We start from the raw sequence: 57,671 nt of genomic DNA, 5'->3' as shown, positions 1-57,671 counted from the left end.
ATCATAATAATCTGAAGTATAGTAGGAATCAACCCACTAATTAATGTGTATAAATAATTTAATGTTGGATTATATAAAGGATGTAAACTAACTGGCACTGATTGCATTTGGCCTTGCGCAACTGATGAAGCAACCCCTTTTTCTAATAACTCTTGCAATACTATTTGACTATTAGCTGCTTTCAATGCAGAGCTCATCGACCGAAAAATAATAGTGCCAGCAGACATATACTGATTATTATAAAAAGCCACTACTTCTGGCTGATGACCTGCTATAAGATCTTTTTCAAACTTTGGCTGAATAAAAAGCACAGCATAAACATCACCTTTGATCAAAGCATGTTTGGCTGAAAAAAGATCTTGATAACGTTTAGTCACCTGTAACTGTGGCGAAGCAGCAACTTGTTGAATTAATAAGCGTGATGATTTAGTTGTATCTTGATCAACAACAGCGATAGGTACCTGAGTAATAACACCTGCATTATACATGTAAAGAAATAAAAAAATAAGTAATAAAGGATAGATCAAAATCAATAAAAATAAAAAACGTTGTTTAATTAATTTGTTGATTTCCCATCTCATCACTTGTAATAATGAGTTAGACATTAATGTCGTTTCCTTTGTGTAAAATCTCCATATAAATTATGTCAGTGAGATTGCCACTTTGTTGTGACACTCATTCCTGGGCGCAGACCTAGTACCTTATTTATTGGTTTTGCACGCATTTCAAAAGTTTTTAGGTCAAAGTCACCCGTCGCTTTAGTCGCTTGCCAATTCGCATATTGACCTAATGCATTTAACACGGTTATTCTAACATCAACAACTTGATTATTTAATGCAGGTACTTTTACCTGAAACGTATCCCCAACTTTAATATTTCCCAGCAAATCTTCTCGAATATTAAAGGTAAACCAAATATCGTTTAGATCAATAATAGAATAAAGCGGAGTACCTGGACTGTATAATTGCCCTGTTTCAGCGACTCGAGTTGTAACCTGACCGTTAATTGGAGAAACTAAAGTTAATTCATTAACATCAGCTTTTACTTGCGTCAATGCTGCTTTTGATTGTTCAACTTGCACATCGGCTAATTTTTTCTGTTCTACACTACTACCGTTTTCGGCTAATGCTAAGTTAGCTTTAGCAGCTTCATAAGCTTTAATGGCCGCTTGATATTGATTAAAGGACTCATCATAACTTTGCTTTGAAACAGTTCCATTTCTGGCTAAGCGATTAATTCGTTCATAGCTAGTTTGAGCTAAATCTAAATCCGATTTCGCTTTATCTAACTGTGCCTTTTGCACATCAATTGTTTCTGGTCTAGTACTATAAGTATTATCTCGACTTGCCATTGCTACTTTTAATTGGGCTTCAGATGTCGCTAACTGTGCTAATAATGCTGGATTTGAAAGATTAAGAAGAATATCGCCCTGTTTAACATTATCCCCTACATCATAATTAAATTGAATAACTCGACCTTGTACTCTAGCCGCCACATCAACACGGTTAGATTCAACCTCACCTTGTAATATAATGATATCAGGTTGATTTACAAAATATATAATCATAACCATGGCAATAACAGCCATGATTGCTACAATCAAAGAAAGACGTTTTTTATGCATAAATTGTGCTTATAAATGATTAGCGAAAAACTAAAATAGAGTTAATAGAGATATAATATAAAGCCAAATATTAAAATACGCAATAAAATGCGACTTTATATGGAACACGGTGTTTTTCATATTTGGAATGATTTTTGAAAATATGTGTTCTTAGTGAAGAATGAATCATTAACTTTAAAATTTATTTATTGAAAATAACTTTTAATCATAACACACTAAAAAACTAGCCATCTAAATATAAATGCAACGCTAAGTTTTCGGACAATAATTTGGATATCTAAAGCTTTATTTTAGCTATTTCAACAGTAAAGGTATAGAGCTACATGATAATAACAACACTATTCTATTTACTATTTTTGATTTTGATTAAAAAGGCAAATTTCCTTTTATCGACGAAAATTGCTCAATATTAACACCAAGTGATTTAAAATAATTAACAGCATCAATAATATCAGAGAATTTTTTAATTTGCTCAATGCCATAATCCTCTATAACATCCATCTTGCTTTCAACGATATAAAAAAGGTAAGTGCTATAAAATCCGCTTTTCTTTTTCAATGCGTATTGAAAAAAATAGCACTCTCCGTTTATTTCCTTTATTTCATCACATCCCCTGACGTTACCTTTTTCAATAGCGGAAAGTAAATTTTTAATTAAAATATTATCCATCTAAAAGTACCCAGCAGTTTACTACCCAAAGGTTAGTATTTTGTTATGTTAAGATAAAAGTTTGCTTTATTACATTTTTCAATCTTTAGATTATTGCGAATTCCAGTAAAATTAGTCATCAACTACATATAATCAACCAAATAATGGATCCAAGTAACGTTAGCACAACAATCATTTTTCTTTCAAAATGACTATGAGTTAGTTTGAAACGAAAAGCCTGCATTATAACTAGTATTAGCCCCAAGATTGCCATTACTAGACCTACATTACCAGAGCTATCTTTTGGCAAATTAGTCATGGTATTATCCATTTCTTGCATCCAATCGTATTTGCTAGAACCCATAACTAATAAGATAAAAATGCCAGCTAAGTAAATCACATAGTGTATAATAGCGATAATTTTTCTCATATAAATAAACTTGTAAAGTTGGTTAGAATTAAGTAGAAAGTGACCATAGATTATGGATTACTTTATTTGGATAATGGGATAGATCTTTTTCTCAATTACAAAAACGTTTACTATATTTAATTCTCTACAACTATTATTTATGGTAGAGTCGAAAAACAAAGTTGAGTAGAAAATCGTAATTAAATCTAAAAAGACCATCTTTATCAAATAAATAGTAGATAAAGTAAAGCTGAACGATTTAAACGCCATCCTAAACGTTCATAACTACTTATAACATACTTGACATTGACCAATTACATCAAACACATGATCATAAGTGCTTAAGATATAATGTTCATCACATTCGGTATCAAACACTTTATCAAAGCAAGATTTTTTTACCAGTTGATATTTTGATTCATCAATCATCGTAATAGTTAAACTTTTTATATCTTTGAACTTAAAATAAACTAAAACTTCACCACTTAACCCATTATTTAATTGACAAAAAGATAAATCAAGAGAAGTTACTACCTCTAGTTCCAGAGGATACATATCTAATATGACATTTTTTAGAATAAAGGCATCTCTTCCATATACTTCACCATATAGAGTCTTAATAACCTGATTATTTATTGTTAGCACCTTACTTTTATCCTTGCTTATCCATTTTTTGTTAAAAATTATTAGATATCATACAATTTTTTAAGGATCAGGATAAGGTAAAATCAAAAATGGTTAAACTTTATCTGCAAAAAAAATCACACAGTAATTTAGCCGAAAAATATAATCTGGCACCCTGCGCTTTAGATCACTAAATAAATCAAGCAAAGTGGCTCATTCAACCTACAAATCATCACAACCAGAAGAAAATAAGCTGTTTGCATTACACAAAAAGCTTAAACAGTTGCAAATGGAAAATAGCATCCTAAATGCAAACCAACATCATTATTCTGGCTACCTTATATAACTACTTAGAGGACGGCTTATATTGTCAGGCTATTTTCCTCCTGTAGAATTTAACAAACCACTTCCCCTTTAATTTTTTGTTTGCAAATGAGTTGCCATTCCAAAATATTGTAAATTTTAGCTTACTTATTCCTGTGCTTCTGCCCATAACAATTACCATACATAATTATAGAGATGAATTCTATATGCTTGACAACACTTATAATCTTTGCATAATTGCAATCTAACATAAAATTAAATGATGATTTATGCCAATATTTTAATAAGGGTTTATCAATGGAAAAAATACTAAAGATAGGTGTTGCCTCTTTGGTTTTAATTGGCGCTTTGCACACTGCTAATGCCTATGAAATTACTTGCCCAATAGCGGTGAAAGTTAAATCTGCCCAATTTGATATTGATAGTGCTCCTGACGGTTGGGAAGTTTCAGAAAAAAGAAATGAGCGTAAAGTACTTAATGCCGCAGGTATTTATTCCGATAAACCTGTTAAATTAATTCAATTAAAACCTGAAGTAGGTATTATTGATGGCAAAAAATATGAGTCAACTTGGAGTGTTAATACCATTTATGATAAAGGGGGTAACTGGATTAGCTGTGGTTATAATAGCGACGAAGTGCAATTAATAAAGAAAATCGATCCATCAATGAAAAGCTGCTGGATGACTAGTTCAAAAGATCAATTCGATAATCTACAAATTGTATTTAAGTGTAGCATGAGTGAATTACAAGAAATTCATTAAGCCTATAACTAATTTTCACTCGTAGTAAAAGATTAGTAGAGTGACAAGCTATAAACTATTTCCCGAAAAATGCAAAATCAAATTTGAATGTAGAAAAATATCAGCTCATTAAACAAAATTAATATAGCAAGCGGTGAAAAACGATGTTTTATCTGTATTAAAGCGCTTTATTGAGCGCCATTTTTTTGTTAATGGCAAGCGCAACATAATGAGACAGAAAGCTAAATATGAGTTTCTAAAAGGCTAAAAGTTAGAAATAATTAAACTAAATAGATAATCGTAATAAGAAAAGTATAACAACTCAATAGTGCTAAAACCATTATTTCTTCAACGGACATAAATGCTTATCAAAAAAGCTTAAAATAAGTATAAAATGAATAAAGATAGTAAAGAGAAATATAACTGCACAATAGTGCTATTGCTAATATTGCACAAATAAACTTTAACAATTTATTTTCACATGCAAAAACTATAATTATACTCAATACAAAGACAGCCAAATACACCCACCAAAAAACAATCAGTGATGATAAAAATACATCGAGAATATTGAATGGTATAGTCATAAACGAACTTATTTGTTAAATATAAATAATCACTTATATGGTGGCCCCTACTGGACTTGAACCAGTGACCAATCGATTATGAGTCGACTGCTCTGACCAACTGAGCTAAGGGGCCATTTTGGCGTGCTACTAAGTTAGTAGGGTTGCGATTATAATAGAGTTAAATCGAATTTGCTATAATTAATTAATAAACTAGGTTAGTTTGATTATTTCTTAATCTGAAATGTGTTTGTAAAGTTTTCCTCTCGCTTAATTACTAATATTTTTTGCTTAATGAAACTGATACAATAACTTGGTTCATTATTATTTTTTGTTATATTGGCTAAGGAAATATTATGTCTATCAAAAAATTAGTATTTGTTGGTGTTGTAATGTTAGCAACTTTGCTTTTAGGTGCGTGTAGTAGCGATAAATATCAACCGACTGCTGCTGGTCGCCAAGTTCAATTTATTGATACTAAGCCTGCAGATTCTTGCCAGTTTTTGGGGAAAATAGAGGGACGTCGTAGCAGTTTCTTTTCTGGACTTAAAACACATAGTGAACTTATTCGCGATGCGGCATCAGACCTTATGAACAAAGCTGCTACGATGGGTGGTAATGTGATTTATAATGCGCAAGATACTTCTATGCAATATATTTCGGATATTGCACCAACAGATGCAGTTATGGTTGGTGAAGTATATAGTTGCAAATAAGCTAGCTAATTAAAAAGGGAGGTCCTACCTTTCCTTTTTAATTGGCGTCACTACTTATATAGCTTTCAGCTATTTTGTTTTTCAAATTGCTGCATAAAGTCAATTAAATAATTCACCCCTTCTTGATCCATAGCGTTATAAATTGATGCACGCATTCCTCCAGCAATTCGATGCCCTTTAATACCAATAATGTTAGCTTGGCTTGCTTCGCTTACAAATTTTTTATCTAGCTCTTCATTTGGTGATAAAAAAGTGACATTCATAATTGATCTGTTAACGGTTGCAACCGTATTTCGGTAAAAATTAGATTGGTCGATATATTGGTATAGCGATTGCGCTTTGACTTGGTTACGTTGCTGCATCGCTTTTAGTCCGCCAAGTTTTTTTATCCATTTAAACACTAAACCCGACAGGTACCATGCAAAGGTAGGTGGTGTATTAAACATAGAATCGTTATCCATTAAAATTTTGTAATCTAATATTGATGGTAACATTTTTTGTGCATGACCGATTAGATCTTCACGCACAATAACAATAGTAATACCTGATGGACCAATATTTTTTTGGGCACCCGCATAAATGATGCCATATCGGCTTATATCAATTGGTTGTGATAATATGCATGATGATAGATCGGCAACGACTGTTTTATTACCAAAATTAGGCTCTTCAAAAATTTCAATACCATCAATTGTTTCGTTAGGACAATAATGTACATAAGCAGAATCATCATTTAATTGCCATTCTGACATAGGTTTGATAGCGGTTAATCCATTTTGCTTTATGACCACATTTTGCTCGTGAATTTGGCAATATTTACTGGCTTCTTTGGCAGCACACTGGCTCCAATAACCGCTATTGATATAGTCTGCATTGGTTTTATTGCCTAAAATATTTAATGGCACTGCGGCAAATTGTGCTCTAGCACCACCTTGGCAATAGAGAATTTTGTAATTATTAGGGATATCTAATATTTCACGCAGGTCGTTAGAAGCTTCAACAGCACAGGCATCAAAATCTTTACCTCTATGGCTCAATTCCATCACCGATGCACCTGTATTATGCCAATTCAATAACTCAGCTTGAACTTGTTTTAATACATCTGCAGGTAATTTTGCTGGACCTGCACTAAAGTTATAACTTTTATTCATAACAATTCACTTTAATCCATTCAAAAAAGAATTCTATTTTTACACCGACTTAACAGATATACAATCAAATTTTTTAAGAAAAAGATGCATAAGTCTATACCTTTTGGCTATTTTATTCCTGTAATCAAAAGCTATTGCTTTACATAGCATTATTGATTTAATTGGTATAAAAATACCGGCAAATGCCGGCATAGTTATGAAGAAGAGTGAAAAGACTAGGATAATTGTTGCTTTGCATTTTTAATTGCTAATTTGACTTGTTGTGGTGAAACCCCTCCTTTAGCGCAACGTTTGGCTAAGCATGATTCTAACGATAATATTGAATAAACGTCATTACCAATAACAGGGCTAAATTTCTGTAATTCCTCAAGCGAGAGCTCTTCAAGTGCCTTTTTCTTGGTGATTGCATCAATTACTGCTTCACCAACAATATGATGTGCTTCCCGAAATGGTATACCTTTGGCAACTAAATAATCAGCAAGTTCGGTCGCATTGGAATAACCTTGTTTAGCCGCTTCTTGGCAGTTTGCATAGTTAATTTTAATATCTTCTAATACTAATATGGCAATATCTAAACATTCATGCCAAGTATCCAGTGCATCAAATAGATGTTCTTTATCTTCTTGTAGATCTTTATTATAAGCAAGCGGTAAACCTTTCAAGGTCATAAGCGCTCCAGTTAATGCGCCAGTCACTCGACCTACTTTGCCACGAATTAGTTCTAATGCATCGGGATTCTTTTTTTGTGGCATAAGTGACGAGCCCGAAGTAACGCGATCAGATAATTCAACAAAGTTAGATTCACCACTGTTGAAAATGATAAGATCTTCAGCAAAACGTGATAGATGCACCATACCAATTGAAGCATTATTTAATAGCTCAAGAATGTGATCTCGATCAGACACCGAATCTAAACTATTATTTGTTGCTACCGAAAAACCTAACCAATTTGCTAATTGATCGCGATCCATGGGATAAGCAGTTCCAGCCAATGCACCTGTCCCTAATGGGCTTACATCTAAGCGTTTTAAAGTATCTTGTAAACGACTAACATCACGGGTGAGCATTTCAAAATAAGCTAAACACCAATGTGCAAATGTGATTGGTTGTGCTCGCTGTAGATGGGTATAACCAGGCATAACGGCATTTTGATGTTGTTTTGCAGTTGTAACAAGAGATTGTCGCAATTGATTAATGGTATTAATTAAATAAGGAATTTGATCTTTACACCATAGTTTTAGGTCAGTGGCTGATTGATCGTTGCGACTTCGACCTGTATGCAATTTTTTACCCAAATCACCAATTTTTTCGATCAGTTTTTGCTCCACCCAACTGTGTATATCTTCAGCATCACTTTGTAAAATCTGATTGGGATCTTGTTGTACCAAAACCAGTAATTCGTTCAAAGCTTTTTCTAACTTTTTTTGCTCATCATAAGATATAACGTTAACAGTCACCAATGCTTTCGACCAAGCAATTGAACCAATGATATCTTGCTCTGCAAGACGATAGTCAAAGCGCAATGAATCATTAAAATGCTTAAATTGTTGATCTGCCGCTTGGCTAAAACGCCCACCCCATAATGCCATAATTACCTCTATATTATTTTTAATAACTAGTTAAACAAGTACAATTTTATCTAAAATAACAACATACAAACATTAGCCTGTATATTGTTGTTATTTTATTTGTGATATCGGAAATCACTTTTTTACTTTTGTTGCTATGTTTTACTCACCGGTTCCGCTGTTTTAATAGATTTAGCTGATTTGGTCTTTTGAGCTGGTTGTTTTTTCTTATCTTCATTTAAAGCTCGTATACGTGAGGATAACGAGAATAGACGAATAAAGCCACCTGCATGGCTGTGATCATAAACTTCATCTTCTCCAAATGTTGCAAACTCTTCATTATATAGACTATTCGGCGATTTTTTTTGTACTGCTGTTGCATTACCTTTATAAAGTTTAACAACAACTTCGCCTGTCATGTCTTGTGCTAATACTTCAGCGGCCGCTTGAATTGAACGTCGATATGGAGCAAACCAACGACCATCATAAACAACATAGGCCATTTCAATTCCGAGTTGTTCGCGCCATTTAAAGCTGTCACGGTCTAAGATTAATTGCTCTAAACCACGTAATGCTATCATCATTATTGTGCCGCCTGGAGTTTCATAGCAACCACGTGATTTAATACCAACTAGGCGATTTTCAATAATATCTACGCGACCAACACCATGTTTTGCACCAATTTTATTCAGTGTTGCCACGCAGTTGTAAGGCGATAATTTTTTGCCATTTACCGACACTACTTCACCTTTTTCTATTCCAATAGTAACCAGTTCTGGTTTATCTGGCGCATCTTCGGGCGAAACAGTCCAAGCCCAGCAATCAGCATTAGCTTGGTTCCAAGTACTTTCTAGCACACCGCCTTCAGTCGAGATATGCCATGCATTTTCGTCACGGCTATAAATTTTTTCAACCGTTGCCGTGGTTGGGATTTTACGAACTTTTAAATAATCAATTAATGCTTCACGTGAACGTAGATCCCATTCACGCCAAGGTGCAATGACTTTTAGTTGTGGTGCAAGTGCGGTGTAAGTTGTTTCAAAGCGTACTTGGTCATTACCTTTACCTGTTGCACCATGACATAGTGTATCTGCACCAACTTCTAATGCATATTCTACTTGTGCTTTTGCAATAATTGGACGAGCCATCGAGGTACCAAGATAATAAGTGCCTTCATATAAGGCGCCTGTTTTCAAAACAGGGTATACATAGTCTTTAACAAATTCTTCTCGTAAATCAACCACTTTACAAGCCACAGCCCCCGAGGCTTTAGCTTTCTTTTCGACATCTTTTAATTCTTTGGGATCTTGACCTACATTAGCAACAAAAGCGTAAACTTCACATCCGCCATAGTTTTCTTTTAACCAAGGAATAATTGCTGATGTATCCAAACCACCTGAATAAGCTAATACAACCTTTTTTGTTCCACTTTTTTTCATGTTACACCCTTTCCAAATTAACTTACGATAAATAAATGCGTTAAAGATATATACTTTTATATTTGCATTGATGATAACTAGCCTAATACAAATACTTATTATTTAAGCAATAATTTTTGTACCCGTTGCTCCTGATATTCCATTAAATAATTTAATAAGTTGATCGGACTCTTTCCAACTGGCAATTACAATCGGCTGCCCCAGTTCTTTAACTGCTTCAAAAGCCGAATTCACTTTTACCACCATACCATCGGTAATAATACCTTTAGCGATCAATTGATTCGCCTGCGATTGTGTTAAAGACTCAATCCGTTGCTTATTTTCGTCAAACACGCCAACGACATCAGACAACAATATTAAGTCTGCACCTAAAGTTTTAGCGAGCGCTACCGCAGCATGATCGGCATTAACATTCATCATTTGCCCACTTTCGGTGATGCCAATTGAGCTAACAATTGGCAAATAACCTGCATTAACAAGTAAATTTATTAATGTAGGATCGCCTGCTTGAGCTTCGCCAACATAACCTAGCTCTTCTGAAATTTGTTTGACTTTAACACTATTACCATCAGCAAGGCAGAGCCCAACACTTGGTATTTGATGTTTTTTAGCCTCAGACAATAATTTGGTGTTTGCGCTACCAGCAAGGCTTCCTACAATAACATCAATTTGATCAGCTGGCGTTACACGTAGCCCATTTCGGCGTACTACGGGTAAAGAAAGCCTATCCATTAATGAATCAACTACCGTACCACCGCCATGAACAATAATTAAAGATCGTTGATAATTCTTTTTATATTCACTAATAACAACAAATAATTGGCTTAAGGCATCTTTGTTATCAAGTAATACGCCACCAAGTTTTATAATTAATGGTCTCATTTTAGTTTCCTAGTAATTTAACTTATTGTTAAGATGTTCAAAATTTAAAATAGAAATTAGTCCATTTTTATAATAATGCGGTTGTTTCATCAAAACCATACCGAATGTTCATGCACTGTACAGCCTGCGTTGCTGCGCCTTTTAATAAGTTATCCTCAACAGAAATTAAGATTAAATGACGATCTTTTAATACAAAGCCAATATCGCAATAAGGCAAACCAACAACAGATTTTAATGCAGGCCAATCTTTTTGATACACTCGAATTAAAGGTTTATTTTGGTAATATTTATTTAAAGCAGCAAGAATATCTTGTGATGTTACACCCGCTTTTACTCGGCAAGTGATTGTGGCGTGGATACCTTGTTTAAAACTACCTAAATGCGGTGTAAAAATAACTTCTTGCCCTAAATGCGTTGCAATTTCGGGCTGATGGCGATGAGTAAATACCCCATAAGCATGTAAACTTACTTCGCAAAATAAATTATTATGTGAAGGCTTTCGGCCTGCGCCACTCACACCACTTACAGCATTAATTACCGGCCATTGTGAATTATCCAATAAACTCTCTTCGATTAACGGTTTTAGTGGTAATTGCGAAGCGGTAGGATAGCACCCAGGCACAGCAATAAGCTGTGCATGTTTGATCTGCTCAGCATTCCACTCAGCTAAACCATAAACAGCTTTATCTAACCATTTAGGGTGTTGGTGCGTGAAACCATAGTAATCGCTATAAAAAGTAGCACAATTCACCCTAAATGCGCCTGACAAATCAAATACAGTGCAACCATGCTCTAAAAAGTAAGGAGCAATATTGTGACTAACGGTATGTTCGGTGGCTAAAAAAACAATATCAACATCATTGATATAAGCAGAATAATCAGACGTGGCTATAAGTGGCAGATCAATAACCCCTTTTAGCTGAGGATGTAGCTCATAATCAGAAATCAGCCTGCCACCATCTTGACTATTTTCCGACACAATTAAAGCGGTAAGTTCGACATGGGGATGCTTGTGCAAATAATAAGCTAATTTTGCGCCCGCATACCCGCTTGCACCGATAACAATTGCCTTTAACATATTAATCCTTATTAATTCTTACGCAATAATTGTGCATATAGTAAGCCATTCAAAAGACTAACACAAGCACAAAATGAATTTTTATTCACTTTTTATGAATTTAATTTCATTATTTCTATCAGAATTGATTTTAAGATAAGGCTTAAATGCTAAAACATTTTTTGCAAAAATAAGGTACAAACAAATAATGTTAATACCTACCAATAACGATCGGTAGGTATTTAATGAGCTATATTATTTTAAAAAACTTGCTGATTTTAATATTGCTATCAATAATTCCCAATAACGATAAACACTTTGGATATTGACTTTCTCATCTGGGGAATGTGGTGAAACAATTGTTGGTCCAATTGAGATCATATCCATATTTGGATAACTTTGTTTAAATAGACCACATTCCAGCCCTGCATGTATCACCATTATTTTTGCCTGCTGAGAAAAAATTTCGTGATATTTACCTTTTGCAAGTTTAAGTAATTGCGAATCTAAATTGGGTTCCCAACCCGAATAGCCACCACTGATTTCGTAATTAGCATTAATAAGTTGGCTAAACGATACCAAGGTTGATACAACAGCATCTTTTGCACTATCCACTTGAGAGCGAATCAAAAAATGGGCATTAAATTGGTTGTCTTCGATACTGACTATACCTAAATTAAGTGATGTTTCAACCACACCATGAAGCTGATCGCTCATTCTAATCACACCATTAGGTGCGGTATTGAGATAGTTTATAATCTTATTTTGATGTTCAGCTGTTAATACCCTTTTGACTTTATTAGATTCAACTTCAGATAATGTTATTTCAATAGTGGGTTCTACATGGCCTAATTCGTTGTGTAAAATAGTTTGATATTGTTTAACAATGGCTTCTAATTTAGGTAGATCTTGTTTATTTAAAGTGATTTCAATAAAAGCTTCTCTTGGAATAGCGTTACGTAGTGAGCCACCTTTTATGTCGGCTAATCTAAATGGGATATCTTGTACATACTGCGCTAAAAAGCGAGCCATTAATTTGATTGCATTACCACGCCCAAGGTGAATATCACAACCAGAATGCCCACCTTTTAGTCCTTTTAGTGAAATGCTTATATAACAATCATGCTTTTCAGGTATTACCGCATAGGTCACAGCAAAAGTTGTGGAAAAATCAACACCTCCAGCACAGCCCGTAAATATTTCCCCCTCATCTTCAGAATCAGTGTTAATCAAATAACGGCTCTTTAACCAATTAGGTTGTAAACCAAAAGCACCGTGCATACCTGTTTCTTCTGAGGTCGTTATTAATACTTCAATCGGCCCATGTTCAACAGCCGGATCAATTAACACAGCTAGCGCAGATGCTAAGCCGACACCATTATCTGCACCTAACGTGGTACCTTTGGCTTTTACCCATTCACCATCAACATAAGCTTGAATTGGATCAGTGAAAAAATCGTGCACAGTACCTTCATTTTTTTGTGGCACCATATCCATATGAGCTTGCAAAGCAATCGATGGACACTGTTCCATTCCTTTGCTTGCTGGTTTAGTGAGTAAAATGTTACCTACTTTATCAAGCTTGCAGTCGATATGATGCGTATTAGCAAAATCGACAATGTATTTAGTTATCATTTGTTCATGATGAGATGGATGCGGTATTTTACAAATATCATTAAAAATCTGCCAAACAAATTTGGGTGCTAAAGTAGAAAGCATGATATAACCTCAAAATTAATTAAGTTAGTATTAAATTAAGGAGTGGTTTTTTTTAACTAATCACTCTATAATAAGGTGCAATTTTACATCTATTTTTAGTTCATGAATATTTATTTATTCACACATTCGATTAAAATTGCAGGTTACTCATGTCAACAGAACAAACTTTATTAACAGAAGAAGAAATCCAAGCCAAAAAACAACACAAAGCAGAACTTATTGCTGAAAAGAAAAAATTCACCGTTACCTGGGAAATGTTGCAATCCTACGGACGTCAACTATCAGAACGTTTATTACCTGCTAATCAATGGAAAGGTATCATTGCCGTTAGCCGTGGTGGTTTAGTCCCTGCCGCTATTTTAGCTCGAGAACTTAGTATTCGTTATGTCGATACTGTTTGCATTTCAAGTTATGATCACGATCATCAACGCGAAAAACTGATCCTAAAGCAAGCCAATGGTGATGGCGAAGGCTTTATTGTCGTTGATGATTTAGTCGATACGGGCAACACTGCTCACACTATTCGTGAAATGTATCCAAAAGCTCACTTTGTTACTATTTTTGCAAAACCAGCAGGTAAACCACTTGTTGATGATTATGTTGTAGATATTGCTCAAGACACTTGGATCGAACAACCTTGGGATACAGGTGTTATGTTTGTTAAACCTATTTGCGATCATAAATAATCAATAAGGATACCAAGGTTGTTATGGCAGCTACCGAAAATCTAACAGCACAGATATTCAAACCACAATTGAATTATCCTGAGACTTCGACGCTAATTAACCGTACTGATAGTAGTAATGGCAGTAGCATTAGTGCGTTAGATGGAGAGGTCGACTCAAAATGGTATCGAATTGTCAACCCTATTTTGTGGCATTGGCGGGGGTTACCAAAATTAGAAGCTGAAGCGGTTTTATCAAAAATTGCCGCTTCAACAAGATGCCACACAAATGATAAATGGCTAGATACTGTTATCGGTTATCAATCTGGTAACTGGATTTATGAGTTTTTAAACCAAGCAGCAATGTGGCAAACTAAAGCAGAGTCAGTAGATAAAACAAATCTTACCGATGCAGATAAAGATAAGCTACTCAACGAGTATCTTATTGCCAGTGAATATGCAAGTATTGCCAGTTATCCACATTTTAAAAATGATGAACTGGCAATGTATGCCCAAGCCTGTGCTTATCAAGCTTATTCCAAGGCCCTTAATTTTTCACCTTTTTTGGTTAAAGAACTTGAATTTAAAGTTGATAATCACAACGTTAAAACAATTCTACACCTACCAAAAACTGAAGGGGCTTGCCCTGTGGTACTAATCTGCAATGCTTTGGGTAATTTACAGATCGATTATTATCGATATTTTAGTGAATTTTTAGCCCCTCAAGGGTTTGCCATGTTAACTGTTGATTTACCTTCTGTTGGCTATAGCCGTAATTTTGCTTTAACACAAAATAGCAGTAAAATTCATCAAGCTATATTGGAACAATTGCCCAACATACCATGGATTGATGATCATCGTGTTATTGTTGCTGGTTTTCGATTTGGTTCGCATATTGCCACTCGTTTAGCTTATTTAATGCCAAATAAAATTAGAGGATTATTTAACTTTACGCCATTTGTTCATCAAATTTTTGCTGACAAAGAACTGCAAAAAAATCTCCCTAATAGTTATAAAGATATGCTAGCTAGCCGTTTGGGTTTACCTTCGATATCCAATCAGCAATTAGCCGCAGAGTTAAATTATTTTTCTCTAAAAAACCAAGGTCTTTTAACACATGCTTGCCAAGTACCAGTCATGAATATCATTTTTGAAAATGATAAATTAAGTAATCTTAGTGAAGCAAAATTGATTCATTCAACTAAACAAAATAAAATAGTGACCGTGCCAAAAACACCACTACAAAAAAGTTTACATCAGGCGTTAACCCAATCAATCAAATGGATGAGGTCTGTTTTATAATTCACGATTAACCAAAAGAGCCATATTATGTCCAATAATAAACAACAAACTATTGTTGTTAAATTAGGCACCAGTGTACTAACTGGTGGCACCAAACAGCTAGATCGGGCACGAATAGTTGAGTTAATACGACAATGTGCAACTTTACATCAAAATGGACATAAAATTATTATTGTTACTTCTGGCGCCATTGCCGCAGGTCGCGAATACTTAAACTACCCTACCTTACCTAATACTATCGCCTCAAAGCAATTACTCGCCTCTGTTGGGCAAAGCAAACTGATACAACTTTGGGAACAGCTATTTTCTATCTATAAAATCTATATTGGCCAAATGTTACTAACTCGTGCAGATCTAGAAGATCGTGAAAGGTTTTTAAATGCACAAGATGTATTAAAAGCCATGTTAGATAATCGTATCGTTCCTGTAATCAATGAAAACGATGCAGTAGCGACAGCCGAAATAAAAGTGGGCGATAACGATAATTTATCTGCCCTTGCTGCTATTTTAGCTCAAGCCGATAAACTGATATTATTAACCGATATTGATGGTTTATATACAGCCGATCCAAGAACAGATAGTAATGCAAAACTTATCCAAGAGATCGACCATATCGACGATAATTTACGTAGTATTGCTGGTGGTAGTGTTTCTGGACTGGGTACAGGAGGTATGAGCACAAAATTACAAGCTGCGGAAATTGCAGGTAGCGCAGGTATTGAAGTGGTAATTGCTGCTGGAAATAGATCTAATGTGATTATTGATATTATCAATAATCAATTTGTTGGCACAAAATTTCTGCCGCAAAAAACGCCACTAGAGCACCGAAAATACTGGTTATTTGGCGCGCCTAAAGTTGGTAAAGTATTTTTAGATGATGGTGCGGTTAATGCAATATTAAACAACGGTAGTTCACTACTACCAAAAGGCATTATAAAAGTTGAAAAAAACTTTTCTCGTGGTGAAGTGATTGATATTTGTAATAGCATCGGCAAGCATATTGCTCAAGGTGTTAGCCGATACAATAGCGATGCACTGAGGCAAATTGCAGGACACCATTCCCAAAATATTAGCCAAATTATTGGCTATGAATATGGTTCTGTTGCTGTTCATCGAGATGATATGATAATTAAATAACAGATAATTGAATTAATGTTTTTCCGATATAACCCAATCATAAACAAAAAATAATGTATTATTGTATTAAACGATTAACTCATTAGGATAGAAAATAAAGTCATCTTAAGGAAGAATCTAATCCAAAGTTTGCGTATTTACTCATTAAAAGTGATGAGAAGTTCTGTTACCAAATTCTACAATAAACCAACCGATTGTAGCGTTACAATTTCAGGTTTCGCATTATGAGTTCTTCAAAAACTTATTATATAGCTAAATACATCATCTTTTGACCAAATCATCCATCGGAAACCTTACGTTTCTCAGATTGTTAGATAACTCCATTACTAAATCTTTGAATATTTTTTATTCATTTTCAGTTGCCTATTTTTTGTATATTACAAATATTAAAAATAAGTAAATACACACAATTATTTATAGGATTGGATAAAACACATTTTCAGCCAATTATTGCAGCGCTTATCACATCACTTGCTGTTTATAAAATGTGTTAATCCTTTTAAAACTTTAGCTGTTCTAATTAAATAATTTATCTTGCTGCGCGCTCTAAAATAGCTTCAGCGGGCTGTCTTTGGATGTAAACCATTCTAGCAATTAATAATAATGCTGCAACAGCAAGCCCTGATATAATTCCTATCCAAAAACCAGCAGCACCGATTGGCTTAATGATTAGATCGGTCAATCCTAGAACATAACCAACAGGCAATCCAACAACCCAGTAAGATAGTAGTGTAATAAAAAAGATGCTTTGAGTATCTTTATAACCTCGCAACACATTACTTGCCACAACTTGCAAATAGTCAGATGCTTGATAGATAGCAAGTAAAATAATTAACTGCATACAGATAGCAATGACCGCAGCCTCGCTGGTAAATAGTGCGATAATTGGTGTTCTAAAAATGACTAGAACTAGTGCAACAAAAACAGCCATGCAGAGCGATATTGATAAACTAATATAGGCGGTTTGTTTAGCTAACGCTGGTTTTTTATTACCTAGTAAATAGCCAACACGTATACTGGTTGCAACACCAAGAGATAATGGAATAGCAAAGGTCAAACTACTGATAGTAAAAATGATTTGGTGAGCTGCAACGGTTATTTGCCCTAATGGAGCTATTAATAACGCAATCACAGCAAAAAGGCTCATTTCAAAGAAGTAAGCCAGCGCTAAAGGGGTACCCAGTATAATAATCTTTTTGATTATATTAAAATCAACCAGTTTTGTGATTGGAGTATTACGTATATCTTGTTGGCTTGGACTAACTAGTGTATATAAGCGTATTAAAATAAACATAAGCCAAAATATAATTGTTGCTGTAATGCCACAACCAACGCCACCAAAAGCAGGTAAGCCTAACTTTCCATAGATTAAAATATAGTTAATTGGAATATTGGCAAGAAGAGCAATAAATATGATTACCATAGCGGGTTTAGTATTCGATAGTCCCTCACATTGATTTCGGTAAACTAAAAAGAGTAAGAACGCAGGCACCCCCCACATGATAGCGCGTAAAAATGAGACGGCAACGTTAACCATTTCGGGATCAATCGGGTGATCAACTGAACTCCTTAAATTAATTATTTTGTCAGAATGATATAAGAAAATCATCATTAATATCGACAATATTAAAGCAATTACCACACCTTGACGAGTTTGGCTTGCAACCTGATCACGTTTAGCTGCACCATTTAAGTTTGAGATAATAGGGGTTAGCACCGTTAACAAACCTTGGCCAAATAAAATTGTTGGTAACCAAATTGATACGGCAATAGCTACTCCAGATAAGGCTGTTTTGCTATAATTTCCCGCCATAATGGTATCGACAAAGGTGATTGCTGTTTGAGATACTTGAGCAATAAGTACAGGAACTGCTAATTTACCAAGATTTTTTACTTCATGTTTATAATGTTGTTTCATGGTTTATTACCTTTTAACTGTTCCCCAGAGGTCGTATTCATCAGAATGCTCAATATTGACTTGAATAATATCACCTACTTTAACTTGGTTTTCTTCATTTAAATATACAACACCGTCTATTTCAGGAGCATCAGCCATGCTACGGCCTATTGCGCCTTCATCATCAACTTCATCAATAATAACGGGAAGCGTTTTACCTATTTTGGCTTGTAGCTTTTGTGTGGAGATTTTTTGCTGTAATTGCATAAAACGATCAAAACGCTCTTGTTTGATCGTTTCTGGTATTTGGTTAGCTAGTTTATTGGCAGCAGCACCTTCTACGGGGCTATATGTGAAACAACCAACACGATCCAATTGTGCTTGAGATAAAAAGCTGAGCAATAGCTCAAAATCTTGATCTGTTTCACCTGGGTATCCGACTATAAAAGTGGAGCGCAAAGTAATATCTGGGCAGATTTCACGCCATTTATCAATTCTCTCTAAGGTTCTTTCAATAGTTCCCGGTCGTTTCATTGATTTTAAAACTGATGGGCTTGCATGTTGTAATGGCACATCTAAATAAGGTAGGATTTTTCCTTCAGCCATTAATGGTATTAAGTCATCAACACTAGGATAAGGGTACATATAATGCAATCTTACCCAAATTCCTAGGTTAGCTAACTGTTCACAAAGGGTCTGAATATCGGTTTTTAATGGTATACCATTCCAAAAGTTAGTACGGTTTTTTATATCGATACCATAGGCTGACGTATCTTGCGCAATAACTAATAGTTCTTTAACTCCACTATCAGTTAAGCGTTTGGCTTCATCTAAAACGTTACCAATTGGTCGGCTAATCATATCTCCACGCAAAGATGGGATAATACAAAATGTGCAACGGTGGTTACAGCCTTCTGAAATTTTGAGATAAGCATAATGTTTCGGTGTTAATTTCACACCTTGTTGAGGAATCAAACTCGTATAAGGATTATATGCAGGTTTAGGGACATATCTATTAACATGACTTAATACAGATTCATAGCTATGTGGGCCAGATATTTCAAGTACTTTGGGATGTACAGATCTAATTTGATCTTCTTTTGCGCCAAGGCATCCAGTAACAATGACTTTACCATTTTCGTTCAATGCTTCACCAATTGCTTCAAGAGATTCTTGTACGGCACTGTCAATGAATCCACAAGTGTTAACAATAACCAGATCGGCATTATCATAGCTTGGCACAACTTGATAACCTTGCGTGCGTAATTCAGTTAAAATTCGTTCAGAATCGACTAAGTTTTTAGGACAGCCAAGGCTCACAAATCCAATTGTAGGGGGTGATATATTCATAGTGTTTATAATTGTGTTTTATATAAAGAGGTATTGTTTGAGAATTTAATAAACTATTTTTATAATTATTTGCTAATCAAAATAACCTCGGCATTCTATCACATTTCGTTACAGTTGATACACTGATTTTCAAATTTGAAAGGAATATTAGATATGTATTAACTGATTTATTTGATAGTAGTAATAAGATTTAACCTATTATTTTTTAAATAGAAAAAAAACTTATTGAATAACACCTCCACTTCAATCAAATATAGCCTTTATTACTAATAAAGGCTATTTTAATAATAGGAAGATAAATTTATTAACAATCTTATTTTAATGCATTAGTGACTTCGTCTATCTGAAGATTTATGCTTTCAGCACCACCACCAGACAAATACCAAAGATCAGGTGTTAAATAAACTACTTTTGTTTTGCTTTTGTTTAGTACTTTTGGAGAAAAATAGTGTTCAACCATACCTTGATTACCAATTGCTTTACTGCGGTCAACGATAAAAACGATATCTGGTTTCACTGATTTGATGTAATTATCATCAATAAAAACTGGCGCAGGTTTCCCGAGTTTTGATTGCGCAGGCATAATAGTTAGTGGCACAGCACGCTTAACGTTTAGCACATCATGAATCAGCGCTGCACTTGAGCTTGAATTAATAAGTATCATCTTTCCATCATTGTGGATAGTTACAATAGCCTTTTTGGGGCTAGTTTGAGCTACAGATTGGGCATCTTGAATTTTTTTATCTAATGATTGAATAATTTCATTCGCTTTGCTTTCTGACCCTGTTATATTGGCTAGCACTTGAATATGGTTTTTGACCGATTCAACATAATTTTTAGCATCAACGCTTAAATTAATGACAGGCGCTATTTTTGATAGTTCTTCAGTTTTACTAGCTTGACGCCCATCAATGACAATCAAATCAGGATTAACTTTTTTGATTACCTCAATATTAGGCTCTTTCATATTACCAGTATCGGAGAGCGACGTATTATTAAATTGTTGCAAATAAGATGGAATAACTGATAGTGGAGTTGCAGCAACTATCGATCCTTTTCCTAACGCATCTAAAGTATCTAATGCGCCATAATTCATTACCACTACTTTTTTAGGCGATTTAGGGACAACTACCGTTTGGCTATCAGTAGTTACGCGCATTGTTGATGATTGACAGGCGGTTAATCCTAATACGATCACAGCAATACTACTCAAAAGTAACTTTTTTTTCTTATTCATATCTAAATTCTCGCATTGTTTTAAATGATAATAATTATTATTCAACAAAGAAAGTTTGTCTAGATCTAAATAATTTTTTACAAAGATATTGATAATCATTATCATATAGTGTAGTGTGCTTAGAGATGAAAGGAAATGTAAATATCATTATAAATAATGGGGTTATAATAAATGAACGCAAAAAAGAAGTTTAAGTTGGCAACACATGTCATTAATACTAGTATTTTGTTGTCATTATCAAGTACTGCTATGGCTGTTGGCAATTCAGATACTGATACCATGGTGGTTACCGCATCAGGTTTCTCACAACAAGTGAAAGAAGCGCCTGCGACTATTTCAGTTATTACACCTAAAGAAATCGAAAATAAACCTTACCGCGATGTTACTGATGCACTAAAAGATATTCCTGGCGTAAATATTACCGGTGGTGGTGATTCTACTGATATTAGCATTCGTGGTATGGATGCAAAGTATACCTTGATATTAGTTGACGGCAAAAAAATTAGTACACGTGAAACAAGACCTAATAGTGACAATTCTGGTTTTGAACAAGGCTGGCTACCACCATTAACAGCTATTGAACGTATTGAAGTAGTGCGTGGGCCGATGTCGTCACTATATGGCTCTGATGCCATGGGTGGGGTTATTAATATCATTACCAAAAAAGTGTCAAATAAATGGCAAAGTGGCCTGCGTCTAGAATCAGTTATTCCTTATCGTTCAAAAGAAAAAGATACCTATACTGGTAGTTTCTCAACTATGGGACCGATTATTGATGATATTTTGGGTATCCAACTTTATGGACAATATTCAAGACGCCATGAAGACAAATTTTTAAATGGTCATTCAGGACAAAAATTACGTAGCTTAAATGGTAAATTATCTTTAAATGCATCTGATACACAAAAATTTGATCTTGATTTTGGACGATCTTTGCAAAATAGTAACGCAACCGCAGGCAAAACAAGAGATAAATCTAGAAATAATTTTAATCGGGATAATCGCCGTAATTCGTTTGCTCTGACACATAATGGTTTGTTTGGTGATGTATCTACCACTTCCTTTGTTGCTTATGAAGGCAATAACAACCCTAAAAGAAGTATGAAAATTCGAAATACCGACGTAGATACACGTGTGACTATTCCTTTTAGTATCAATATGCTGACTTTAGGCGGAAAATATAATTATCAAGAATTACATGATAAAGGAAACCAGCTAAAAACAACATTATCTAAAATCGATCGTTGGAATTATGCGCTATTTGGCGAAGATGAATTACGCATTTTAGAAAATTGGAGCCTAACTTTAGGATTACGTTATAACAAAGATGAAAATTATGGCAGTAACTGGAATCCAAGAGTTTATAGTGTTTGGAATATTGATGATAACTTTACTCTAAAAGGAGGTTATTCTACAGGCTATGCAACTCCACAGCTACGTTATGTTGTAAGTGATTGGGGACAAGTAACTGGAGGCGGATACTCAGATGGGGTAATTATTGGGAATCCAAATTTAAAACCAGAAAAATCAAATAATTTTGAAATCGGGATCGGATATACTAATGATTATGGTATCGATACTTCTGCAACAGCATTTTATACAAAATATAAAGACAAAATTCAGTCATATTATATCTGTAATCACAAGCATAACTGTGAGTTAAATGGTTATAGTAAAATATTTGACTTTATACAAGGTCGTGAAAATGTTGGTAAAGCCGATCTTAAAGGTTTTGAATTTTCATTCAAAACACCATTATTAACCGATTTTTTACTAAGCTCTAACTACTCTTGGACAAAAACAGAACAAAAAAGTGGCAAATATAAAGGACGTCCTTTAAATCGAACACCAAAACAAAAATTCAATACCCAACTAGATTGGTATGCTACCGAGCAATGGGATTTATGGGCTAAAATGGCCTATTATGGTGTAGAATCATCTAATAATCGTAGTGGGCAAAAAATTGAGTACCCAGGCTATACTTTCTGGGATGTGGGTGCCTCTTTCCAAATAAACAAAGATGCTAAAGTTTATGGTGGGGTTTATAACTTATTTGACAAAAACGTTTCTAACGAAGACTTCGGTAAAACCTTAGAAGGTCGCCGTTATTTTGTCGGTACCGAAATTAATTTCTAATCAACCAATATGTTATTTTAGTTTATTATTCTAAGGCAGCTTTAATTTAGCTGCTTTTTTTGTAAATAATCCATTAACTTATGAGTTTATTTACTAAAAAATAACCCATATAAAATGTTGATTTTATTTTTTTGTTTTTGATAAAAAATACTCTGTATCAATCATGAATTGAGTTTGCGATATATCTAGGCTTTTACTTACTTGCTCAATTAATGCGATATTGTCAATGTGTTTTTTAAATCTTCTACTTCAAATCTTCGTTTTGAGCTGTTTCAGTTACTGGTTTTGCCATAAATCACCTTGATTGATTAAATATCTGTTGATATATTTAAAACAGGAGGTGGCTACGCCCCACCTTTGATGGTTAATAGACTGCAAATGATATCAATATTATAAACAAGAGAATTAAGCGTATATTTATTCTTTTACTCTTTTAAATCCTTATCGAAAGCTGAGGGTTTATTCTATCAAGTTTCTTGCAGGATGGTTCTGTTGCAGGATGCTCTACTATAAAAATCGATGTTTTATATAACATATTAAATTTTTACAGTTATTGGATTTATTTCAAATGGATATTATGGGGAAAATAGCTATCTTACTTTTATTTACTCTATTATTGGTTTATTCAGCACAGAACTTTAATTCAGCTAAAACACATTTAACTAAATTATATAAATCAAACCCGGATCAAACTACATTTTATTGCGGATGAAAATTTTCGTGGATAGATAAAAAGGTGTTGTTGATTTTGACAAATGTGGATACCATACAAGAAAAATCAGGCTATAGCTGAATGCATTGAGTGGAACCATGTTATACCTGCCGAAAATTTTGGTAAACACTTAACATGCTGGCAAGCAGGTGGACGTAAAGCGTGTCAATCAAATAGCAAGTGATATACATAACTTTCAAGCGGCTATTAGTGAAGTGAATGGCGATAGGTCTAATTATCGTTATTCGCTATTCACTAAAGTATTTAATCAGTATGAAAAGTGTAAAAGTGCTGTGGATTTTAAAGCTTGCATATTCTAGCCACGTGACGAAATTCGTGGAATGATAGCACGTACATATCTTTACATGTCTGATAAATATAAAATCAATTTATCTAATCAAGAAAAGAAGCTAATAATGGCTTGGAATAAAATGTATGCACCTGAAAATTTAGAGTGTAAACGTAATGCGCATATAGCAAAAGTGCAGGGTAATGATAACAAGTTTGTTACTGGGCGATGTACACAATGAAAAAGTTAATCGTATTATTTTTAATTATTTTTTGGTCGCAAGTTGTAGATGCGGCAGTAATCCATAATATAACGTATCGTGGTTCAGATCCTGATGCAATTAGGTTGATCGGTGGTGTATCTTTTTTTGCTTTGATTTATATCTGTTTTATTATTGTCAATTTTCTATTAGAAGAGAGTGACAAACCAAAGGATGAGCAAGACAAATTAAAGCAAAATGGAGTGCGTTCTAGCAAAAAAAACAAGCCAGTGAACGAGAAATTCAAAAAATACGAAATATACACTTCTAAGAATTTTAAAAAGAAAAAATGAAGTCGCTTGACTGCGTTTTTTTGTGCCTAGATTTTGAGTAATTCACTCAATACCAAATCGACAGCAATGCTATATACACATCATAATAAACAGCATTAGACTAAAGAGCGATTTAACTTTATGAAAAAATTAGGGAAGTAAGCAGGTAGAATGTTATTAAACTGGAAACGAGTTAAGTCAATTATTGAAAATAAGACCCATTCCTTTCGCCAAAATAAAACTCAAAATTCAAGCAAAAATCAGTCATAACAATCGCCGATTTTATTGAAATTTTTTCATGTGGAAATTCGTTTATTTTGAAATTGTTAGCATTTAAAGGGCTATTTAATGGTATCTATTTTACCCTACTAATAAAATCTGAATTCAAGGTAATCACTTTAAAGATTTTCTAGATAAGGCTTTAGAATGGTACGCCCGGGTGGACTCGAACCACTGACCCCCACCATGTCAAGGTGATGCTCTAACCAACTGAGCTACGGGCGTATATTTGAAACACGCAAATATTAACTGGCAAATTGCTTTGTATCAAGTAAAAAAATAAAAAATAGCTTTTTTTTTAAGCTGTTGAACAATATTGACTATATAATAAACATTATTTACTTTGAAATTGAAAAAAACTTTGTATTACCATTTATGAAGCCTTTTATTAGTATTTTTTTATTTTTGCGAACAATTGTAAATTTATGAAAATTCTGGGTGGTTTGTTTAAATTAATTTAGCTATACTCGCTTCTTTACGTAGGTGTTACATGTTTAGGATTGTATGTCGATAAAAGATCAGATTGAAGATGTGTTGCAAAATGTATTTGGTTATAAATCATTTAGAAACCAACAAAGGGAAATTATTGAATCTATTATCGATGGACGTGATACTTTAACAATTATACCAACTGGCGGGGGAAAATCTTTATGTTATCAAATTCCCGCAGTTTTGTTATCAGGAACAGCAATAGTTATTTCCCCATTAATTTCCTTGATGAAAGATCAGGTTGATCAATTATCAGCCAACGGTATTGCTGCTGCATATCTTAATGCATCACAATCACAAACCGAACAACAAGAAGTACTAGCTAAATATTTAAATCATTCGATAAAGCTATTATATGTTTCACCAGAAAGGTTGGCTGTATACTCTTTTTCAACATTAATAGATGAACATCCACCTTCATTAATCGCCATTGATGAAGCGCATTGTATTTCACAATGGGGACATGATTTTAGACCAGATTATCGTCAATTAGGTCAGCTTTCATCTCGTTTTCCAAAAGTGCCAATTGTTGCATTGACGGCAACCGCCGACAAAATGACTCAGGCTGATATTATTCATCAACTTAATTTAATCGACCCATTAGTTATAGTAAGAAGCTTTGATCGGCCTAATATTCGTTATACGGTGGTTGAAAAATTTAATCAAACCGAACAAATTGTCTCGTTTATTGAAACACAAAATGGTAATAGTGGAATCATTTATTGTTCAAGCCGTTCTAAAGTTGAAGATATGACCACAAGGCTTGCTGCCCGCGGTTTTTCAGTTGCAGCGTATCATGCTGGGTTGACGAATAATGAACGTCAACAAGCCCAAGAATCTTTTTTAAAAGATGATGTTCAAATTATTGTTGCCACCGTTGCATTTGGAATGGGAATCAATAAACCCAACGTGAGGTTTGTTATTCATGCAGATTGCCCTAGAACTATCGAAGCGTATTATCAAGAAACGGGGCGAGCAGGACGAGATGGTGTGCCGGCTGAAGCGGTACTATTGTTTAATAAAAAAGACTTAGATTGGTATTATCGACAAATTAACGAAAAAATGGATGGTCAACATAAAGACGTTGAACAACATAAAATAAATGCCATGGAAGCATTTGCACAAAGTTTGACTTGCCGCCGAATTGTGTTGCTTAATTATTTTGGTGAGGATCGAACAGAGCCTTGTAATAACTGCGATGTTTGTTTATATCCACCTGAACATTATGATGGTTTAGTTGATGCACAAAAAGTTTTATCTTGCACTTACCGTATTGGGCAACATTACGGTGCTCAATATATTATTGATGTTTTACGTGGATCTGGGCGTTCCCAAATTAAAGAAAGTGGTCATGATAAATTATCAGTTTATGGAATTGGCAAGCAGCATTCATCAGCTTATTGGCACAGCGTTATTAGGCAGCTCATTTATTTAGGATATTTATGCCAAAACATATCAACTTATACAACACTACAGTTAACGCAAAAAGCGCGTTCAATACTTAGAGGCGAAATACCGCTATCTTTGGCTAAACCTCGTTTAGAAATCGTTAAGAAAAGCCGTATAAATCGATATGCTAGAGCAATTAATTTAACAACAGTTTTATCTTACGAAGAACGAATTTTATTTGGTAACCTTAAGCGATTGCGAAAAAATATTGCTGACGCAGAGGATATCCCTCCATATATTGTTTTTAGTGATGCGACATTGCTTGAAATGGTTCAAACCACACCAGCAAGTAAAAAACAGCTAATTAATATTACTGGTGTAGGTAAAATCAAATTGGAAAAATATGGTAATTTGTTCTTAGATGAAATAAAGGAATTTATGATAAAAAACATGTAATAATTTTTTATCAATTACATATAATAACCATCTTTAGAGAATTTTGATTTATTTGACCCTATAAATAATTTTATGTATTTGCTTATTTTTTAGCGTATTGTAGTGTATAAAAATAAGTAAATGAAAATGAAAACCAAAAGATTAAAATAGTTAGTAACTAAGTTAGCTAACAAGATACTCCCCCAATTGACTTGGATGAGTGAATATCTTTTCAAATAAATTGACCATCGAAACGGCTCTTAAAGCAAAATGGCTGAGTATTTCGGTCATAACAAATATCACAGCGAAGCAACAATCAGCGCAATGATTATAGCAAAAAGCGGTGATGAGTAGTCATAGCGAGCTAGAGCTACCTTATACTATTCTCACCGCAAATTACATTATCTTTGTGTGTTATATTCAATATATGGTCATGTTTAATACATGTGTAAAAAAGATTCAGGAATCTATACCATTTCACCGTAAAGATGATTTATTACATAACATCCAATTGCGAGTAATAATAAAAATGTCAATAATTGGTTTTCCACATGCTAATTGAATAGCTAATTACAGAGGCAGAGTCGGTTATTTACAACAAGCTATCTAGTTAAATTTTATCAGATTGAAGAGCAATGCTTTATTCTATGATTGGATAACTGACTGGAAAAATGAATGGTGGGTTGTGAGGGGATCGAACCCGCGACCAATTGATTAAGAGTCAACTGCTCTACCGACTGAGCTAACAACCCACAAGAATTTATATAGGTATTCTATATAAATTTAACCAACATTGCAAATTACTAATCAATTTTATTTATTAACAATTTGAGATAAATCTCAAAAATATCAAATTTAATATGATAAGATGATTAAAACAATATAATTACTCTATTGAACTTTAATTTCTCATTGGTTAATAGTTACTACCCTTAGCAATTAAAATTTAATACAGCTTTTATGAAAATAATTTAGATTGTTATTGTTTTTAGTGCTTCAACAAGATTTTATGTCATAAATTATAAATAAGGAGGCAAAGAATGAAAATATCATCGGTAGCTATGGTGATTTCAATGGGGTTAGCAAGCTCAACTGCTTATGCACATACTGCAAATGAAATGATTATCCGAGGTGGACCTGTTTATGTTCACCCTCAAGATAAAAGTGATCATGTCAAAGTGGGCGGAGCAAAAACTGATCTAAAAGCAAAAGCGGATAACGACACTCAGCTTGGATTAAACTTTCAATATATGGTTACAGATAATATCGGTGTTGAATTATTAGCTGCAACCCCATTTAGCCACCAAGTTAAATTAGGAGGGGGAAATTCAACAGGGCTTTCTGGCGCTCATCTTGGTAAAATCAAACACTTACCACCTACATTAAGCGCTGTTTGGTATCCACTTGATTCACAATATGAGTTACAGCCCTATGTTGGATTAGGCATAAATTACACTTTCTTTTTTGATGAAAAACTTAGTAGAGAAGCTAAAAATGCAGGATTTCATGGTTTAGATCTTGATAGCTCTTGGGGATGGGCTGCACAAGTCGGTACAGATTATACCTTTAATAATAATTGGCTTATTAATGCTCAGATCCGGTATATTGATATTGAAACTAAAGCAACTACTCATTTAGGCAATACTAAAGTTACAGCCAATTATAAACTTGATCCATGGGTTGCGATGATTGGTGTGGGCTATAAATTTTGATTTAATAACGCATAAAAAACCTCTCAAATGAGAGGTTTTTTATTACAAAGATTAGAGATTTTTTATTGCAGCATACTGCTCTTGCAGTTTTGCTTTATCATCAATATAACCTTGTTGTTTTTCTTTCTCTTTGGCAACAACTGCTGCGGGAGCCTTGTCAACAAAGCTTGCATTAGATAATTTATTAGTAATGCGAGTAATTTCACCTTCAATGCGAGCAATTTCTTTCTCTAAACGAGCAAGTTCATCTTCTTTATTAATTAATCCCGCCATCGGCATTAATAATTCTGCACCATCTACTAATTTTGTTACCGATAATGGTCCACTTTCACCTTCATCTAATAATACTATTTCAGATAATCTAGCGAGTGATTCAATAAAGCTAATATTATCGCTAATGATTCGGTGCACCGTTGGTGTTGCTTTGCGAATTAATAATTGCAAAGGTTTGCTTGGTGCAATATTCATTTCAGCACGAATGTTACGAACCGCAATAACAACATCTTTAATCCAATTGATATCGGCAACAGCTTCATTATTTAAATGCTGTTTATCACAAGCAGGCATTGGCTGTAACATGATAGTATCAGCTTTGATTTTCATTAATCCTTTTACATTTTGCCAAATTTCTTCAGTAATAAATGGAATAATAGGATGAGCAAGACGCAGCAAAGCCTCTAAAACAGTAACTAAGGTGTGACGAGCCGCGCGTTGCTGTGAAGATTCACCATGGGCTAAAATAGATTTTGTTAGCTCTAAATACCAGTCACAGAATTGGTTCCACGTGAACTCATATAGAATGTTAGCAGCTAAATCGAAACGATAAGTATCAAAAGCTTCACGATAAGCCTTAACTGTTTGATTAAATTCAGTCAAAATCCATTTATCCGCTAGAGAGTAATCAAAATCGCCACCATTGAATCCGCAATCATGCCCTTCTGTATTCATCAATACATAACGGCTAGCATTCCAAAGCTTGTTACAGAAGTTGCGATAACCTTCCAAGCGTTTTAGATCCCAATTGATATCTCGTCCTGTTGAAGCTAATGCGGCTAAAGTAAAACGTAGTGCATCCGTGCCGTGAGCTTCTATACCATTAGGAAATTGTTTTTGAGTGCGTTTAGCGATTTTTTCCGCTAATTGAGGTTGCATCATGTTGCCAGTACGCTTTTCTAATAGTTCTGGTAGTGAGATGCCATCAATCATATCTAAAGGATCGATAACATTTCCTTTAGATTTTGACATTTTTTGCCCTTCTTCATCACGAATCAATCCAGTTACATAAACCGTTTTAAATGGAACCTGTGGCTTGCCATCTTTATCTTTAATAAAGTGCATAGTCATCATGATCATTCGCGCAACCCAAAAGAAAATAATATCAAAGCCAGTAACTAAAACATTAGTTGGGTGGAACGTGGCTAAATCATCAGTCTTATTCGGCCAGCCTAATGTTGAAAATGTCCAAAGCGCTGAAGAGAACCAAGTATCAAGCACATCTTCGTCTTGGTTAAGCTCAATATCATCAGCAAGGTTATTTTCACGACGCACTTCCGTTTCATCTCGCCCGACATAAACATTTCCTTGTTTATCATACCAAGCTGGAATACGGTGTCCCCACCATAATTGTCGAGAAATACACCAATCTTGAATGTCATTCATCCAAGAAAAGTACATATTTTCATACTGTTTTGGCACAAATTGAATATCGCCATTTTTTACCGCTTCAATGGCAGGCTCTGCAAGCACTTTAGCACGTACATACCATTGATCGGTTAGCATAGGCTCAATAACAACACCACCACGATCGCCATATGGAACGGTTAAATCATGTGGCTCAATTTTGTCTAAAATACCCTGTGATTCACACTCTGCCACAATCGCTTTACGTGCGGCAAAACGCTCTAAGTTTTGGAACTGAGCTGGAATTATTGTTCCATATGCCTCGCTTGGCTCGCCATTAGTATCAAATACTTGAGCTTGCTCACCAATATGACCATCAAAAGTTAAGATATTTATCATTGGTAATTTGTGGCGTCGCCCTACTTCATAGTCGTTAAAGTCATGAGCTGGCGTGATTTTTACGCAACCTGTACCTTTAGTCATATCGGCATGCTCATCTCCAATAATCGGTATACGACGATTAACAAATGGTAATACAACAAATTTACCAATCAGATCTTTATAACGCGGATCTTCAGGATTAACAGCAACACCGGTGTCACCCAATAAAGTTTCAGGACGGGTTGTAGCAACAACTAAATAATCTTTACCTTCAGCTGTTTTTACGCCATCAGCTAATGGGTAACGTAGATGCCACATTGAACCTTTAACCTCACGATTTTCAACCTCAAGATCTGAGATTGCTGTGCGTAATTTGGGATCCCAATTGACTAAACGTTTACCGCGGTAGATTAAATTTTCTTGGTATAATTGGACAAAGACTTCTTTAACTGCATTTGACAAACCTTCATCCATTGTGAACCGTTCACGATCCCAATCAACCGAATCGCCCAAACGTCGCATCTGCTTGGTAATGCTTCCTCCAGACTCTGCTTTCCATTGCCAAATTTTTTCAATAAATGCATCACGCCCATAATCATGCCGCGTTTTATTCTCTTCAGCGGCAATTTTCCGCTCAACCACCATTTGCGTTGCAATACCAGCATGATCAGTACCCGATTGCCACAAAGTGTTATTGCCTTGCATACGATGATAGCGAATTAAAGCATCCATAATAGTTTGTTGAAACGCATGCCCCATATGTAAACTACCCGTTACATTTGGCGGTGGAATAGCAATACAATAACTTGGTTGAGACTTGTCACCATTGGGTTTGAAATAACCGCTTTCTTCCCAATGTTTATAAATAGGTTGTTCAATTTCGTGTGGATTATAAGTTGTATTTTTCATAATAAATGCACAAATCCTGATTTAAAGCATAAAATGGTTGCTATTCTACAGTAAAATAGCCAAACAATAAATTAGCATAACAATAAACTCACGGATTTAATCTGCTTTTTAAGAATTTTTATCAGAGAATGAATTACCAAAAAATACCGCTGACTATTAAGCGGTATTTTCATAATTGTCATTCATAATTTTGTCTACAATTATTGCTGTTGGTAAATAAAATTATCAATTAATCGTGTTTTACCAATATAAACCGCCAAGGCACATAAACTATCTTTGGCAAGCATATTAATCGATGCTAATGATGCTAGATCGACAAATTCAATATAGTCAATTTTAGCCAAAGGTTGGTTGGAAATAACATCATCCATTGCTTTCTTAATAACTGTTACTGACTTTTCGCCCTGCTTTATCATTTCCTTAGCGCATTCAATCGCTTGATAAAGACAAACAGCAGCCTTACGTTCACTTTCAGACAAATAGCTATTACGTGAGCTTTTAGCCAAACCATCTGCTTCGCGCACAATCGGGCAACCGATAATATCAATATCGAAATTTAGATCACTGACCATCCGTTTAATGACAGCTAACTGTTGCGCATCTTTCTGCCCAAAATAGGCGCGATCGGGTTGAGTAATATTAAATAATTTGGTAACAACCGTACATACACCTTTAAAATGTCCTGGGCGCCTTTTTCCACATAACGCATCTGTTAAGTTATTCACATCAACATAGCTACTAAAATTAGGCATATACATTTCACTTGCCGTTGGGTGAAAAATCAAATCAACGCCCATTTGCTCACAAGCTATTTTATCTCGTTCTAAATCACGTGGGTAACTATCTAGATCTTCTGACGGACCAAATTGTATAGGGTTAACAAATATGGTCACAATCACTTTTTGGTTATCTTTTTTAGCCGCAGCCATTAAACTTTGATGACCTTCGTGCAAAAATCCCATTGTTGGAACAAGACCAATACTATAACCTGCTTGTCGCCAAACTTTAACTTGTTCTCGCACTTGTTTTATTGTCGTTACAACATTCATTTGTATTAACCCTTTTTGTTAACAGTAAATTCAAGTTTAAGTTTTTCTATAATGTCGTTATCAATGGCGAACTCATGAATTGCCGCTGGGAACTGTTGTTCATTGACTTCTTGACAATACTGTTTAAAAGCTTGTTTCATTTGATCGCCAATTGACCCAAAAGATTTTACAAATTTTGATGATATGCCATCATACATGGATAACATATCTTGATAAACAAGCACTTGCCCATCACAATTCACGCCAGCGCCAATACCAATGGTAGGTATACTTACTAATTCTGAGATAATTTTTGCTAAATCAGCAGGCACACACTCTAATAAAATGGCTACAGCGCCGGCTTGTTCAACCGCTAAGGCATCAAGAACAATATTTTTAGCCTCTTGGTAATCCTTGCCTTGAACTTTATATCCCCCTAAAGCAAGCACGGATTGAGGCATTAATCCTATATGTGCAATAACAGGAATCGAAGCTTGCGTAATCATTTTGATATGCTCACAAAATGCTTGCCCACCTTCAAGTTTAACCGCTTGTGCTTGACCTTCTTTAACTAAGCGACCCGCATTTAAAACAGCATCGTAAACCGAGGTGTGATAAGACATAAAAGGTAAATCTGTAACAACAAATGCGGATTTTGCTGCTCTTGCGACCGCTTTTGAGTGGTGGATCATATCATCCATCGTAACCGATACGGTGCTATCGTAGCCAAGCATAACCATACCTAAAGAATCACCAACTAATAAACAATCCACGCCACTTTCGTCCATCAATTTGGCTGTCGTATAATCATACGCCGTCAACATGGTAATTTTCTGACGGTTTTGTTTACGCTTTTGTAAAGTAACAATAGTATTTTTCAAGATAACAACTCCAATTCTAATTGTCGATAATCCTTATTTGGATGCTTTGTTCGACTCATTTTAAGTAAAATAGCGGATAATTGTTGATAAATAGACTTATATTCGGCTGGCAAAGCATTTAAATGTTGTTTAATTGTTTCAACATCTCCTCGCTCAACAGGCCCAGTTAAGGCTCCAATAACCCCCACACGGCAAACCGCATTAGCATTATCTAGAAATAAAGCGTGCCAAGCCTGTTCAGTAAATTCTTTGTCTAATCCACTTTGAGCCAGCAAGCTAGTCCCAACTTGTGCTAAAGCAATAACCTGATTACTTAACATAACACAAGCGGCATGATAAAGATGCTTTTTCTTGGCTGAAAGGATCGCGATAGGATTTTTTAATAGGCTTAAACGCTTTTGTAGCTGAAAAATCACGTTGTTATTAGCTTCTAACGTAAAAAAAACTTTCGGCATGGCATGATAACAATCAAACCGATCGTATATGGCATATAAGGGGTGTAAAGAAAAAGCAAAAGGATGAACAGATTGATTATTGATAAAGATATGCGATGTAAGCAAACCACTACAGTGACCAATCCATTTATTAGTAATAGGCAACAGACAAAGATCTTGCCAAACATTAGTTACTTGGTCATCGGGCACTGTGAGCAATAAGCAATTACAGTCATTAACTAAATCAGCTAAAGTTGAATATGCTTGGCTTTGGGTAAAATCGCTCGCCTCTTGTGTGTGAGCATAGGTTCGACTATAAAATCCCGCTACCTTTATGCCACATAAAGTAAAATGCTTTGCTAGTGTACATCCTACTTTACCTGCACCAATAAAACCAATAATCATTATCAATATAAATTGTTTAATAATTATCGCATTATAGCCCAATCGGTTTGATATTCAATCAATTTAACTATTGATAACAAATAAAATTGATTGTGGTATTCCTAATATCAAGTAGAGACAAAACCACTAAAAAAACAGAAATTTATTTGCAATTCAAGTACAGAAAAATAAGCCCTCCGATAAAAAGATGTTTAATAATATTACGATGTTTATATATAAATATTTAACATTACAAAAAACTACTAAGCGCCTTATTTTTAGGTATAATAATTGTATAGAGATAGTTACTGTTTTTTGTATATAGTGGATACGAGGGCTAAAATAACTGATCATACTCAGTTGGCTATTGTTAAGCACCCCCTCACACCACCATAAGTATCTTCCATTTCAAGTATTAATAGCTATCTATTTTACCTTTTATTCATAATTAATGATGTAAAAACAAAACACCGAAAAATATTAATTATGTCTATTAACTTTAGATCATTATCTTCTTAACTTAACAATCATAGGCACTTATATGAATTCATATTTATTACTATTTTTTGCAATTATTTGTGAAGTAATAGCTACATCTTCATTGAAACTATCAAATGGTTTCACTAATTTGATATTCTCAATTATTACTATTATTGGCTATAGTGCATCGTTTTATCTTCTTTCATTAGCATTAAAAACCATTCCTGTTGGTATTGCCTATGCGATTTGGTCTGGAATCGGCATTGTATTAATCAGTTTAATTGCGTGGATCTTTCTAAAACAAACCTTAGATTTAGCAGCACTAATAGGCATGGGATTTATCATGTTTGGTGTAGTGATTATTAATTTATTCTCGAAAGTTGCGGGACATTAACATCTAAATATGATGATTTTTTATTAAAAATAGCATTAGCTTAAACAAAATATTGAAGTATTTTATTCAGCTAATGCTATAAATTGCGTTATTAATCGTTTTTTAACACGCTTTTATAATCAAAAGTCGTTTTAAATAAACCTAAAATACAATTCACTGTTTTAGCAAGATTATTAATTTAGGCATGAATTACAAAATATTTTGTAATTGGATATATCAAATAATGAATAAACCAGCAATGCTTCTATTGCTATTATGCTTGAATTATACCTATATAAAATAATCTTAAACGATTACCCAACGTTATTAGCCATTTGACACATTATGGTATATTATCATTATGTAAAAAAATATTTACATTTAATTTATTACCCATTTAATTTGCAAGTAAACGGCAATAGTGAGTTAACAAAGATATCGACTAAAATTAAGTTAGGTCGAGTTCTAAAAAGCCCAATTGAAGTTTAATAATTTTTATCGTTTTATTCATTTGTAACTTTACTCTTAGATTATAAACACTTAATTATAAAAACTTAGATATCAAATTAAGTTGAAATCATTAAAAACGGTTCTTTGATTATCGGCGGATTAAATCATCGCCATAACCAACCCATTTATAAGTAGTTAAAGCTTCAAGCCCCATTGGTCCTCGTGCATGTAATTTCTGTGTGCTGACAGCCACTTCAGCGCCTAAGCCAAACTGTCCACCATCGGTAAAACGTGTTGAAGCATTGACATAAACTGCTGCCGCATCAACCAAATTAGTGAATTGCTGTGCATTAGATAAATTACGGGTTAAAATGGCCTCGGAATGACCGCTACCATATTCACGAATATGTTCTACGGCGAGTTCAAGTGAGTCAACCATGACTACATTTAAATCTTTTGATAGCCATTCTTGGCGTAAGTGCTGATCTTCAACAGCAAAAACATTTGCAACGCAACATTTTAATATTTCATAAGAATTGGGATCAGCATGCAACACAACATCATTATCAGCCATAATTTGACTAAATTTAGGTAAGAATTTATCTGCAATGTTTCGATGAATAAGAAGCGTTTCAAGCGTATTACACGTACTTGGTCGTTGAGTTTTAGCATTTACGATAATAGAAAGAGCTTTATCATAGTCAGCGCTTTCATCAACAAAAATATGACAGACACCAATACCACCAGTAATGACAGGAATTGTTGAATGCTCACGGCATAATTTATGTAAGCCAGCGCCTCCACGTGGAATGATCATATCAACATATTGGTCAAGTTTAAGTAATTCAGTAATGTATTTGCGATCAGGATTATCAATACATTGTATTGCTGCTTTAGGTAATCCTGCTTGGTCTAATGCCTGCTGAATGATAGAAATAGTCACAGCATTTGTGTGCATGGTCTCTTTTCCACCTCGCAATATTGCTGCATTACCCGTTTTTAAGCAAAGCGTAGCAATATCAATGGTGACGTTTGGCCGAGCCTCATAAATAACGCCAATCACCCCTAAAGGCACTCGGCGACGTTGTAGCTTTAAACCACTATCTAGGGTTGAACCATCAATAATTTGACCAATGGGATCGGTTAATGAAACCACTTTACGAACATCATTAGCAATAGCCATTAACCGCTCAGGGGTTAATAATAACCGATCAATAATAGCCGCGCTCAGCCCCTGTGTTTTTGCTATTTCAATATCACGCTCATTTGCAACTAAAATAGCTGTGCAGTGCTGTTCTAATAAATCAGCAATCATCGTCAATACTTTATTTTTGATTGTTATTGGACATTGGGCTAATTGGTATGATGCCAGTTTTGCAGCTTTACCCATTTGTTGTAACATTATTATCACCATTAAGTTATATTCTTGTTTGCATCACTTCATTTTTTAAATGACTGTGTTTTACTAGCTATATCATTCTAATCTATAAAAATTTATTTACGAGCAGTATTTTTGAGCCTATCTAAATTATAGATTTAATTTCTTAAATAAAACATGAGCATAACTGTTAATATAATATTGAAATAAACCAGTATTATAAAAGCAAATATTTTCACCTCAAAAAGTCGTTCAGAAAACCCATTGATTTTATTGAAGTTTTTATTTCAATTTATTTATACTAAATCAACATGTTATAAATGATAAAGTCGCCTACATTGAGACATATGAAAGTTTATATTTAATACCCCCTTTCTTTAATTAAATTTTGCCAGAAAAGTCACTAAATTTATTGTAATTAACATTGAATTCCGATTTTTGGAAAAATATTCAAACACAATGGTGATATGATGGCTTACTTGATTAAATTTGGGTATTCCTAATGGAAAAATATACAACAGAGGTATTTAGGCAAGCTCGTATAAGCAGAGATCCTCGGTTTGATGGCAAAGTATTTATTGCTGTTAAAACAACAAAAATATTTTGTCGAACAATTTGTCCTGCAAAACTACCACTGGAAAAAAATGTTACCTACTACTTATCCAAAGAAGAAGCCCTTAGCGCAGGTTATCGCCCGTGTTTTCGTTGTAAACCCGAATTCTCGCCAAATTTTAACGAGCTTTCTCGTTACTCTATATTTACGCAACAAGCTATAAAGTTGATCCAATCAGGAGAAATGCTGACATCTAGTGTAGAAGATATTGCATCAGCCTTATTTACTTCCAGTAGAAATCTAAATAAAGCGTTTACAAAAAACTTAGGAATACCTTTAAAACAGTTTCAAGATATGACAAAAGCATTATTTGCGAAAAAACTGTTATACTCATCAAATTTAAGTATTGTTGAAATATCAGAAGCGTGTGGATATAGTTGCGTTAGTGGTCTTTATAACCTGATTAATCGATTTTTGAAAGTTCCAGTTCGAAAATTACTTAGTAAAACTAAGGATGGGGCGAAACTAACAATTGATTTAAAAATACCTTATATAAATTTTTACAATTGGGATTTTTTCCTCACATTTCAATCAAAAAGGCTTATTAGCAACATCGAAAGTATCGAAGGTAGAGTCTATCGACGCACAATAGAAATTGAAAATATCAAAGGCTACTTTGAAATCAAGTGCGAAGATCGTGTTTTTATTATAACTTTATCTAGGTCATTTCTACCCAAAATGGCAGAAGTCTTAAGAAAAATTTCAGCCATGTTTGATTTGAATTCAAATATTAATTTTATTGAAGATCGGCTTAAAAATTTATATCCATCTATAATAAAAAATAAAGGGTTGCATATTCCTGGTGTTCTTTCGCCATATGAAGCAGGAATTCGAGCTATATGTGGTCAACAAGTCTCTGTTTCCGCGGCGACCAATTTACTAAATCAATTTGCTTCTATTTTTCACAAAAAAGATGAACAAGCAAATCATTACTTTCCCTGCCCAAAAGAAATTACAGCGTCTGGGTTAGACAGAATGAAAACAACTCAATCCAAAAAAAATACATTATTTGCATTTTCTCAGTGGTGCTGCGATTACGATATAAATTCACATATCGATAGTTTGAGCCAAGTAAAAGGTATTGGTCCGTGGACTATCAATTATATAAAGTTAAGAGGAATGAATGCTTCAGATATTTGGATGGAAACGGATTTAGGTATAAAAAAAGCGCTCGATAAATATGAGCTTCGAAATAGTGATAGTGCTGCACCGTGGAGAAGCTATTTGAGTATTCATTTATGGAACAATTTGTGATGTATTTTGATCAACTTACATGCCCAAAATCATTTCCTTGGCATTTTGCAAATATAGTTGCTACAAATGAACATATCATTGAAGTAATGTTTTCTAACACAGCATCAGAAATTAATAAAAACAAAATCACTGAATTATGTAAACAGCAATTAATACTCTATTTTTCTAAAAAATTGACCACTTTTTGTCTTCCTTTCATATCTCAGGGAACACGCTTTTCGTCCACTGTCTATGATGAATTACTCAAAATTCCTTTTGGTTACACTAGTACTTATAAAGAAATAGCTATTTACCTTGGTTCAAAAAATAAATCAAGAGCGGTTGGTCATGCTTGTTCATTGAACAAAATTTCTATTATTGTGCCATGCCACCGTGTAATAAGCTCTGATGGTGGTTTGAAAGGTTATGCTGGCGGCCTGATAACAAAAAAATGGCTTCTTAACCATGAATCATTGCTAAAAAATAATGTTAATTTATTTTGAGTATGTCTTAGTTTTCAGAAAGGATTACTGTTATTTATGTGTAATATTAATGATGAATCAAATAATAAAAATATTTCGTTTTTGGAGTATATAAAAAAACCTTTTAATCGATTACCAATATATCAATTTTGGTATCAAATTTATTATGTGGAAATGAATCGAAAAATATCGGATTTAAACCATTCCAAAAGAATAATTTATGATGATTTAGAACCCTATTCCATAATTTATGCTGCTCATTTTAAGGACAAGGTCGTTGCCACCATCAGGTTGATAGAGTCTGAGAAAATGCTTAATTCAGAATATAGTTTAATGCTTCAATCTGTTACTAAAAATAATTCTATATTTTTAACAAAATTGATGGTTTCAAAAGATTTTCGGTGCTTAGGTTTGGGTTGTAACTTGTTAGCGCAAGCGGAAAAACTTGCAAATTTAAGAGGTAAAAAAACAATCATTCTGGATTGCAATGATTATATGGTTCCATTTTTTTTAAAAATGGGTTTTATTTCACAAATATAACTACGGTTAATAGTCCACACTACGGGGATGTTTATTGACTGAAAATAGTAAAGGCTAAAATAAATTATGAATTATTCTACTTTCAAAGCGTTACACTCTAAAAAATCTTTTTTTGTTTTGGCTAATTGCTGGGACGTGCTTTCAGCAAGAATTTATGAGAAGGCTGGTTATAAAGCTTTAGGTACATCAAGTAGCGCACTATCGGCCACCAACAACGTGAAAGATGGTGAAAACATCACATTCTACACAGTTTTGCATAATGCTCAAAATATTCTAAAGGTAGTAAAAATCCCCTTATCTGTTGATATGGAAAAAGGGTATTCATCTCGAGTAACTGATATTGTCGATAACGTGATTAAATTAGCAGATATCGGATGTTCTGGAATTAATATTGAAGATTCGCAAATTAGTGGAAGCTTACAATCCCCGACAAATTTTTCAAGAATTATATCGCTCATCAAATCAACATTGCTCGCCAAAGGGTTTCCTCATTTTGTTCTTAATGCAAGGACTGATACTTATTTGAGCCCATTTTGTCATGATAAATTGACTGAAACAATGGCTAGGGCTTCTATATATAAAAGTGCTGGTGCCGACTGTTTATTTGTTCCAGGGTTAAGCAATTTAAATGAAATTCGTGAGATTTCCGATGAAATAGCGCTCCCCTTAAACATTTTAAATTTACCTAACATCAGTAACATAGATGATCTTCAGTTAGCAGGAGTCAATCGATTTAGCCTAGGAAACTCTGTATTTGACGAAATGTTAGCATATTTAGAAAAGTCAATTAATCGAACAATTCATAATAAAAATTACGCGAGTCATTACAGCCATGATCCACTAAATCTATTATTTAATTGAAAACCTATAACATTCCAAAGAATTTGTGCCAGTAAGAGGCTGGCACAAGGTTGCTGTTATACTAATTATCATATTTTGTAATTATAATACTCTTATTGGATTGCCGGTAAACAACACACAAGGATATTGTAGAAAGATTCTCAGATAATTATCAATACTTTTCACTTGAAATAGTTTACTATCTATTTTATAAGGAAAGTTACTCAATAGCCGGGGTATTATCATGAATTTTATGAAGAATTATTTTGTTCTTATTTTAGTTGGATTTGCAGGATTTATTTCAGCAGCCGATAATTGGGTTGCTTCACTTCTTTTACCTAGTATGTCAGAAGATTTTGCAATTTCAATTTCACAAGCAAGCATCGTTTTGACCGCATATTTAATCCCATATGGCGTACTTCAACCGGTCTATGGGTACTATAGCGATCGTTATGGGCGTAAGAAGATATTGTTATTACTGATGTTTTTTTTATCATTATCTACCTTATTGTGCTCGATAGCTCCCACTATTATTTTACTTACAGTATGTAGGTTTATCACTGGATTATTTGCAGCAGGGATTATCGCTGTTTCATTAGGGATTTTAGGTGAGCTATACAAAAAAGAAATTTTAACTAAATTGGTCGGACTTTTTCTTGGTTTAATATTTTTAGGTCAGGGATTAAGTTCAGCAGTTGGTGGATGGTTAATTGAAATTAGTAATTGGAGAAATATATTTATATTGTTTTCAATATTATCTCTTCTATCATTTCTTTCTATATTTTTTTTGCCTTCCAGTGGTTTTATCAATACACAAAAATCGGCATTTATTAAAGCTATTTTTTCGTTATTAAAAAAGAGCACATTGCGTAAAATTTACTTTATTGCATTTTGCAATGGTTTTATTGTCCTTGGAACTTATTCTTATATAGGTGCTTATTTTTCAACTGCTCTTGGGGTTGATTATAAATATGTTGGTGTTGGTCTTATGTTATTTGGTATTGTCTGCTTTTTGACCGGGTTCCTTAACAGATTATTATTAAAAGATTTTTCAAATCGGAAAATATTAATGTATGGGTTCTCTTGTTCAATAATGTCGTTACTCTTGCTCATATGCCATAATATTATTCTGACTTATATAGCAACAATGCTGCTTGGAATGGGATATATTTTAGTTCAATCAATTCTTGCAAGTCGAGCGCTTGATCTTGCATTAAACGATAAAGGTCTGTCATCAGGTATTATTGGTGTTGCCATTTTTGGCGGTGGTGGGATCGGTACTTATCTCGGTAGCCTAGTCTTGAATATATCTAACTATCAAATTTTATTTTTATTATTTCTTTGCTTAATTGTCGTTCCACTGTTGATTTCTATGGGTAGTAAAGATATCTAAAAATAGCATAATCAACTAGAATTGGATTCTAGTAACAATGTGATGATAGATGTAGATTTGATTAAATAGAATCCTTTTAAAATCAGGCCCTGAACGAACTTTGCATTTATTTTTTTATTTATCCTAAATATAAAATTATTTTTATTGAAGTTAAGTAAGCTTATCACATTGAAATCTAGAACAATTCCGGATGCTTTGTTAGTAAGCTTATAAAAGTGTAAATACCCCAAACTTAGTACACTATTAACGTAGAAAATTAAGCAGCCTGTTTTAACGTTTTATATTCGAGCGGTGTCATGTTATTTAGTGCCTCATGCGGTCTTTCGGTGTTATAAATCGTTAGCCATTCTTCGGTTACCTTTCTTGCTTGTTCTAGATTATTAAATAGATATAAATCAAGTACCTCAGTGCGATAGGTACGATTAAATCGTTCAATATAGCCATTTTGATATGGGCTACTGGGCTGGATATAATCAATGGTTATATCATGTGATTTAGCCCAGTTTATAAAGGCTTTCCCTGTAAATTCTGGCCCATTATCGACCCGCATTTTTAATGGATACCCATGATATTCGGCCAGTTTATCTAAGTAACGGGTAATCCTTCCTGCGGGTAAGCTTACTGCAATATCAATCCCTAACGCCTCACGATTAAAGTCATCGATGACATTGAATGTCCTAAAGCGACGTTGATTACGACTACTGTCACTCATAAAATCCATTGACCAACATTCACCTTGTTTATTGGGGACTAATAACCTTTCTGGGCATCGTGGAGGAATGCGTTTTTTACGCTTTACCCTGAGATTAAGCTTTAATTCACAATACACCCGATATACCCGTTTATGATCCCATTGATAGCCGAGCTTTCTGATACGATTAAAACATTTAGGAAAGCCCCAGCGTAAATGCCGGTCTGTGATAGCATTCAACACCGAAACAATCACCGAATCATCCTGTAACTTAGGTTGATAATAGTAAGCACAACGGCTTAAACCAACAATGGCACAACTCATTGCAATAGTAACCGAATGATTTTGTTGTAGTTGCTGTGCCCACATTTTACGTGCCTTGGTGGGCACTAAAGCTTTTTTATGATTTCTTCCTGAAGCTGTGATTTTAAGCTCAGTGTTGAATTACCCATACCCTATTTACGGCACAACTCTTTAACAGGAATACCTGCCTCTGCTTCTTTTAAAATAGCTACGGTTTGATGTTCAGTTTTTTTTCATAATTGAATCCTCTTTTACTTTTATCATAGAGAATTTTCTACTTTTTAGCTGTACTATTTTAGGGGATAATTACATAAAATCATTATACAAATGTTTCATTAGGCCGTTTTTAAGAAAAAGCTAGATATTAGCTTAGAGGAATTACAAAAAGATCTGGACGAATGGTTAGATTATTACAATAATAATCGAACTTATTAAGGAGAAACACGTCAAGTAATAGCACTTGTTTAAACATTACTTGATAACAATTCAGACTAGCTAATACCCTACTGAAACCATTATCAGTAGGGGTTATTGTAAAATCTGGTCTTGACTACTACAAAAAATTGGGATTAGCCATGGCATTCAATGAAGATACACGCGTAAAAATACCAACCATTATGCATTTGGTTCGTTTGGGGTATCATTATTTATCGCTCAAAACACAACAATGGGATATTAACACAAATATTTTCCCTGAGTTATTCCGTCAAGCGGTTACAAAAATCAACCCTCATTTAGAGCAAGATGATGTTGGACGATTGTTGGAGGAAGTAAAGCTAAGCTTAGACAATGAGGATTTAGGTAAAGCCTTTTATGAGAAATTAACTGCTCGCTCAGGTACAAAACTCATTGATTTTGAGCATTTTAATAACAATAGCTTTCACGTAGTAACAGAGCTAACCTATAAAAATGGTGATGAAGAGTTTAGACCTGATATAACATTATTAATTAATGGTATGCCGTTAGTCTTTATTGAGGTGAAAAAACCCAATAATCCTGAAGGAATATTAGCCGAACGTGATCGAATCAACAAGCGCTTCCAAAATAAAAAATTTAAGCGATTTGTGAATATAACCCAGTTTATGATCTTTTCTAATAACATGGAGTATGAAGATGGCGCCGTTCAACCACTACAAGGCGCATTTTATGCCAGTGCTTCTTATGGTGAGCCTATTTTCAACTACTTTAGAGAAGAACAAACACTAATTTTACCTGAGCTTTCTAAGCCACTTGATGAACAAAAAGTGCTAGAAATTCTCAAAGATAATAACAAGGAAACTCTGCGAAGCAGTGAGGAGTTTAAGCTCAATAAAAATGAGCTTAGACCAACGAACCGTATTTGTACCTCATTATTAAGTAAAGACAGATTAGCTTTTATTTTACGCTATGCGCTTACTTATGTGGCAGAAACACAAGGGCTTGAAAAGCACATAATGCGTTATCCGCAAATTTTTGCAACAAAAGCGATTGAACATAAGCTTAATGAGGGGATTAAAAAAGGCATTATCTGGCATACTCAAGGCAGTGGTAAAACCGCGCTAGCCTACTATAACGTTCGGTTTTTAACCGATTATTTTCAGCAAAAGCAGATTATTCCTAAATTTTATTTTATTGTGGATCGAATCGATCTGCTCACTCAAGCACAGCGCGAATTTACTTGCCGAGGCTTAACAGTTTATACCATCGATTCGCGCGAGGCATTTAGTCAAGATATTAAAGCTACTAAAGCGATTCATAATAATACCGGTAAACCTGAAATAACAGTGGTCAATATTCAAAAATTTAAAGATGATCCCGATGTTGTTTCAACAAGTGATTACGATGTCAGTATCCAACGGGTGTATTTTTTAGATGAAGTACACCGCAGTTATAACCCCAAAGGTAGCTTTTTAGCCAATCTAGAGCAATCTGATCGCAATGCGATTAAAATCGGTTTAACAGGTACGCCATTATTGGGTACAGACTATAACTCGCGTCAATTATTTGGCGATTATATTCATAAATACTATTATAACGCCTCTATTGCCGATGGTTACACCTTAAGATTGATTCGTGAAGAAATCGCCACTCACTACAAAATGGCCTTACAAAAAGCCTTAGAGGAAGCAGAAATTCAACAAGGGGATGTGGATAAAAAATTTATTTATGCCCACCCTAGCTTTGTCGATCCTATGCTGGATTATATTATTGCTGACTTTCAAAAAAGCAGAGGCGCTCTCGCTGAGTCTACCATCGGTGCAATGGTCATCTGCGACAGTGCGGAACAAGCCAAGCAACTCTTTAAGCTATTTAATGATCGTTACCCAAAAAACAACCAGCAAATTAACCAAGTAGCGGCCAATGATAACGAACTAACTCAATTGAAAGTGGCGGAACCAATCACAAACTACGCTGTCAAACGTAAGCAAGATAACGAAGTTAAAACAGCCGCGTTAATTTTGCACGACGTAGGCACAAAACAACAGCGTAAAGACTGGGTTGAAGATTTTAAAGCCGGCAAAATAGATCTACTCTTTGTATTTAACATGCTATTAACAGGTTTTGATGCCAGACGATTAAAAAAACTCTATTTAGGTCGTGTAATACGTACCCACAACCTCCTGCAAGCCCTAACGCGAGTAAATCGGCCTTATAAAGATTTTCGTTATGGCTATGTAGTTGATTTTGCCGATATTCGCAAAGAGTTTGATGATACCAATAAAGCCTATTTCAAAGAGCTACAAGACGAGCTGGGTGATGAAATAGAAAGTTATTCACAACTGTTTAAATCGCAAGAAGAAATCCAGCAAGAAATTGAACAGATTAAAGATACGCTATTTAAATACGATATCACCAATGCTGAAATTTTTTCACAGCAAATTAATGAAATAGACGATCGTGAAACAATTTTAGTTCTTAAAAAAGCCTTAGCTAATGCCAAGAGCCTATACAACCTTATTCGCCTACAAGGAGAGTCTAGCTTCTTAGATCAACTCGATTTTAATAAACTGAATCTGCTTTACCGTGAGGCGACTAATCGGCTTAATCTGCTCAACTTAAAAGAGAACCTAGAAAAAGGCACAGAGACCACCAATCTTTTAAATATTGCCTTAGAAGATATTCTCTTTGAGTTTATTAAAGTGGGAGAAGAAGAACTGCAACTGGCAGACGATTATCAGCAAACACTCAGACGCACCCGTGAGGCGCTAAACAATAATTTTGATCAAGACGACCCAAAATTCATCACACTAAAAGAAGAGCTGGAAAGGCTATTTAAGAAAAAGAACTTGAGTGCAACAACCCAAGAAGAAATGAAAACCAATACAGAAATACTCAATAAAATTTATGAGCGTGTCAAAGTATTAAATAGAGAGAATAATTTGCTTCGTCAAAAATACTCAGGTGATGTAAAATACGCTCGCATTCATAAACGCTTAACAGAAAAAAACGAAATAAGCACCAATGAACGTAAAATTTTCGAAGCACTAAATGGTGTAAAACACGATACCGACGAGCAAGTATTACAAAACTTACAACTTCTAAACAATGAGGGGTATTTTAAACAAATTACTATGCCAACGGTTATTAAGCAATTTATGACGCAACAACAGATTAAATTAAATCCTACTACCTCTCGTTATATTAATGAGCTGGTGGTTAAAGAATACCTTAAAGAATTTACTAACGGAGCTCCTCAGTGGTAGTTGAACTCGCCTTTCAAGAACAAACTAGAAAGTTAATTGACGATCTAAAAGCTATTTGTGCTAACTACGGCTTAGGTAACGATGGCAACGAATTTAAAATCATCACCCAAGCTTTTCTCTATAAATTTTTAAACGACCAATTTGCCTCGGCGGTAAAAAAAATACAACCTAACATAGCTAAAAGCGATAAGTGGGAAGAAGTATTGACATCAATGGAGCATGAACAGTACGAAATGCTCCTGTTGAGTTTACCCGCAGGGGTTGCGCACCTACAGCCAGTACATTTTATTGGCTATTTATTTAACAACCAAAATCAAGAAGATTTTGCTAATACCTTTGATGACACGCTAATCGATATTGCCAGTAGCAATACCGACGTATTCTCCATTAAAACGGAAGGCGGCGCTAAGGTGGTTTTGTTTGACCGCATCAGCAACTTTATTGCCGATGACAGCAAAAAAGATGACTTTTGCCGTGCTATAATCAATAAGCTGGTAGACTTTAGCTTTGAGCATATCTTCTCAAAAGGCTTTGACTTTTACGCCACTATTTTTGAATACCTTATCAAAGACTATAACAGCAATAGTGGCGGTAAATATGCTGAATATTACACCCCCCATGCCGTCGCTCGTATTATGGCGGCAGTGCTCGTGCCTGTTGAGCAACGAGGCAAAGTAAATAATGTCAGCTGTTATGATCCTTCGGCGGGATCGGGCACTTTATTAATGAACGTCGCCCATGCTATTGGTGAAGCAAGATGCAGCATCTTTACCCAAGATATTTCACAAAAGTCATCTAACCTATTACGCTTAAACTTAATTTTGAATGGCCTCGTGCATTCTATTCCGAATGTGATACAAGGTAATACCATCTTACACCCTTACCATAAAGAAGGTGGCCACTTAAAACAATTTGACTATATTGTATCTAATCCACCTTTTAAGCTAGATTTTAGCGATTATCAAAAAGAGTTAGATACAAAAGCCAATAAAGAGCGCTTTTTTGCTGGCATTCCAAAAATCAAAGCCAAGGATAAGAACAAAATGGAAATTTACCAATTGTTCTTACAGCATATTATCACTTCCTTAAAACCCACAGGGAAAGCGGCAGTAGTAGTGCCCACCGGCTTTATTACCGCACAATCAGGCATTGATAAAAAAATCCGTGAGTATTTGGTGAATAACAAAATGCTAGCAGGGGTGGTCTCCATGCCCAGTAATATTTTTGCCACCACAGGCACCAATGTCTCTATTGTGTTTATTGATGCCACCAATAAAGATCAGGTGGTTTTGATTGATGCATCCAACCTTGGTGAAAAAGTGAAAGACGGCAAAAACCAAAAAACCGTACTTACTCCAGCAGAAGAACAGCAAATTATCGATGCCTTTAATCAAAAACAAGTGCACGAGGATTTTTCAGTGGTGGTGAGCAATGAGGAAATTATCAATAAAAACTGCTCCTTAAGTGCTGGGCAATATTTTGATGTGAAAATTGAGTACGTGGATATCACACCCGAAGAATTCGCCGCCAAAATGCAAGGCTATACTCAAAATCTAGAAGAACTGTTTAAAGAATCTCATATGTTAGAAGAGGAAATTAAAAAGCAGTTAGCGAGGATTGAGGTATGAGTAAAATAATGCGGCTTAAAGATTGTGCTTTTTATGTTAGCCAAAAAATCAGCTCTGAGATACTCGATATAAACACGTATGTTAGTACAGAAAATATTTTACAAAATAGATTAGGCAAGACAATTGCTAGCTTTAAGCCAAAAAACAACATTAAAGTGACACATTTTAAGCAGAAAGATATATTAATTGCCAATATACGCCCTTATTTAAAAAAGATTTGGTTTGCAAATCATGAAGGTGGTTGCTCTGCAGACGTGTTAGTGCTTAGGGCTAACTCTAACGTTGATTCTAGTTTTTTATATTACTCTTTATTCCGTGATGATTTTTTTTCATACATAATGAAAGGTGCTAAAGGAACAAGAATGCCAAGAGGTGATAAAGAGCAAATATTAAACTTTAATATTCCTAATATGAAATATCAGAATCAAAAGGAAATTGGAGAGTTATTATTTTTGTTAGATAAAAAAATCGAACTAAACAATCGCATTAATGCTGAATTAGAAGCGATGGCAAAAACCTTATATGACTACTGGTTTGTGCAGTTTGATTTTCCTAATGAAGAAGGCAAGTCCTATAAAAGTTCAGGCGGTAAAATGGTTTATAACACCACCCTGAAACGCGAGATACCTGAAGGTTGGAGAGATGGAATAATTGAGGAGGTTTTAGATAAAGTTCCTCATACAATTAAAGTATTAAACAAAAATATTCTTCGTAGTGGAAAGTATCCAGTTGTGGATCAAGGACAAGAATATATTTGTGGTTTTACTGATACTAAAGAATCAGTACTTGAGGTAAAGGATGCCCATATTATATTCGGTGATCATACAACAATTGTGAAACTAGTTAATTTTGATTACTCTAGAGGAGCAGATGGTACACAAATTCTAATATCCAAAGAGGAAAGAATTCCTAACTACTTGTTATATCAAATGGTTAATAATTTAAATTTAACGCGTTACGGATATGCAAGGCACTTTAAATTCCTAAAAGAGGCTAAGATAATTCTACCTATGATAAATATTTCGAATAAATATAATGAAATTGTTATACCAATATATGAGAAGTGGCGACATAATTTTTTTGAAAATATTAACCTAAGTGAATTAAGAGACTGGCTACTCCCCATGCTAATGAACGGCCAAGTCACCATTAAATAATAACACTCGCTTTAGTTTGGCTAAAGCGAGCTTTTTTAAAGCTACCAATGTGAAAATTATAACGATTGACTAAACCTAATCCTTGTCTTGATAACCAACCCTCGTTGTCCTAAACGTCACTTACAGAGTGTTACGAATCATCTTGGTATGCCCTACTCTTTTTAGTGCCAAAAAGATAAGGCCATAGGTTCACTTTATTTTTAATTAATGGCTGATAATCTAAAGGCAAATGAAGTCTATTGTAATTAAACCAATCCATATAGTGATTAAATTGCAATCTAAGCTGTTCAATACTGATTTAGTGTTTAGATAAGTTATTTATTAGCATCTAAATTCTTGTGTATTCCAGTTAAAATAATCACTCATTTGCAGTTTAATATAATCAGTGATGGAATTTAAGTGATCTGATAATAACAATAGCAAATTATTAAGCATTATTTTTATATTCATAATAAATGATATCATGACTATGTTCATCAGCAGTCGTTAGCTCATTTATCGCCAAAGATAGGGGAAGTAATACAATCGCATCACCTTGTTTAACGATTGATAAGATATTATTTAACGTATCAGTTTCAATGAGTATTCGTGTTTCTTGATAAAGTTGAATGGATAATTTTCTAAGAGGGCATGAAATATCACGATTAATTAATATTGGGAAATTACCCATATTTTTAGCCTTACTACTTTTTAGCATACCAACTGCTAAATAATGCTTTTTGGCTAAAGCGTAATTTTTATTCTTTAATCTATTAAATGTAACAACAGCGTTATAATAATGACGATCTAATTCATATTCGATTGCACCCGTTGTTTTATTGACAATTTCAGTTGAAAAAATGTTTCTTTTGTTATTTTAATAGTTTATCCCTTAAAGTCCATTATCATTATTTTTGATATCCCTATCATAGACTAAGATTATTCAATAATAATATCTGCCATTTATAATTATTTTAATTATTTAAATCGAGAGGTGATGCTCATGTACGCTATGCAATATAAAATCAAATTACCCGATAATTATGATATGGAGTTAATAAAAAGTAGAGTTAAATTAAATGGATATAAAACAGATAAGTTTGATGGCTTATTATTTAAAGCCTATTTAATATCAGAAATCAATTCTAATTTTAATGCTGTTGTTTTACTAACTATAAATTATCTAAATGGTAGTCAATTAAATATTGGAGCGGGAAACGAGGTTCGAACTCGCGACCCCGACCTTGGCAAGGTCGTGCTCTACCAACTGAGCTATTCCCGCATAAGAAGTGTTTGTTTAATGGTGCCCGGGGCGAGACTTGAACTCGCACGGCCAAAAAGGCCGAGGGATTTTAAATCCCTTGTGTCTACCGATTTCACCACCCGGGCTCAAAACTGGTTACTTAAGAGTAACTGCGTTTTGAATGCTGTGCATTTTACCCATCTAAAATTTGGCGTCAACAAAAATATTAAAATTATTGTCTAACTGCTCAATGTTTGTCATGTTTTGTGGCTTTATTGTTCTATTTGACTAAAAATCAGAAAAGTATGATTGTTTGTTTAGCGATAAAAGCTAATAGTGTAAAAAAACAAATGCAATTTAAACACTAAAAGAAGAACCGCAGCCACAAGTTGTTGTTGCATTAGGATTATCAACCACAAAACGAGAACCTTGTAATCCTTCAACATAATCAATGGTGCCACCAACTAAATATTGTAAACTCATGGGATCGATAACTAACGATACACCATTTTTTTCGATAGCTAGGTCATCTTCATTCACTTTTTCATCAAAGGTAAAACCGTACTGAAACCCACTACATCCACCACCAGTTATATATACGCGTAATTTTAGATTTGGGTTTTCTTCTTCTGTGACGAGTGATTTAACTTTATTAGCTGCCGCATCGGTAAAGTTAATCGGTAAAGCATCGCTCATATTCTTCTCCTAATATATTGATCTTTGCATTATATACTGTTGCCAAATAAAAATACAAAATAGAAAACTTCTATTAAATAAATTTTTAATAGCTAACTTGAATTTATTTTGATTTTATGAATAAATACAGCAAATTTTTATAGAGAGATTATTCCGGTTATGCTAAACACATTTAAATCAGAAAAGCTTTATCATCAAGCATTATCCGTTATGCCTGGCGGCGTGAATTCCCCTGTTCGTGCTTTTAATGGTGTGGGTGGCACCCCCTTATTTATTGAGCGAGCAAACGGCGCATACATTTATGATGTGGACGATAAGGCCTATATCGATTATGTAGGTTCTTGGGGACCAATGATCCTTGGGCATAACGATCCCGATGTTGCCAATGCGGTAATTAAAGCAGTGCGTAATGGTTTAAGTTATGGAGCACCAACCGAAATAGAAACCAAAGTTGCTAATTTAGTGACACAATTAATGCCTTCAATTGAAATGGTACGGATGGTGAATTCAGGCACTGAAGCAACCATGAGTGCTATTCGTGTAGCACGTGGTTTTACTGGCCGAGATAAGATTATTAAGTTTGAAGGTTGTTACCATGGTCATGCTGATTATTTGTTAGTTAAAGCGGGCTCTGGTGCTCTGACTTTCGGTCATCCAACCTCTCCAGGTGTGCCTAATGATTTTGTTAAACATACATTAGTTTGTGATTATAACAATTTAGAATCAGTCAAAAAACAATTTGAACAATATCCCAATGATATCGCCGCTATTATCATCGAGCCTGTTGCAGGCAACATGAACTGTATCCCAGCCAAAAAAGAATTTTTACATGGATTACGTGAACTTTGTGATGAATATGGCGCTTTATTAATTATTGATGAAGTGATGACAGGTTTTAGAGTCGCACTGGGTGGCGCTCAAGATTATTATGATGTTGTTCCTGATTTAACTTGTTTAGGAAAAATTATTGGTGGTGGTATGCCTGTTGGAGCATTTGGTGGTCGTGCTGATATTATGAGGCAATTAGCACCAACCGGGCCAATATACCAAGCTGGCACCCTGTCTGGTAATCCTGTTGCGATGGCAGCAGGATACACTACATTAACTAAACTAATGGAAGTTGGGATCTATCAAGAGTTAGCAGAAAAAACCGCACAGCTTGCTAACGGTTTATTGTCAGTTGCCCAAAAGCATAACGTGCCGTTAGTCGTAAATTATGCTGGTGCAATGTTTGGTTTATTTTTTACAACTGCTTCTGAAGTAAGCTGTTATCAAGATGTCATGCAATGCGATGTTGAATTATTCAAAAAATTCTATCATCATATGCTAACTGAAGGTGTTTACTTTGCACCATCAGCTTTCGAAGCGGGTTTTATGTCACTTAAGCACACAGACAAAGAGATCAATCACACCATTGATGCAGCAAGTCGTTTTTTTAGTAAATTAATTTAAAAGTATGACACTGTTTTATACACCAAGAGAACATTAAACGATTAAAATAGGTAATAATTATATGGTTAATCCACTTAAAGAAGGCGTAAAAGCACCTCAATTTTCGTTACCTGACCAAGATGGAGAGCAAATAAGCTTAAAAGATTTTAAAGGTCAACGAGTTTTAATTTATTTTTATCCTAAAGCGATGACGCCAGGTTGCACTGTGCAAGCTTGTAATTTGCGCGATTGTTCTGATGAGTTAAAAAAATATAATGTGACGGTACTGGGTATCAGTACCGATAAGCCAGAAAAGTTATCTCGATTTGTTGAAAAGGAATTATTAAATTTTACATTGCTATCTGATGAAAATCATGAAGTTGCCCAAGCATTTGGTACTTGGGGCGAAAAAGAGTTTATGGGTAAAACCTATGATGGAATTCATCGCATTAGCTTTTTAATAGGTAAAGATGGAATAATCGAGAAAGTATTTGATAATTTTAAAACAACTAACCACCATGAAGTGGTTTTAGATTATCTTAAAAATCACAGCAAATAACTTTGATTAAAAGCAGATTAATGACTAATCTGCTTTTAGTTCACTATTGGCATTATTCAATTCATCCAGTTTTGGCCAAGCATTGATAATTGCTTTAACCAATGTTGCCAAAGGTATTGAAAAAAATATTCCCCAAAAGCCCCACAAGCCACCAAACACAATCACCGCCAAAATAATAACGAGTGGATGCAAGTTAAGCTTTTCTGAAAATAAACAAGGAACTAATAAGTTACCATCTAATGCTTGAATCAAAATATAGAAGCATAGCAAATAGCTAAATTCAGTAGTCAATCCCCATTGGAACAGCGCAATTAATACAACAGGAATACTTGAAATAATAATACCAACATAAGGCACTAACACAGATAATCCAACAAGTACAGCTAATAATAGTCCATAATCTAAACTAAAGTACCAAAAAGGAATATAAACACAGACGGTCAATATAATGATATGTAAAACATTACCAACAATATAATTAGATATTTGCATATCCATTTCCGCTGCAACTCTGTTTAAAATTGTACGATTTTTAGGTAGAATTTTTGAGCAATACCCCCAAATTTTGGCTTTGTCTTTTAATAAAAAAAACATCATTATTGGCACTAATACCGCATTAATTGTAATCGAAACCAGCCCAAATAAAGACACAATAGAAAATTGTAATAACGAATTACCTGTTTGCACAACTTTGTTAGTAACACCTTGGATAATCGAATCAAATAAACCAACATCGATTAATTCAGGATAGTGCTCTGGCAATGTAGTAATGAAATTGTTAGCGAAATTTAGCATGTTCGGAATATTAGTGATTAAGCTAATACTTTGCTGCCAAATTAATGGTAATAGAATCATAAAGCCAACTAAAACAATCATTAAAAAAAACAACAATACCATCACAACAGCCAGCGTTCTTGGTATGTTTTTTTTATGCAAAAAGTTAATTGGCCTATCAAGTAAATACGACAGTACAATAGCAATCAAAACAGGCAGAAGAATTTTATTAAAAAAATAGATGATAATAAATAAGCCAACAATCACAGCCATTAACGACACAACATGCGGATCGCTAAAACGTTTTTTATACCAATCTATAAACATTTTTAACATCAAACTCTCCTTTTGCTAAATTTTGGGAATAATAAACTTAAGTTAATTATTTTTTAAAACCACCTAATATACCACGGGTGATCTGTTTACCGATTTGATTGACGACTTGCCTAGTTGTACTTTTGACTATTTTCTGAGCCACACCATCATGTTGCCCACCTTTTGGACCTTGCTTGCCAAAAAGAAGTGTACTAAAAAAATCAATCAACCCACCGTGATTTTGTTTATTGCTTACCTCTTCTGTTTTGGCCTCGTTACTATTCGTATTTTGGCTAGGCAGGCTATCTAACAAAAATCCATTTTTCAATAATTCATAAGCAGATTGACGATCTAGCATTTGCACATATTTATTATAAAGATGAGATTGATGAACAATTAATGATAACTTATCTGGCGCCATTGCCCCCATCTTTGAACCTGGGGCAATAATATAGCCACGTTCAACTATGCTTGGACGGCCTTTTTCGTCTAGAAATGAAATAAGCGCTTCACCAACACCTAATTCCATTATTGCTTTTTCCGTATCAAAACTTGGGTTGGCACGCATGGTTTGAGCAGCTATTTTAACGGCTTTTTGGTCTTTCGGTGTAAATGCACGCAAAGCATGTTGTACACGATTGCCTAATTGCCCCAAGATTGTGTCAGGAATATCACTCGGGTTTTGAGAAGCAAAATAAATTCCGACTCCTTTAGATCGAATTAAGCGCACAACTTGTTCTATTTTTTCTAGTAATGCTGGTGAAATATTATTGAAAAGTAAATGTGCTTCATCAAAAAAGAAGACAAGTTTTGGTTTATCAAGATCCCCCACTTCTGGTAAATGCTCAAAAAGCGCTGACAATAACCATAATAAAAAGACAGAATATAATTTGGGTGAGCTATATAATTTTTCAGCCGATAAAATATTAATAATGCCACGACCTTGAGCGTTAACTTGTATTAAATCCTGAATATCCAGCATTGGTTCGCCAAGAAAAAACTCAGCGCCTTGTTGTTCTAGTGTTAATAAGCTACGTTGGATTGCTCCAATTGATGATAGCGAAATATTGCCATATTGCGTAGTAAATTGTTTAGCATTATCGCCTACAAATTGAATTAATGCTCGAAGATCTTTAAAATCAATTAATAATAGTCCTTTATCATCAGCAATTTTAAATATCAGTTGTAACACACCTGATTGAACATTATTTAAGTCGAGTAATCGACCAAGTAGAATCGGCCCTATATCTGACACGGTACTACGAACGGGAATGCCCTTTTCAGCAAACACATCCCATAATTCAATCGGTGATGCGTCTGGTTGCCAATTATCAACCTCAATGCTGGCTAAACGAGCCTGTAGTTTTTCAGATAGTATGCCCTTTTCGCCAATCCCCGTTAAATCACCTTTAACATCAGCAAGAAAAACTGGCACACCTATTTTTGAAAAACCTTCAGCCATTTTTTGTAATGTTACTGTTTTACCCGTGCCTGTTGCACCAGTAATTAAACCATGACGATTAGCCAATGCAGCAATAACAGATAAATCTTTGCCATGGCTTTTGGCAATTACAATCGACTCACTCATGCGGTACCCCTTTAGTAACTTTATGATTAAATTTGTGATTTAATTTATAATTCAACCTGTTTTATTATAAATAACAAAACAATGTAGCCATTTGTGCAATTTTTCTATTAATCCAACCAATAATATTGTATTCTGAATTAGCAATAGCTGCTATTGTTATTATTCTATCCAACCTATTATAAGGAGGCGTTATGTTTCCAGAATACCGAGAAATCATTTCTAAATTAAAAAATACTGATTTACGTTTTCAAAAATTATTCGATCAACACAATGAGTTAGATCAAAAAATTAAAAATATTGAGTCTGGCATTATTGTCAATACGACCGAAACTATAGAGGCATTAAAAAAGCAAAAACTTAAAATTAAAGACGAAATTTATGAAATTTTAAGAAAAGCGTCTGATACTCATTTAAACTTATAATTGAGCACAGTTCATCACGAATTGAAAAAATAGACTTTTATTATATTAAACGATTAAATAAAAACCCCAATAGTTTGGGGTTTCAGATTGATGACAAACCTCGATATAATTCGGGGTTTATTTTTTTATTTAAACCATAAATAGGCTTTTTAATTTGGATTTTATTAAATAAATTAAAAAATAGCCTAAAAAAACGTAACAAAAATAGCTTTATCGCTATTTTCTTGATATTTTGAGCCGTTGCGGCCAATAAACACTGCATTTGAACCTGCGCTCTTCCTCTAAATCGTGCATAGCGATGTCCGTGATGTTGTTTAGCATCAGCAAAGCTGCGCTCTATCGTTTCTTTTCGCCGAGCATAGACTTTTTTACCCCACTGACTTAAACGAATCTCGTTGGCTTTCTCTTTATCTGCTTCCCAGATATGCCGTGTGATGACTTTCTGTGTATTTTTACTCTGTGTACACTGTGACAATAACGGACAGATTTTGCAGGTTGTTGCATCAGAATGATAATGACGATAACCTTCCCTGCTGGTAGTTTTATATATTAATGTTTGCCCGTTTGGGCAAGTATAAGTATCGTTTTGACTGTTATAGATAAACTGCTTTTTTCTGATGGGATTCGCACCATGGGTGGGACGACGATAACCCAACACCGGATATATCTGCTCTGCCAGCAGTAAATGGCAAATGGGAGCCGTAAAATAACCCGCATCAAGGCCGACACCAACCGGATTAAAGCCAAACCGCTCTA

General features: G+C 34.4%; 44 protein-coding genes, 5 tRNA genes and 5 pseudogenes (1 of these 54 running past the window's edge). 24 read left to right on the top strand and 30 right to left on the bottom strand.

Annotation, left to right across the window (positions count from 1 at the left end; genetic code table 11):
- The 5 genes from A9G41_RS05140 to A9G41_RS05120 form a co-directional block, all read right to left on the bottom strand.
- A protein-coding gene (locus tag A9G41_RS05140; RefSeq protein ID WP_065583118.1) for an ABC transporter permease crosses the window boundary here: on the bottom strand, nt 1-605 show its 5' portion. It extends 556 nt beyond the left edge of the window; the window shows 605 of its 1,161 coding nt (coding positions 1-605); it begins with the start codon at nt 603-605; the stop codon falls past the left edge of the window.
- A 41-nt stretch (nt 606-646) separates the two neighbouring features.
- Nucleotides 647-1,624 carry an HlyD family secretion protein gene (locus A9G41_RS05135; protein ID WP_065652734.1) on the bottom strand — a complete coding sequence of 326 codons (978 nt, stop codon included), beginning with the start codon at nt 1,622-1,624 and terminating at the stop codon, nt 647-649.
- A gap of 366 nt (nt 1,625-1,990) precedes the next feature.
- The gene (locus tag A9G41_RS05130; protein WP_065652735.1) at nt 1,991-2,293 is read right to left on the bottom strand and encodes a hypothetical protein; all 303 of its coding nucleotides are present in this window, start codon (nt 2,291-2,293) and stop codon (nt 1,991-1,993) included.
- A gap of 118 nt (nt 2,294-2,411) precedes the next feature.
- Nucleotides 2,412-2,702 (bottom strand): hypothetical protein, encoded by a 291-nt coding sequence (locus A9G41_RS14235; protein WP_065588842.1) that lies wholly within the window; start codon nt 2,700-2,702, stop codon nt 2,412-2,414.
- A 264-nt stretch (nt 2,703-2,966) separates the two neighbouring features.
- A complete protein-coding gene (locus A9G41_RS05120) occupies nt 2,967-3,326 on the bottom strand; it encodes a hypothetical protein (protein WP_065652736.1) in 360 nt (119 codons plus the stop codon).
- A gap of 600 nt (nt 3,327-3,926) precedes the next feature.
- On the opposite strand from A9G41_RS05120, the gene A9G41_RS05115 reads away from it, so the two are divergent.
- Nucleotides 3,927-4,391 carry an STY0301 family protein gene (locus A9G41_RS05115; protein WP_075539399.1) on the top strand — a complete coding sequence of 155 codons (465 nt, stop codon included), beginning with the start codon at nt 3,927-3,929 and terminating at the stop codon, nt 4,389-4,391.
- A 604-nt stretch (nt 4,392-4,995) separates the two neighbouring features.
- Here the strand turns inward: A9G41_RS05115 and A9G41_RS05110 are convergent.
- Nucleotides 4,996-5,072: transfer RNA gene (locus tag A9G41_RS05110), tRNA-Ile, on the bottom strand.
- A 220-nt stretch (nt 5,073-5,292) separates the two neighbouring features.
- Between A9G41_RS05110 and A9G41_RS05105 the strand changes: the two genes are divergently transcribed.
- Nucleotides 5,293-5,652, top strand: a complete 360-nt coding sequence (locus tag A9G41_RS05105; RefSeq protein ID WP_065588071.1) for a DUF4156 domain-containing protein — start codon at nt 5,293-5,295, stop codon at nt 5,650-5,652.
- Between the two features lie 65 nt (nt 5,653-5,717).
- Here the strand turns inward: A9G41_RS05105 and serC are convergent, their stop codons facing one another.
- The 6 genes and pseudogenes from serC to A9G41_RS05075 form a co-directional block, all read right to left on the bottom strand.
- Nucleotides 5,718-6,803, bottom strand: a complete 1,086-nt coding sequence (gene serC / locus A9G41_RS05100) for a 3-phosphoserine/phosphohydroxythreonine transaminase (protein WP_065588072.1) — start codon at nt 6,801-6,803, stop codon at nt 5,718-5,720.
- Nucleotides 6,804-7,018: 215 nt separating this feature from the next.
- Nucleotides 7,019-8,392, bottom strand: a complete 1,374-nt coding sequence (gene argH / locus A9G41_RS05095) for an argininosuccinate lyase (RefSeq protein WP_065588073.1) — start codon at nt 8,390-8,392, stop codon at nt 7,019-7,021.
- Nucleotides 8,393-8,592: 200 nt separating this feature from the next.
- A pseudogene (locus A9G41_RS05090) lies at nt 8,593-9,810 on the bottom strand (argininosuccinate synthase); the annotation flags it as partial.
- Between the two features lie 102 nt (nt 9,811-9,912).
- Nucleotides 9,913-10,692, bottom strand: a complete 780-nt coding sequence (gene argB, locus A9G41_RS05085) for an acetylglutamate kinase (RefSeq protein WP_065588074.1) — start codon at nt 10,690-10,692, stop codon at nt 9,913-9,915.
- A 67-nt stretch (nt 10,693-10,759) separates the two neighbouring features.
- Entirely contained in the window at nt 10,760-11,770 is a 1,011-nt protein-coding gene (gene argC / locus A9G41_RS05080; RefSeq protein WP_065588075.1) for an N-acetyl-gamma-glutamyl-phosphate reductase, read from the bottom strand.
- 234 nt (nt 11,771-12,004) lie between these two features.
- Nucleotides 12,005-13,468: an aminoacyl-histidine dipeptidase gene (locus tag A9G41_RS05075; protein WP_065588076.1), complete on the bottom strand. Its 1,464-nt coding sequence runs from the start codon at nt 13,466-13,468 to the stop codon at nt 12,005-12,007.
- Between the two features lie 149 nt (nt 13,469-13,617).
- On the opposite strand from A9G41_RS05075, the gene gpt reads away from it, so the two are divergent.
- The 3 genes from gpt to proB are packed head-to-tail and all read left to right on the top strand — an operon-like array spanning nt 13,618 to nt 16,571.
- Nucleotides 13,618-14,154 carry a xanthine phosphoribosyltransferase gene (gene gpt / locus A9G41_RS05070; protein WP_081295616.1) on the top strand — a complete coding sequence of 179 codons (537 nt, stop codon included), beginning with the start codon at nt 13,618-13,620 and terminating at the stop codon, nt 14,152-14,154.
- Nucleotides 14,155-14,177: 23 nt separating this feature from the next.
- Nucleotides 14,178-15,434, top strand: coding sequence for an esterase FrsA (frsA, locus tag A9G41_RS13900; protein WP_065588077.1), 1,257 nt, complete (start codon nt 14,178-14,180; stop codon nt 15,432-15,434).
- 27 nt (nt 15,435-15,461) lie between these two features.
- The gene (gene proB / locus A9G41_RS13895; protein ID WP_065588078.1) at nt 15,462-16,571 is read left to right on the top strand and encodes a glutamate 5-kinase; all 1,110 of its coding nucleotides are present in this window, start codon (nt 15,462-15,464) and stop codon (nt 16,569-16,571) included.
- A gap of 529 nt (nt 16,572-17,100) precedes the next feature.
- On the opposite strand, the gene A9G41_RS05055 is transcribed toward proB, so the two are convergent.
- The 3 genes from A9G41_RS05055 to A9G41_RS05045 all read right to left on the bottom strand — a co-directional run bounded on the left by A9G41_RS05055 (nt 17,101) and on the right by A9G41_RS05045 (nt 21,055).
- Nucleotides 17,101-18,489, bottom strand: coding sequence for an MATE family efflux transporter (locus tag A9G41_RS05055; RefSeq protein ID WP_065588079.1), 1,389 nt, complete (start codon nt 18,487-18,489; stop codon nt 17,101-17,103).
- Between the two features lie 6 nt (nt 18,490-18,495).
- The gene (gene rimO / locus A9G41_RS05050; RefSeq protein ID WP_065588080.1) at nt 18,496-19,818 is read right to left on the bottom strand and encodes a 30S ribosomal protein S12 methylthiotransferase RimO; all 1,323 of its coding nucleotides are present in this window, start codon (nt 19,816-19,818) and stop codon (nt 18,496-18,498) included.
- A gap of 313 nt (nt 19,819-20,131) precedes the next feature.
- Nucleotides 20,132-21,055: a siderophore ABC transporter substrate-binding protein gene (locus A9G41_RS05045; RefSeq protein WP_176700850.1), complete on the bottom strand. Its 924-nt coding sequence runs from the start codon at nt 21,053-21,055 to the stop codon at nt 20,132-20,134.
- A gap of 171 nt (nt 21,056-21,226) precedes the next feature.
- Here A9G41_RS05045 and A9G41_RS05040 point away from each other — a divergent pair, with 171 nt between their 5' ends.
- The 3 genes and pseudogenes from A9G41_RS05040 to A9G41_RS05030 all read left to right on the top strand — a co-directional run bounded on the left by A9G41_RS05040 (nt 21,227) and on the right by A9G41_RS05030 (nt 24,744).
- Complete coding sequence (locus tag A9G41_RS05040; RefSeq protein ID WP_065588254.1) at nt 21,227-23,191, top strand: TonB-dependent receptor domain-containing protein; 1,965 nt, start codon at nt 21,227-21,229, stop codon at nt 23,189-23,191.
- 861 nt (nt 23,192-24,052) lie between these two features.
- Nucleotides 24,053-24,433, top strand: a pseudogene (locus A9G41_RS14685) (endonuclease).
- On the top strand, nt 24,430-24,744 hold the full coding sequence (locus A9G41_RS05030; protein ID WP_065588253.1) for a hypothetical protein: 315 nt from the start codon (nt 24,430-24,432) through the stop codon (nt 24,742-24,744). Before A9G41_RS14685 ends, A9G41_RS05030 begins: the two are co-directional and overlap by 4 nt.
- A 406-nt stretch (nt 24,745-25,150) precedes the next feature.
- On the opposite strand, the gene A9G41_RS05025 is transcribed toward A9G41_RS05030, so the two are convergent.
- Nucleotides 25,151-25,227, bottom strand: a tRNA-Val gene (locus tag A9G41_RS05025).
- Between the two features lie 279 nt (nt 25,228-25,506).
- On the opposite strand from A9G41_RS05025, the gene recQ reads away from it, so the two are divergent.
- Nucleotides 25,507-27,336: a DNA helicase RecQ gene (recQ, locus tag A9G41_RS05020; protein ID WP_065588792.1), complete on the top strand. Its 1,830-nt coding sequence runs from the start codon at nt 25,507-25,509 to the stop codon at nt 27,334-27,336.
- Nucleotides 27,337-27,991: 655 nt separating this feature from the next.
- Here recQ and A9G41_RS05015 read toward each other — a convergent pair.
- Nucleotides 27,992-28,067 (bottom strand) — tRNA-Lys (locus A9G41_RS05015).
- Nucleotides 28,068-28,355: 288 nt separating this feature from the next.
- Here A9G41_RS05015 and A9G41_RS05010 point away from each other — a divergent pair.
- Nucleotides 28,356-29,027 carry an OmpW family outer membrane protein gene (locus tag A9G41_RS05010; RefSeq protein ID WP_065582957.1) on the top strand — a complete coding sequence of 224 codons (672 nt, stop codon included), beginning with the start codon at nt 28,356-28,358 and terminating at the stop codon, nt 29,025-29,027.
- Nucleotides 29,028-29,078: 51 nt separating this feature from the next.
- Here the strand turns inward: A9G41_RS05010 and A9G41_RS05005 are convergent, their stop codons facing one another.
- The 4 genes from A9G41_RS05005 to A9G41_RS04990 form a co-directional block, all read right to left on the bottom strand.
- Nucleotides 29,079-31,937, bottom strand: a complete 2,859-nt coding sequence (locus A9G41_RS05005; protein ID WP_065582958.1) for a valine--tRNA ligase — start codon at nt 31,935-31,937, stop codon at nt 29,079-29,081.
- A 200-nt stretch (nt 31,938-32,137) separates the two neighbouring features.
- Nucleotides 32,138-32,986, bottom strand: coding sequence for a pantoate--beta-alanine ligase (gene panC, locus A9G41_RS05000; RefSeq protein WP_075539398.1), 849 nt, complete (start codon nt 32,984-32,986; stop codon nt 32,138-32,140).
- A 5-nt stretch (nt 32,987-32,991) separates the two neighbouring features.
- Entirely contained in the window at nt 32,992-33,846 is an 855-nt protein-coding gene (panB, locus tag A9G41_RS04995) for a 3-methyl-2-oxobutanoate hydroxymethyltransferase (protein WP_065568196.1), read from the bottom strand.
- Nucleotides 33,843-34,685, bottom strand: a complete 843-nt coding sequence (locus tag A9G41_RS04990; protein ID WP_065568195.1) for a Rossmann-like and DUF2520 domain-containing protein — start codon at nt 34,683-34,685, stop codon at nt 33,843-33,845. Before A9G41_RS04990 ends, panB begins: the two co-directional genes overlap by 4 nt.
- Nucleotides 34,686-35,205: 520 nt before the next feature.
- On the opposite strand from A9G41_RS04990, the gene A9G41_RS04985 reads away from it, so the two are divergent.
- The gene (locus A9G41_RS04985) at nt 35,206-35,538 is read left to right on the top strand and encodes a DMT family transporter (protein ID WP_065582962.1); all 333 of its coding nucleotides are present in this window, start codon (nt 35,206-35,208) and stop codon (nt 35,536-35,538) included.
- 577 nt (nt 35,539-36,115) lie between these two features.
- On the opposite strand, the gene proA is transcribed toward A9G41_RS04985, so the two are convergent.
- The gene (proA, locus tag A9G41_RS04980) at nt 36,116-37,369 is read right to left on the bottom strand and encodes a glutamate-5-semialdehyde dehydrogenase (RefSeq protein WP_065582963.1); all 1,254 of its coding nucleotides are present in this window, start codon (nt 37,367-37,369) and stop codon (nt 36,116-36,118) included.
- A gap of 478 nt (nt 37,370-37,847) precedes the next feature.
- Here proA and A9G41_RS04975 point away from each other — a divergent pair, with 478 nt between their 5' ends.
- The 5 genes from A9G41_RS04975 (at nt 37,848) to A9G41_RS04955 (ending at nt 42,446) form a co-directional block, all read left to right on the top strand.
- Entirely contained in the window at nt 37,848-39,212 is a 1,365-nt protein-coding gene (locus A9G41_RS04975; RefSeq protein WP_065582964.1) for a DNA-3-methyladenine glycosylase 2, read from the top strand.
- Complete coding sequence (locus A9G41_RS04970) at nt 39,197-39,694, top strand: methylated-DNA--[protein]-cysteine S-methyltransferase (protein ID WP_081301551.1); 498 nt, start codon at nt 39,197-39,199, stop codon at nt 39,692-39,694. The genes A9G41_RS04975 and A9G41_RS04970 overlap by 16 nt, the downstream gene beginning before the upstream one ends.
- Before the next feature lie 36 nt (nt 39,695-39,730).
- Nucleotides 39,731-40,213 carry a GNAT family N-acetyltransferase gene (locus A9G41_RS04965; RefSeq protein ID WP_065582965.1) on the top strand — a complete coding sequence of 161 codons (483 nt, stop codon included), beginning with the start codon at nt 39,731-39,733 and terminating at the stop codon, nt 40,211-40,213.
- A 66-nt stretch (nt 40,214-40,279) separates the two neighbouring features.
- The gene (locus A9G41_RS04960) at nt 40,280-41,074 is read left to right on the top strand and encodes an isocitrate lyase/PEP mutase family protein (RefSeq protein WP_065582966.1); all 795 of its coding nucleotides are present in this window, start codon (nt 40,280-40,282) and stop codon (nt 41,072-41,074) included.
- Between the two features lie 223 nt (nt 41,075-41,297).
- A complete protein-coding gene (locus tag A9G41_RS04955; protein ID WP_081302234.1) occupies nt 41,298-42,446 on the top strand; it encodes an MFS transporter in 1,149 nt (382 codons plus the stop codon).
- 256 nt (nt 42,447-42,702) lie between these two features.
- Here A9G41_RS04955 and A9G41_RS04950 read toward each other — a convergent pair.
- A pseudogene (locus tag A9G41_RS04950) lies at nt 42,703-43,646 on the bottom strand (IS3 family transposase).
- A gap of 103 nt (nt 43,647-43,749) precedes the next feature.
- Here A9G41_RS04950 and A9G41_RS14680 point away from each other — a divergent pair.
- The 4 genes and pseudogenes from A9G41_RS14680 to A9G41_RS04935 all read left to right on the top strand — a co-directional run.
- A pseudogene (locus tag A9G41_RS14680) lies at nt 43,750-43,872 on the top strand (IS481 family transposase); the annotation flags it as partial.
- Between the two features lie 143 nt (nt 43,873-44,015).
- The gene (locus tag A9G41_RS04945; RefSeq protein WP_065582967.1) at nt 44,016-47,123 is read left to right on the top strand and encodes a type I restriction endonuclease subunit R; all 3,108 of its coding nucleotides are present in this window, start codon (nt 44,016-44,018) and stop codon (nt 47,121-47,123) included.
- Nucleotides 47,117-48,751, top strand: a complete 1,635-nt coding sequence (locus A9G41_RS04940) for an HsdM family class I SAM-dependent methyltransferase (protein ID WP_075539396.1) — start codon at nt 47,117-47,119, stop codon at nt 48,749-48,751. Before A9G41_RS04945 ends, A9G41_RS04940 begins: the two co-directional genes overlap by 7 nt.
- Entirely contained in the window at nt 48,748-49,908 is a 1,161-nt protein-coding gene (locus tag A9G41_RS04935; protein ID WP_075539395.1) for a restriction endonuclease subunit S, read from the top strand. Before A9G41_RS04940 ends, A9G41_RS04935 begins: the two co-directional genes overlap by 4 nt.
- Nucleotides 49,909-50,335: 427 nt before the next feature.
- On the opposite strand, the gene A9G41_RS04930 is transcribed toward A9G41_RS04935, so the two are convergent.
- Nucleotides 50,336-50,605: a hypothetical protein gene (locus A9G41_RS04930; protein ID WP_065652442.1), complete on the bottom strand. Its 270-nt coding sequence runs from the start codon at nt 50,603-50,605 to the stop codon at nt 50,336-50,338.
- A gap of 279 nt (nt 50,606-50,884) precedes the next feature.
- Here A9G41_RS04930 and A9G41_RS14985 point away from each other — a divergent pair.
- Nucleotides 50,885-51,025 (top strand): annotated as a pseudogene (locus A9G41_RS14985) (DUF4865 family protein); the annotation flags it as partial.
- 68 nt (nt 51,026-51,093) lie between these two features.
- Here A9G41_RS14985 and A9G41_RS04925 read toward each other — a convergent pair.
- The 3 genes from A9G41_RS04925 to erpA all read right to left on the bottom strand — a co-directional run bounded on the left by A9G41_RS04925 (nt 51,094) and on the right by erpA (nt 51,826).
- A tRNA-Gly gene (locus A9G41_RS04925) sits at nt 51,094-51,169 on the bottom strand.
- Between the two features lie 19 nt (nt 51,170-51,188).
- Nucleotides 51,189-51,276, bottom strand: a tRNA-Leu gene (locus A9G41_RS04920).
- Between the two features lie 211 nt (nt 51,277-51,487).
- Nucleotides 51,488-51,826 carry an iron-sulfur cluster insertion protein ErpA gene (erpA, locus tag A9G41_RS04915; RefSeq protein WP_034914816.1) on the bottom strand — a complete coding sequence of 113 codons (339 nt, stop codon included), beginning with the start codon at nt 51,824-51,826 and terminating at the stop codon, nt 51,488-51,490.
- A 159-nt stretch (nt 51,827-51,985) separates the two neighbouring features.
- On the opposite strand from erpA, the gene hemL reads away from it, so the two are divergent.
- Together hemL and bcp are read left to right on the top strand one after the other, a co-directional pair.
- Nucleotides 51,986-53,278, top strand: a complete 1,293-nt coding sequence (gene hemL / locus A9G41_RS04910) for a glutamate-1-semialdehyde 2,1-aminomutase (RefSeq protein ID WP_075539394.1) — start codon at nt 51,986-51,988, stop codon at nt 53,276-53,278.
- Between the two features lie 61 nt (nt 53,279-53,339).
- Nucleotides 53,340-53,816, top strand: coding sequence for a thioredoxin-dependent thiol peroxidase (gene bcp / locus A9G41_RS04905; RefSeq protein ID WP_065582972.1), 477 nt, complete (start codon nt 53,340-53,342; stop codon nt 53,814-53,816).
- Nucleotides 53,817-53,840: 24 nt separating this feature from the next.
- Here the strand turns inward: bcp and A9G41_RS04900 are convergent, their stop codons facing one another.
- Together A9G41_RS04900 and A9G41_RS04895 are read right to left on the bottom strand one after the other, a co-directional pair.
- Complete coding sequence (locus tag A9G41_RS04900; RefSeq protein ID WP_075539393.1) at nt 53,841-54,926, bottom strand: AI-2E family transporter; 1,086 nt, start codon at nt 54,924-54,926, stop codon at nt 53,841-53,843.
- Between the two features lie 46 nt (nt 54,927-54,972).
- On the bottom strand, nt 54,973-56,493 hold the full coding sequence (locus tag A9G41_RS04895) for a helicase HerA-like domain-containing protein (protein ID WP_075539392.1): 1,521 nt from the start codon (nt 56,491-56,493) through the stop codon (nt 54,973-54,975).
- A 191-nt stretch (nt 56,494-56,684) separates the two neighbouring features.
- Between A9G41_RS04895 and A9G41_RS04890 the strand changes: the two genes are divergently transcribed.
- Entirely contained in the window at nt 56,685-56,915 is a 231-nt protein-coding gene (locus A9G41_RS04890) for a YdcH family protein (RefSeq protein ID WP_065582975.1), read from the top strand.
- An 82-nt stretch (nt 56,916-56,997) separates the two neighbouring features.
- Here A9G41_RS04890 and A9G41_RS04885 read toward each other — a convergent pair.
- Nucleotides 56,998-57,671 (bottom strand): transposase (locus A9G41_RS04885; RefSeq protein ID WP_257005240.1); only part of this gene is annotated, 674 nt, incomplete at its 5' end.

It is taken from the genome of Gilliamella sp. Nev5-1, from assembly GCF_001690895.1.
Lineage (GTDB): Bacteria > Pseudomonadota > Gammaproteobacteria > Enterobacterales > Orbaceae > Gilliamella > Gilliamella apicola_C.
This window is presented reverse-complemented; position numbering and strand designations above follow the sequence as displayed.

Bases quoted from the DNA above. Each gene is read 5' to 3' on its own strand.
- A9G41_RS05135 (WP_065652734.1), bottom strand. From the start codon at position 1,624: ATGCATAAAAAACGTCTTTCTTTGATTGTAGCAATCATGGCTGTTATT.
- A9G41_RS05130 (WP_065652735.1), bottom strand. From the start codon at position 2,293: ATGGATAATATTTTAATTAAAAATTTACTTTCCGCTATTGAAAAAGGT.
- A9G41_RS14235 (WP_065588842.1), bottom strand. From the start codon at position 2,702: ATGAGAAAAATTATCGCTATTATACACTATGTGATTTACTTAGCTGGC.
- A9G41_RS05115 (WP_075539399.1), top strand. From the start codon at position 3,927: ATGGAAAAAATACTAAAGATAGGTGTTGCCTCTTTGGTTTTAATTGGC.
- A9G41_RS05105 (WP_065588071.1), top strand. From the start codon at position 5,293: ATGTCTATCAAAAAATTAGTATTTGTTGGTGTTGTAATGTTAGCAACT.
- serC (WP_065588072.1), bottom strand. From the start codon at position 6,803: ATGAATAAAAGTTATAACTTTAGTGCAGGTCCAGCAAAATTACCTGCA.
- argH (WP_065588073.1), bottom strand. From the start codon at position 8,392: ATGGCATTATGGGGTGGGCGTTTTAGCCAAGCGGCAGATCAACAATTT.
- argB (WP_065588074.1), bottom strand. From the start codon at position 10,692: ATGAGACCATTAATTATAAAACTTGGTGGCGTATTACTTGATAACAAA.
- argC (WP_065588075.1), bottom strand. From the start codon at position 11,770: ATGTTAAAGGCAATTGTTATCGGTGCAAGCGGGTATGCGGGCGCAAAA.
- A9G41_RS05075 (WP_065588076.1), bottom strand. From the start codon at position 13,468: ATGCTTTCTACTTTAGCACCCAAATTTGTTTGGCAGATTTTTAATGAT.
- gpt (WP_081295616.1), top strand. From the start codon at position 13,618: ATGTCAACAGAACAAACTTTATTAACAGAAGAAGAAATCCAAGCCAAA.
- frsA (WP_065588077.1), top strand. From the start codon at position 14,178: ATGGCAGCTACCGAAAATCTAACAGCACAGATATTCAAACCACAATTG.
- proB (WP_065588078.1), top strand. From the start codon at position 15,462: ATGTCCAATAATAAACAACAAACTATTGTTGTTAAATTAGGCACCAGT.
- A9G41_RS05055 (WP_065588079.1), bottom strand. From the start codon at position 18,489: ATGAAACAACATTATAAACATGAAGTAAAAAATCTTGGTAAATTAGCA.
- rimO (WP_065588080.1), bottom strand. From the start codon at position 19,818: ATGAATATATCACCCCCTACAATTGGATTTGTGAGCCTTGGCTGTCCT.
- A9G41_RS05045 (WP_176700850.1), bottom strand. From the start codon at position 21,055: ATGAATAAGAAAAAAAAGTTACTTTTGAGTAGTATTGCTGTGATCGTA.
- A9G41_RS05040 (WP_065588254.1), top strand. From the start codon at position 21,227: ATGAACGCAAAAAAGAAGTTTAAGTTGGCAACACATGTCATTAATACT.
- A9G41_RS05030 (WP_065588253.1), top strand. From the start codon at position 24,430: ATGAAAAAGTTAATCGTATTATTTTTAATTATTTTTTGGTCGCAAGTT.
- recQ (WP_065588792.1), top strand. From the start codon at position 25,507: ATGTCGATAAAAGATCAGATTGAAGATGTGTTGCAAAATGTATTTGGT.
- A9G41_RS05010 (WP_065582957.1), top strand. From the start codon at position 28,356: ATGAAAATATCATCGGTAGCTATGGTGATTTCAATGGGGTTAGCAAGC.
- A9G41_RS05005 (WP_065582958.1), bottom strand. From the start codon at position 31,937: ATGAAAAATACAACTTATAATCCACACGAAATTGAACAACCTATTTAT.
- panC (WP_075539398.1), bottom strand. From the start codon at position 32,986: ATGAATGTTGTAACGACAATAAAACAAGTGCGAGAACAAGTTAAAGTT.
- A9G41_RS04990 (WP_065568195.1), bottom strand. From the start codon at position 34,685: ATGATTATTGGTTTTATTGGTGCAGGTAAAGTAGGATGTACACTAGCA.
- A9G41_RS04985 (WP_065582962.1), top strand. From the start codon at position 35,206: ATGAATTCATATTTATTACTATTTTTTGCAATTATTTGTGAAGTAATA.
- proA (WP_065582963.1), bottom strand. From the start codon at position 37,369: ATGTTACAACAAATGGGTAAAGCTGCAAAACTGGCATCATACCAATTA.
- A9G41_RS04975 (WP_065582964.1), top strand. From the start codon at position 37,848: ATGGAAAAATATACAACAGAGGTATTTAGGCAAGCTCGTATAAGCAGA.
- A9G41_RS04970 (WP_081301551.1), top strand. From the start codon at position 39,197: ATGGAACAATTTGTGATGTATTTTGATCAACTTACATGCCCAAAATCA.
- A9G41_RS04965 (WP_065582965.1), top strand. From the start codon at position 39,731: ATGTGTAATATTAATGATGAATCAAATAATAAAAATATTTCGTTTTTG.
- A9G41_RS04960 (WP_065582966.1), top strand. From the start codon at position 40,280: ATGAATTATTCTACTTTCAAAGCGTTACACTCTAAAAAATCTTTTTTT.
- A9G41_RS04955 (WP_081302234.1), top strand. From the start codon at position 41,298: ATGAATTTTATGAAGAATTATTTTGTTCTTATTTTAGTTGGATTTGCA.
- A9G41_RS04945 (WP_065582967.1), top strand. From the start codon at position 44,016: ATGGCATTCAATGAAGATACACGCGTAAAAATACCAACCATTATGCAT.
- A9G41_RS04935 (WP_075539395.1), top strand. From the start codon at position 48,748: ATGAGTAAAATAATGCGGCTTAAAGATTGTGCTTTTTATGTTAGCCAA.
- A9G41_RS04930 (WP_065652442.1), bottom strand. From the start codon at position 50,605: ATGCTAAAAAGTAGTAAGGCTAAAAATATGGGTAATTTCCCAATATTA.
- erpA (WP_034914816.1), bottom strand. From the start codon at position 51,826: ATGAGCGATGCTTTACCGATTAACTTTACCGATGCGGCAGCTAATAAA.
- hemL (WP_075539394.1), top strand. From the start codon at position 51,986: ATGCTAAACACATTTAAATCAGAAAAGCTTTATCATCAAGCATTATCC.
- bcp (WP_065582972.1), top strand. From the start codon at position 53,340: ATGGTTAATCCACTTAAAGAAGGCGTAAAAGCACCTCAATTTTCGTTA.
- A9G41_RS04900 (WP_075539393.1), bottom strand. From the start codon at position 54,926: ATGTTAAAAATGTTTATAGATTGGTATAAAAAACGTTTTAGCGATCCG.
- A9G41_RS04895 (WP_075539392.1), bottom strand. From the start codon at position 56,493: ATGAGTGAGTCGATTGTAATTGCCAAAAGCCATGGCAAAGATTTATCT.
- A9G41_RS04890 (WP_065582975.1), top strand. From the start codon at position 56,685: ATGTTTCCAGAATACCGAGAAATCATTTCTAAATTAAAAAATACTGAT.